A 57,671-nucleotide genomic window follows, 5' to 3' on the forward strand; every position below is an offset into this window, starting at 1 on the left:
ACCACGACGACCTGGACCGCGTTGCCTGACAAACGGGGCGTGATGTGGCGGTGCGCCCCCGTGTGGCGCGGGAGCGCGCCGTCCGCGACAATCGAGCTGCCCCGCTCTGCCCGAGGAAAGGTGCGCCTTGCCACGAAAGCCGGGAAAACCACAGCACGCCGCACAGGAGGCGACGCCGCGGAAGGCGGCTGCCGTGGATGACTCCGAGCGCGCCACCATCCGCGACGTCGCCGCCCGGGCCGGGGTCTCCGCCTCCACCGTCTCCCGGGTGATCAAGGGCGACTACCCGGTCGCGCAGGCCACCCGCACCCGCGTGCTGCGCGCCATGCGCGAGCTGGACTACGTGCTCAACGTGCACGCCCGCGCCCTGTCCGGGGCCAGCACCAAGATGGTCGCGTTCGTGCTCGACGACGTCACCGGCCCGTCCTTCGCCTACGTCGCCAAGGGCGTCGAACAGCAGGCCACCGCCGAAGGCCGCCTATGTCTGGTCTGCACCACGCACGGCGACCCGGCGCGCGAGCTGACGGTGGTGGAGGCCATGCGCGAGCAGCGCGCCGACGCGGTGATCCTGGTCGGCGGTGGCTCGGCCGACGACGCCTACCGCCGTCGCATGACGCACTTCGCACACGCCCTGGACAAGGCCGGCTCGCGGCTGGTGCTGTGCGGTCGTCCGCCGCTCGGCGACGACGTGCCGACCACCGTGGTCGAGTACGACAACGAGGCCGGCGCCTACGCCATGACCAGCCACCTGCTCTCCCGGGGGCACCGCCGGATCGTCTACCTCGGCGCCGCCACCGCCGAGGACCAGAACACCACCAAGATCGACCGCGTGCACGGCTTCCGCCGCGCGCACGAGGACTACGGCGTGCCGTACGACCCGGACCTCATCCTGCCGAGCCACTTCTCCCGCAGCGCCGGCTACGAGGCCACCAAGCGCCTGCTGGCGGTCGGGGCGGAGTTCACCGCGATCTTCGCCGGCACCGACATGGTCGCCGCCGGCGTGCTGGCCGCGCTGCGCGAGGCGGGCGTGCGGGTGCCCGAGGACGTGTCGGTCGCGGGCTACGACGACATCCCGCTCGCCGCCGACCTGGTGCCCGGGCTGACCACGGTGCACATCCCCACCGAGGAGCTGGGCCGTACCGCCGTGCGGCTGGCCTTGGACCTCAGCCAGCCGCAGCACGTCGTCCTGGGCACCCACATCGTGGTCCGCGGCTCGGTCGGCAAGCGGACCGTCACTCCTCCCTAGCGCGGCCGGTGACCGGTCAGCGACTCGCCGGCGCGGCCGGTGGCCGGTCAGCGGCGCCAGATCACCGCGGACGGGGTGCCGGCGTCGACGGTGACGTCGCCGTCCCAGGTGAGGAAGGACTGCTGGGGAAGGTAGTCCTGTCCCAGGAAGAAGCCCCGCTTGACGCCGGTGACGTGCACGACGGCGCCGTTGTCCGTGCCGACCACGACGCGGTTGGCGGTGATCTCCTGGATGTCGTCGGCCGTCGTGCCCGGCGGCAGCTCCACCGTGGTCGCCGCCGGGTCGTCCCGCTGGATGGACCAGGTGGGGTCGACATGGTTCGACAGGTAAACGGTGCCGCCGCTCTTGAGGCGCACGCCGACCGAGACGCCGACCCAGGACGAGCCCGTGTTGGGCCGGTCCGTCGTCTTCTTGAGCGCCACGTACAGATAGTTCCGCTGGTCGCTCACCTCAGGCGTGGCGGGCGCCGTCTCCGACGCGGCCTCGATCTTGCCCTCCCTGATCATCTCCTCGGACATGATCTGGTAGGTCCACGGGTTGGTGTCCATCAGGTGCTCGCGGGGCTGGTCGGCCGGGCGGGTCTGCAGCGGCGACAGGAAGAACCTCATCGGGTCGGTGACCTTGTCGCACATGTTGTTGTTGCTGGTGCAGGTCTCCAGGAGGGCGTGGTCGCCCTCGTACCGGCCGGCGAACCGCAGCGTCTGGTGGTTGGCGGCCTGATAGGTGTCGCTGCCCGGCACCCGGTTGCCGCGCTCGTCGACCTCCACGTCGTAGACCCACTCGATGTCGGTGGTACGGCCCCAGCGCGCCATCAGCGCCGGTGTGTTCGTCCCGCCGTCCTCGTTGCTCCACACGACGGAGTACGTGAGCTTCGTACGGCCCGGCGCCGTCCCCGGCCTGGCCTCGTGCCAGGCGATGAGCGGCGTGTCGGTCGTCGCGTTCTGATAGGGCGTGCCGAGCTCGGAGAGGTTGCGGCCGTAGACGATGGGGGCGTAGCGCAGCGCCAGGTAGTCGCTGCCGCCCGGCGCGTACGTCGTCACCTTCACCCTGTCGAGCAGGACGGAAGCGCTCCCCGCCGCGGAGCGCTCGTCGGCGAAGTGCAGGCGCAGCAGGTGCGGACCCGCCCTCAGCGCGCCGAGGGCGAGCTGCCGGGGCAGCCGCTGGTCCCCGGAGACCACGAGGTCGGTGGCGTAGCGGTTGTCGACGAAGATCGACACGACCGCCGACTCGGCACCCTTCACGGCCCAGTCGGTGCCGGGCGCGGCGGCGGCCAGATCGACGAGCGCCTCGCCGGACCTCTTCACGACGAACGGCACCCGCGCGTCGGCATGGTCACGGCCGACCTTGATCTGGCGACCTTGAACGGCCGGGTCCTGGTCCGCCCGCGCCATGGCCGGCGCGGCGAGCGCGGCCACGGCGGCGGCGACCGCGACCGAGGCGGTGATTAATTGAACGACTCGCATCAGGGTTGTCTCCTCCGTCGGATATTCAACGGGCGTGCAGACGCCAGGGCAGGCGGACGGTGATGAACTCGTCGTTGTCCGGCTGACCCGGCGTCCGTCCCGACGAGAACGGGAAGTTGTTGTCGTTGAGGACCCCGATCGTGCGGTCGTCCAGGATGACGACGTCCTCGATGGTCTGGAACGGGAAGCGGAACGTCTCACCGAACCCGCCGAGCCCCTTGGGGTTGGCCAGGTCCAGCAGGTCGGCGGCCAGGGTCTTGTCCAGCGCGCCGTCGTGGTCGCGGTCGCGGGTGTCGGCCAGGTAGACGCGCTTGAGCGCGGCGGCGTCCCCCTGGTTGTTGTCCCGCTCGATGATCAGGAAGCGGTGGTCGTCCACCGCGATGGCGTCGCCGATCGCGGTGGCCGGGCTGTCCAGCCGGTACGTCCAGCGCCTGCCGGTGTAGGCGCGCTTGCGGACGTCGAACTCGTTCATCCGCAGCGTGCCCGCCGGGTCGCCGCTGACCGTCCCCTCCAGCAGCGGGTACAGCCGCCGCCCGTCCGCGGAGCGGACCATGCCCTCGAAGCCCTTGCTGCCGGCCAGGTTGGGGGTCGCGCCGTTCAGCGTGGGGTTCTCCGGCGCCTTGACGCCGGGCAGCTCGATCGGCGCCTCCAGCAGCGTGCCGCTCGCCGAGAAGTGCAGCAGGAACGGGCCGAACTCGTCGCCCAGCCAGTACGTGCCGTCGTCCGCCCGCACGATCGACTCCACGTCGAAGTCGGCGCCGGTGAGCACCCGGTCGGCCCTGGTCAGCGGCCAGGACACCCGCCAATCCGGGTCCGACAGGGTGAACCCACCCAGCACCCGCACGGTGCCGGCGCGGAAGTCCGGCCTGATGCGGTGCACGCGCAGCAGGAAGTCGGCGCTGTTGTTCTTGGCTCCGTACCCGTTGTCGGACAGCACGTCGAAGGTGCCGTCACCGCGCCGGACGATGCCGCTGAACCCCTGGACCGGCTGGCCGGGGAAGGGCGGGGTGACCCCGTTGACGGGGGTCGTACCGATCTGCGATCCGGACGGCTCACTGCCGGGCACGAAGGTCTGCGCCGGGAGCGAGGCGAACCCGGTCAGCGTGGCCCGGCCGGTGCCCTCCGGCTCGGCGTCGGCGTAGGACGCGGGACCGGCCGAGGCGGCGAGGCTCAGGGCGAGCACGGCGGAGCCCACCGCCAAAGGGATGCGTTTCATGCCGGGCAGGCTAGGGGTGTCACATGACGCGATTCCCAACAGAACGTGCACACAGCGTTCACCTTTGGCCGCCCGGCCGGGCCTGGTGAGAGCTGTCGCACTGGAGCAGGCGTATCGCATTTGTCGGACATACCCTCCCGCCGCCCGCTCCCTCCCCACACGCCTCGCGGGATAGGCCGGATGTACGCCTCATGAGAGTAGGCTCTTAATGCTGTATTTCGTGCATAAGCATCCGTAAGCCATCATCCTGCTGAGCTTGGGGAAGGTACGTGTGCCCAGTTTCAGTCCTCTGCGGCCGACCGACCCGCGCCAGGTGGGTCCTTACCGGCTGACGGGCTATCTGGGCGCGGGTGGCCAGGGCACCGTGTACGTCGGAGAGTCGTCCGAGGGCCAGGTCGTCGCGATCAAGGTGCTGCACGCCCGGCTGTCGGAGGAACCCCAGGCCCGCGAGCGGTTCCTGCACGAGATCGCCGCGACCCGGCGGGTACGGCAGTTCTGCACGGCCCGGGTGCTGGACGCCGACACCAGCGGGGACCAGCCGTACGTGGTCAGCCAGTACGTCGAGGGCGTCTCGCTGAGCCGGCTCATCTCCACGCAGGGGGTCCGCGACCCTGACGCGCTGGAGCGACTGGCGGTCGCCACCGTCACCGCGCTGGTGGCCATCCACCAGGCCGGCATCGTGCACCGCGACTTCAAGCCCAGCAACGTCGTCTGCGGTCCTGACGGGCCCCGAGTGATCGACTTCGGGCTGGCGCGCGCTCTGGACTCCACGGTCGCCGAGAACAGCGACATCCTCGGAACGCCGGCTTACATGGCGCCGGAGCAGTTCAGTGCCGGCGTGGTGACGGCGGCGTCGGACATGTTCAGCTGGGCCGCCACCATGGCCTACGCGGCGAGCGGGCGGCCCCCGTTCGGGAACGACAGCATCCCTGTCATCTTCCAGCGCATACTCAACGAGGAGCCGAACCTCACCGGGCTCACCGAGCCGGTGCGGTCACTGGTGGTGGCGTGCCTGGACAAGAATCCCGCGGCCCGGCCATCGGCAACCGACGTCCTGTTCAACCTGCTCGGCCACGGCGTGCCCGATCCCGCGCGGGAGGCGACAGGCCAGGAATCCCTCTTCTCGGTCGGGACACGGCCGCAGGAGGGCAGTGGCGAGGGTGCCGCGTCCCAGACGGGCGCACCGTCGCTCGCAGGGTCATCCTCGGTGCCCGGCTTGTCCTCGCAGTCGGGTCCGTCCTCACAGGGAGGTTGGTCGTCCCCGTCGGGCCCGACGTCGCAGGGGGGTTGGTCGTCGCCGTCGGGTCCGTCGTCGCAGTCCGGTCTTACCTCGCTTTCCGGCCCGTCGTCACAGTCCGGTCCCACCTCGCTTTCGGGTCCGTCGTCCCTGGTCTCGGGCGGGGTGTCGCTTCCCGACGCGGGGATGGTCCCGGTGACGGAATCGCCGGTGGGTCCGCGCGTTCGTGCCGGTCTCAAGTCGCGGCGCACCCTGGTCACTGCGTCCCTCGGGCTGGTGGCCGCGGGGGCCGTCGCCACGGGTGTCTACTTCGCCTTGGTCACGCCGGCGGCGCCCACGGCCGTGACGCCACCCACCGTCGTCCCGGGGCCTACGACGCCGGTGATTCAGCCGGAGGTGACGCGGACCCTGTCTCCGGGCCCCGCCTACGCTGTCGCGTACAGCCCGGACGGGAAGACGTTCGTGACCGGGGGCGCCAATGGGACCGTGCGGCTGTGGGACGCCGCCACCCGCCGCGTCACCGCCTCGCTCGACGGCCACACCAAGGGCGTCCACGCGGTGGCGTTCAGCCCGGACGGCAAGATGCTCGCGACGGGGAGCGACGACGGGACCGTACGGCTGTGGAGCCTGCCCTCCGGACGTGGCACGGGCACGCTCACCGGCCACACCGGAGGGGTCGGGTCAGTGGCGTTCAGCCCGGACGGAAAGACCCTGGCCAGTGCCAGCCACGACCGGACCGTGCGGTTGTGGAACGCCGCGACCGGCGACGGCACCGCGATCCTCGCCGGCCACACTGACTGGGTGGACTCGGTGGCGTTCAGCCCGGACGGCGCCACGATCGCCACGGGCAGCCACGACCGGACCGTGCGGTTGTGGAACGCCGCGACCGGCGAGGGCACCGCTGTGCTCTCCGGCCACCGCTACTGGGTCTTCTCGGTGGCCTTCAGCCCGGACGGGAAGACCTTGGCGAGCGCGAGCGCCGACCGAACCGTCCGGCTATGGGACGTCGCCGCCCGCAAGGAGCGCACCGTGCTCGCCGGTCACCGGGGCTGGGCCACCGCGGTCGCCTTCAGCCCGGACGGGAAGACGCTGGCCAGCGGCGGCTACGACCGCAAGATCCGGCTGTGGGAGGTGGCGAGCGGACGCGGCACCGGCGAGCTGGACGGGCCGGCCGACTGGGTCTACTCGGTGGCGTTCAGCCGGGACGGCATGACTGTCACCGGGGTTGCCGGTGACGCCACGCTGCGAGTGTGGGGCACGCGCTAGGAGATGCGGGGCCTGTGCTCACAGTGTGGTGGGCTACGCGTTAGGGAGTGCCGGTCTCATCCGAGGACAGCGGCCGCCGCCACACGGTCGGCTCGTCGCCCTGGCCGGTGGCCGTGGAACCCACACCGACGAGCTCGCCGTCCACCGCGGTGAACGCTGTCAGCCGCTGCTCGCCCGGGCCGGACATGGCGCTGCCCCGCGGCTGCTCCGGCTGCCAGGAGCGGCCGTCCGCCGAGGTCCAGATGACCACGTCGCCGGGCCTCCCCACAGTGCCGGCCACGACGAAGCCCCGCGGGGTCACGGCCACGGCGGTGACGCTGGACTGCTCGCCGGCCACCACCGGCAGTGAGATCGACTGCCAGCTCCGGCCGCCGTCGACCGACGCGTACCCGAACGCGGCCGTGCCCGTGCCGTTGCCGGTGACGGCCGTACCGGCGGTCACCAGGACGTCGTCGTGGGAGGCGATGTGGGACAGCCAGCCCTCGTTGACGCCGGCCGGGATCGGCAGGCGTATCAGCGACCACTTGCGGCCGTCCGGCGAGATCCACACGGTGGGGCGACGGATGAAGACGCCGCCGTAGGCGTTGGGGTCGGTCACGCCGCCGGCGGCTACGAAGCCGAACAAGCCGCTGGTCACGGAGTTCATCCACCGCCTGGTCGTCGGCGTGCCGACGAGATTGTCCTCGCCCGCCGGCGTGCCGCGCTCCCAGGTCTTGAGGTCCGCTGACCACCAGGTGCCCGCGCCGAAGCCGTCCTCACCCACGATCACGTAGCCGTCCGGGCCGGCGGCGACGCCGCGGGCGATCAGCGGGTCCGTGCCGCCGGGCTGGAACGCCGCCACGCCGTCGGCCCGCCGCCAGCTCTCGCCGTCCGCCGAGGTGACGACCAGGGGGCGACTGGGTGTGCGGCCGCTTGACCCGACCGCCAGCCAGCCGGCGAAGCCGGGCGTGACGCCGATCAGCCGCTGCCGCCCCTGGCCGGCGAGGGCTTTCTCCTTGTCCTGCACGCGCCGCCAGGTTTCCCCGTCCGCGGAGGTCCAGACGGCGGCATCCCCGTTGGCGCCACCGACTGCGACCACCCGGCCGTCGGCCGTGCCGAGAGCGTCCACGACCTTGCCGCTCCCGGTGGTGTCCGGGATGCCGGTGGGGACGTCCTTCCCGGCCTTGTCGCGTACCGCGAGCAGAGCGCCCGTGCCGCTGTGGGCCGCGTCGGCTCCCACTACGACGGTGTTGTCCGCCACCGCGGTGGCGTCGCGTACCTCGACGCCGTCGGCCGTCGTGCCGGCGGGTTGCCAGGAGCGGCCGTCCGTACTGCGGAGCAGCCGGACCCCGCTGTCGGTCTCGATCGCTGCGACCGCGGTCTGAGACGTGGCGGTCAGCCGTAACAGGCTCCGGAAGCCCGGCATCTCGATCTTCGCCGCCGTCGTCCAGCGCACGCCGTCGGGCGAGGTGTATGTCGTCGCGCGGGAGCCTTCCTGGCGCACCGCGAGCATGGTCGTCGCGGTCGCCGCGAAGGTCAACTCCGGCTTGCGCGACTTGCCCGGGACGGCGAACGCCTGCCAGGTGTTGCCGGCGTCGGTCGAGCGCCAGGTGATGTCGTACGGCTTGATGGAGCTCTCACCGCGGACGACGATGGCGTTCTTGACGCTCGCCACGTCGGTAAGAGCAAGGGTGCCTCCGGTCGGCGGGTGGAGCCGCCAGCCGGCCCGGCGTTCCCAGCTCCGGCCGTCACGGGACAGCCACACCACCGGGGAGGCGTCGGTGAAGTCGCCCTTGGCCGAAGTCTGTCCCACGGCGGTGAAGCCGTTCCCGGTCCACGCGACGTCGGCGACCCGGTCGCGCGGGCCGAAGGCGAGGCTGGCGGTGGCATCGGGCTGGCGGGTCCAGGCCGCGCCGTCGGGGCTCGTCCAGACGACGCTGCCGCCGACGCGGTCGCCGAGCGCGACCCAGCCGCCGGTGCCCGCGGCGAGGCGGCGGGGGATCTCGCCGACGACGGGCGGCTCCCCCTTCGGGGTCCGCACCTGGGCGCGGGCGAAGGTGCGGCCCGCATCCTTGGACAGGAAGAACTCGGTCCGGTAGCCGGAGTCGGCGTCCTCGCCGCCCGCGACCGCCACCGTGGCGCCCATGGCGGCGACGCCGTTGAGCTCCAGCTGCCGGCCGTCGGCGCTGCCGGCCAGACCCGCCGCGAACAGGTTGCCGGCCAGCTCCGCCACCGGCTCGTCGCTCTGCCGGGAGGCCACCAGCACACCGCTCGCCACGACGATCGCGAACGTGACGGAGGCGCCGCCGATCAGCAGCGAACGGAAGCGCTTCTTCCGGCCCGGAGGCATCGGGTCGGTGATCGGGTAGGCGGCATCGGAGTCGCTCAGCTTGGTGGTCTGTGGCAATGACGGCAGCGACGGTCGAGAGAACGGCAGCGAAGGCTGGGAGAGCCGTTCGTTCGGCGGCAGTGACGGCTGGGAGAGCCGCTCGTTCACCTCGGGCGAACCGTCCGGATCGCCCGTCTCGCTCCTCCAACCACCTCCGGTCACCGCAGCCTCTCCCTTTGATATTCTCCCGGCCAGGACGGAGCCCCTCGCCGGAAGTCATTATTTATGGGAAGCGCGACGAAACGAAGTCCGAGCGCGAGCCGGTCCGATGACGGCGGCTGACGGCCCGGCCCGTTCCCGCACCCGGATCCTCGCCGCGGCGATCTGCGCCACCGTGGTCGTGACCAGCGCGGCAGGGGTACGCACCATCGGCGAGACGCCTTCGGACGAGGCTCGGAACGGGGCGACGACGCCGCCCGCGCAATCGATCGAGCCTCCGCCGCTGGCACTGCCCGAGGCCTCCTGGAAACTGAGCTGGTCCGACGAGTTCAACGGGCGGGGCCGGCCCGCCAAGTGGACCACCCTGTCCGGCACGAGCTGGTCGAACCGGAAGGCACTGCACTACTACACCCCCGCGAACGCGGTGCAGGACGGCTCCGGCCGTCTCGTCATCTCCGCCCTACGGACGCGGGCCGCGGACCGACCGGCCTGCTGGTACGGCCCGTGCGCCTACAGCTCCGCCCGGCTGGAGACCAGGAAGACCTTCGACCAGGCGTACGGGCGGTTCACCGCGCGTATCAAGCTGCCGCTCGGCAAGGGGCTGTGGCCGGCGTTCTGGCTCAAGCGCAGCAACGCCGGCCGCTCCGGCTCCACGACGTATGGCGAGATCGACATCATGGAGAACCGCGGCCACGAGACCCATCTCGTCAGGGCCTACACCCACTCCAAGGGCCGCAAGGGCGGTGGCCAGATCACCCTGCCGGAGCGGCTGGACGCCGGCTTCCACGTGTACGGCGTCGACTGGACGCCCCAGAGCATCACCTGGTGGGTGGACGGCAAGCCGTACGCCCAATACCCGCGCTATCCCGGCTGGCCGTTCGACAAGCCCTTCTACGTGATCCTCAACCTGCAGGTGGGTGGCAGCTGGGTGGGAAACCCGAACACCACGACGCGTTTCCCGGCACGGATGGTCGTCGACTGGGTGCGGGTGTACCGCCAGCGCTGAACCGCCCTTCGCCCCAATGCATGAAATTTGCGGAATGTCCATTTGGAACGGTCCCTAATAACGTTCGTACCGTTGTAAGCGTCATTTTGGGACGACTACCCCTTCCGAGGCATTAGGATCAACCGTCCCAACAGCATCGTGGTAAGTCACGCCGTAAATGACGCGATTATTTCCCCGTTCCACCTCTCTCACGACTGCCGCCCTGCTCGGCGCAGTCGTCGTGGCGGCGCTCGGCGCGCAGACCGAGCAGGGACGCCGCCTGCTCCTCACGGCCGGGCTGGCCGGCGCGCACGCCGGGTACACCGAGCTGGCGTTCGCCGCCCCACAGGCGCTGCCGGACCGGGTGCCCGCCACGTCGTTCCTGGTCCCGCCCTCCTTCACCATCCGCAACGTCACCGGGCGACAGCACGAGTACGGCTGGTCGGTACGCCTGACCGAGTCCGGCAGGACCCGTACCGTCGCCAGCGGGCGGGTGACCCTGGCTGACGGGCAGGCGGTGACGATCACGCCGCCCACGAAGGCACTGTGCGAGCCCGGCCCGATCACTCTCGGGGTCCTGCTGGAAGGCGGCGAGGCCATCGCGTTCCGCGCCGCCTGCTCCGCGGACATCGACAAGGGGTAGGCGCGTGCCCAGACGGCCCGTGGTGGCGCTGGTCACCGACGCCATCCACCCGTACAGCTTCGGTGGCAGGGAGATCCGCTACCACGAGTTGTACGCTCACCTCACGGCGCACACCGACCTCCACGTGTTCACCATGCGCTGGTGGGACGGCTCCCGAGTGCGCACCGAGGGCGGCGTCACGTTCCACGCGATCTCCCGGCTGCTGCCGATGTACCGGCATGGTGTCCGCTCAACCTGGCAGGCGCTGGTCTTCGCGGTGGCCTGCCTCCGGCTGCTGTGGCATCGGTTCGACGTGCTCAATGTCGACCAGATCCCGTTCCTGCACCTGTTGCCGCTGCGCCTGGTCGCCACACTGCGCCGCAAACCGCTGATCGCGACCTGGCACGAGGTGTGGGGCCCCGAGTACTGGCGATACAGCATGCGCGTCGGCTGGCGGCCGGCGTGGTGGATCGAGCGGCTGGCGATGCGGGCGCCCGATCGCATCATCGCCGTCTCCCCGGAGACGGCCCGGCGGCTGCGGGCTGAGCTCGGCGAGCGGACCCCGATCACCATCGCACCCAACGGGGTCGACCTCGACGGGGTGAACCAGGCCGCGCCGCACGAGCAGCGCACCGACCTGGTCGTGGTGAGCAGGCTGATGCGGCACAAGGGCCTGGACCTGCTGCTCGCCGCCATCGCCCGGCTGCGGGAGCGCGGCCGGGCGGTCACCTGCCGGATCATCGGCGACGGCCCGGAACGCGACACGCTGCGCGAGGAGGCCGAACGGCTCGGCATCGCGCACGCCGTGGAGTTCCGGCACGACGTCAGCGAGCAGAAGGACGTGTACGCGCTGGTCAAGGCGGGCCGGGTGTTCGCCTTCCCGTCCACCAGGGAAGGGTTCGGCATCGCCGTGCTGGAGGCGATCGCCTGCGGCGTACCGGTGGTGACCACCTCGGCAAGGGACAACCTGGCCCAGCATCTGGTGCGACGCAGCCGACGGGGGATCGTCTGCGACCACACGCTGGACGCGTTCGCCGAAGCACTGGCCGAAGCCCTTGACGCGCCCGCGGACGACGCGCCGACGGAGCCGTGGGTCGGCGACTACGCCCTGAATTCGATCGCCTCCCACGTGGTGAAGGCGATGCTGCCATGAGGATCCTCTACGTCAGCCCATATCCGCCGGCCCGCGACGGCATCGGGACCTACTCCTACGTGCTCGCCCGCGCCGTGCGTGAACGCGGCCACAAGGTCGCGGTGGTCGCCGCCCGCCGGCATCCCGACGCGCCCGAGGAGGTCATCGGCGCACTGGGCGGCGGGGTGACACCGCTGCGTGCGGCCGTGGCCCGGTTCCGGCCGCACGTGGTGCACGTGCAGTTCGCGGTGCCCGCGTTCGGCGCCCGTACCCTGGCCGTGGCGCGCTGGCTGGCCGGTCCCGGGGTCCCGGTGGTGGCCACGCTGCATGAGGTCAACCGCGACACGGCGCTGCTGCGTGGGCCCGGGAGGGCGCTGTATCGGCACATCGCGCGGGGCTGCGACCGGCTCATCGTGCACACACGGGAGGCGCGGGACACGCTCGGGGCCCTCGGGCTGGACGACAATGCCGCGGTGGTCCCGCACTTCTCCGCACCGCCGCCGCCCGCGACCGGCACCGCGGCCGGCCTGCGGGCCCGCTTCAGACTGGATGACGCTCGCGTGCTCCTGGCCTTCGGCCACATCCACGTCAGCAAGGGGCTCGACGACCTGGTGCGGGCAATGGCGGAGCTGCCGCCCGCGACGCTGGACGCGGTACGGGTCGTCGTCGCCGGCGCGGTACGGCGGCGGCACGGCCCGTTCCGGGTGTTCGAGGTACGCGACCACCTGCACAAGGCGATGGTGCGCCGCCTGGCGCGCCGGCACGGGCTGCTCGACCGGCTGGTGTTCACCGGGTACGTGCCGGACGGCGACATCGCGGCCTGGTTCGCCGCCGCGGAGGCCGTCGTGCTCCCCTACCGCGACGCCGAGCAGAGCGGGGTGGCCAACCTGGCCCGCGCCTTCGGCGTACCGGTGATCGCGACCACCGTGGGCGGGCTGGCCGAGCTGTTCGAGAGCTCCCCGTGGGCGGTACCCCCTGGCGCCCCTGACCGGCTGGCCGAGGCGATCGCCGACCTCCTCGCGACCGGTCAGGAGGGGGGCGGCGTTGCGCGCACTCCGGGCATGGTGCCGGACTCGGGCACATCGGACACCGACCTGAGCACGGTCACGACGCGGACGATCGCCGTGTACGAGGCCGTTCGCAGCCCGCTCACCCGCATCCCTGAGAATCGTCCCTATGCCCCCTAGCCTGTCCGTCGTCATCTGCTCCTACAACGGCGCGGCCCGCCTCGGGCGGCCCCTGGACGCGCTGGCGACCCAGACCGCCCACGCCAAGCTGGAGATCATCGTCGTCGACGACGCGTCCTTGGACGGGACCGGGGACGTCGCGCGCGGCCACGGGGTCACGGTCATCCGCCACGAGACAAACCGCGGCACGGCAGCGGCACGCGAGACCGGCCTGCGGGCCGCGAAGGGGCGGGTCGTCGCCTTCATCGACGACGACATCGAGCCGTGCCTCCGCTGGGCCGAGCTGCTGCTCGACGGCTACACCGAGGAGGGCGTCGCCGGGGTGGGCGGCCCGATCGTGCCGGTGACCGGTGACGGCTTCCTGACGCGGTTCCTCGAACGCAACAACCGGCACGAGCCGCTGGGGCTGGAGCTCACCGTCAGCGCGGCGCTGCCGTACCGGTTCTGGTTGTACCTGCGGCGGCAGTGGGCGACGGCCAGGGCGGCCGGCGGGCGGCGGGACGTCTACGCCTTCAGCGGCGGCAACATGTCGTTCGAGCGGGAGCGGCTGCTGGCCGTGGGTGGGTTCGACACCAGGTTCCGGTACGCCGCCGAGGAGGAGGACCTGTCACGCAGGCTCCGACGGGACCGGCCGGGGCGGCTGATCTTCGTCCCCGACGCGCTGGTCGTGCACCGGCACGCACCCACGGTTCGCGGGCTGCTGCGTCGCAGCCTGGCGTACGGGCGGGGTGCCGCGATGCAGTACCTCAAATGGCCTGCGGTGCGGCCGACGGTGTTCCCGTGGCCGGTGCTCGTCGCGGGACTCGCCCTCGCAGCCGTCCGGTGGCCGGCGGTCGCGGTCGTGTCCGTGCTGCTGCCACTGCTGCTCTACCCGGTGGGGCTGCGGAACGCGGTGAGGGGCAGGATCGAGGCGCTCGCCGACCCGTACCTCCGGCTCGCCCAGGAAGCGTGCGAGAATATCGGCTTCCTGCACGGTCTGTGGGCCTTCCGCCGCATGTTCACCGAGGACAGGACCGGCCGGGGCGGAGGACAGAGGACGTGACCGTCCGCGAGCAGGACAGGCGTATGGTCCTGTACGGGGCGGCCCTCGTCCTGATCGTCGGGTTGACCCAGGCGCGCCAGCTGTGGGCGGCCCAGCTGTTGCTCGTGCCGCTCCTGCTGATCGTGCCCGGATGCCTGCTGCTGCGGGCACTGCGGGTGCCGGGCCATCGGGTGGCGGCGTTCCCGTTGTACGTGCCGGCCGCGTCGCTGGTCGTGCTCATGACGTCCGGCCTCGCGGTCACCCTGCTCGTGCCGCTGGTCGACGGCGCCGTCCTCGACGCTGTGTTCGGCCCCGGGGCGGACCCCGGGGCGCCGCTCCGGCCAGGGCCGCTGCTCGCCGGGCTCATGCTGGTCTGCCTGGGGCTGTTCCTTGCCGGGGTGAAGGCGCCACAGGAGACGGCCGTCCCATGGCGGTCTCTGCCCTCCGCCGGGTGGTTGTCGCTGCCGTTGCTGCTGCCGCTGCTCGCCGCGGCGGGGGCGCTGCGGCTCAACCACGGGTACGGCCCTGGGGTGGCGATCGCGGCCGTCGTCGGCTGCGTACTCGTGCTGGCCTTCGGGGTCGTCCGGGCCGGGCGGCTCGGGGCCGGCCGTGCGGCCGTGCTGCTGTACGCCGTCTCCCTGGCCATGATGTGGTCGTACGCGCTCCGCGGCGAGCTGGTCTACGGGTTCGACATCGCCTCCGAGTACGCCGTGGCCCAGGAGACGGCGACCTCGGGGATCTGGGTGACCGGTCCGCACCCCGACGCGTACGGGGCGATGCTCAGCATCACCGTTCTGCCGTCCGAGCTGCACGCCCTGACCGGGCTGCCGGTCCTGCTGGTGCTCAAGGTCGTCTATCCGGCGATCTTCGCGATGTTCCCCGTCGGGATCTTCCACCTCGCCCGGCGCTTCCTGCCGGGCCAGTGGGCGTTCGCCGCCGCCGCGTTCGTGACGGCACAGGGCGCACTGTCCCAGCAGTTCCCGGCGCTGGCCCGGCAGGAGATCGCCATGCTGCTGTTCGCCGCGCTGTGCGGGGCTGTGCTCGACGCCCGGCTGCGGCGCTTCCCCAAGGCGGCGTTGTTGTGCCTGTTCGGGCCGGGCATCGTGGTCTCGCACTACACGACCGCGTACTTCACGGCCGTGATGCTCGGCGGGGCGCTGGTCCTGCAGGCCGTGCTGTGGGCGCTGCGGCGGCCGCGGATCGCGCCGCGGGCGGTCGTGGCGGCGCTGCTGCCCGGATTGCTCGCCGGGGTGCTCTGGTACGTTCCGATCACCCGGTCGACGGCCAACATCGGCGAATTCCGCACCGCGCTGAGCTCTGAGGGCCTGCGGCTGCTGCCCGGCGCCGAGACCGCCGGGACGCTGCTCTCCGCCTACCTGCGGGGCACCGACGTGACTCGCATCCCGACGTACCTCTACGGCAAGCGGGTGGTGCCCAAATACCGTCCGCCCAAGGCCGCCGTGACGCCTGCCGCCGACGCGGGCGATCCCCGATGGGGCCTTGGGGACGCGGGGGTGCCCGTCCCCCCGAAGATCGCGCCGGCGGTGAGCGCGTCGCTCGACCTAGGTGTGCTGCTGGTCCAGCAGCTGGCGAACCTGCTCGGCCTGATCGGCGCCCTGGTCATGGCCGTGCGCCGCCGCTCGTCGTGGCTGGTGCGGCGGATCGGCGTGCTGGCCGTGCCCATGCTGGGTGCCCTGGTCCTGCTGCGCGTCTCCGGCACCCTCGCCGCCGCGTACAACCAGACCCGCGCCCAGTTGCAGGCGCTGACGCTCGTCACCATCGCCATGTTCTGGCTGCTGCACCGCGTCTCGGCGGTCAAACTCCCCGTTCGGCTCCGCCGGACGGCGTACGGGCTGGCGGGAGCGGCCGTCGTCGTCACCTTCGCGACCGGCAGCGGCCTGGACAACGTGCTGCTCGGCGGGGAGCGGGCGACCAACCTCTCGACGCGCGGCGAGGACTGCGAGCGGTTCTGCATGTACGAGGCCGAACTGGCGGGGGCGCGCTGGCTCAAAGAGGCGGCACGCGGCTCGCCCGACCGCCTCTACGCCGACCGGTACGCGCAGCTGCGGTTGTTCGCCGAGCTCGGGCCGGGACGGCGGATCCAGACCGACATCACCCCCCTGACCTTGGACCAGCGGGCCTGGGTGTACGCGAGCTGGTCCAACACCGCCGTCGGCCGCGCCAGGTCATTGTTCGACAATCAGCTCGCCCTGTACGCGTTCCCGACCAGTTTCATCGAGGCGCACTACGATCTCGTGTACACGAGCGGAGTCACGAAGGTCTTCCACCGATGATCTCTATCGTCATCGTCAGCAAGGACGAGCCCGGACTGGACAGCACCCTCGACGGCGTCACCCGCGCGGCCGAGTCCGCCGGCCTGCCGTACGAGATCATCGTCGTGGACGCCTCCGAAGGCCGGCTCGACGCCATCGCCGCCGCCCACCCGCACGTGCGGTGGACGGCCTTCAGCCCACCGCCGGGCGTGTCCGTGACCATCCCGCACCAGCGCAACACCGGTGTGCGCGCCGCCAAGGGCGAGATCGTCGTATTCACCGACGCGGGCTGCCTGCCTCAGGGCAACTGGCTGCGCCGCCTTGTCACGCCGATGCTCGACGAGGGCGAGAGCGTCGTGTCGGGGCTCGTCACCGGCCCCGAGGGGCACGACAGTCTCTACGACGCCGACGCCCGGCGCCGGGCCGCCGACCGCTACCTCCCGGAGTGTGGCACCGGCAACCTGGCGGTGCGCCGGGAGGTCTTCGACGAGGTGGCCGGCTTCGACGAGACATTCGGGTACGGCTCCGACGTCGACTTCAGCTGGCGGGTCCAGGACGCCGGGCACCGCATCCGCAGCGCCGGGGACGCGGTCGTCACCCACGAGTGGGGTGACCGCCGCCGGCAGCTTCGCCGCTCGTACGTCTACGGCAAGGCCCGCGCCCGGCTCTACCTCAAGCACCGGAGCCGCCGGGCGCACCTGCTGCGCCGCGAGCCGATGGTGGTGGCGTATCCCCTCTTCCTGCTCGGCCTGCCGCTGACCCTGTGGTTCCCGTTCTACCCGGCGCTGCTGCTGGTGCCGGCCTGGCGCAACCGGCACAACGGTCCGGTGCGGGTCCTCGCCGACCACCTGGTGTACGGTGCGGGCGTGCTCGCCGAACTTGCCGCTCCCCGGGGTCGCGCCGGCCGATGAAGGTGCTGGTCTTCCCCCGCGACAGCAACCCGTACCAGGATCTGCTGTACGGCGAGTTACGCGGGATCGGCGTCCGCGTCCACTACCTGGGTGAGCTGACCTCCTCCCACACGCTCAACCTCCTGCTGCTGCCCGCCGAGCTGGCCGTCCGGCGGCTGGCCGGAGCCCGGATCGTGCACCTGCACTGGGTGTGGAAGTTCGCGCTGCCGGGCGGAGCCCGGATGCGGCGGCCGGCTCAGCTGTGGTTCGCCGCCGTCCTCGGCATCGTGCGGCTGCTCGGCCTGCGGCTGGTGTGGACTGCGCACAACGTGCTGCCGCACCGGCCGGTCTTCGCCGACGACGCCGCCGCCAGGCGCACTCTGGTACGACACTGCGACCTCGTGATCGCCCACCACTCGGCGGCGCTGGACCGGCTGGCGGCCCTGGGGGCGGTGCCGTCCAGGGCCGCCGTGATCCCGCACGGCCCCTTCCCCGCGCCACCGCTGCCGCCGCCGGGCGGGTCGGGCGAGCCCCGCACGTTCCTGTTCTTCGGGCGGATCGAGCCGTACAAGGGGGTCGAGGACCTGCTCGCGGCCTTCACGACGCTGCCCGGCGGGCTGGACGTGCGCCTCGTCATCGCCGGATCATGCCCGGACGCGGCGCTCGCGGCCCGCCTGGAGGCGTCGGCCGCCGACGACGACCGGATCGACCTGCGGCTCGGACGGGTCCGCGACGAGGACGTCGCCAGGCTGTTCGCGGAGGGCGACGTCGTCGTGCTGCCGTTCCGCGAGATCACCACCAGCGGCAGCGCGCTGCTCGCGCTCGCCCACGGCAGGCCGCTGATCGTCCCGGCGCTGCCCGCCCTGGCAGGGCTGCCGGCCGCCGCCCTGGCCGGCTACCGGGACGGCGTCACCGGGCTCACCGCGGCCCTGCGCATGGCAGCGGGCTGGGACGCTGCGACGCTGGCGTCGATGTCGGAAGCCGCGCTGGAGCACGTGAACGGCGTCGGCTGGACCGAGATCGCCCGCGCGACCCGGAACGGCTACGCCACCGTGCTGCGGGATCGAGGCGGGCAGATGAGGGAGCGCGTGCGAACCCTGTTCCGCAACGTCCTGGTCCGCGGAACCTTCCTGCTGCTGGCGAACACGGTGCTGCTCGCAGCGGGCGGCTTCGCGTTCTTCACGCTGGCGGCGCGCAACTACCCGGTCGAGGCCGTCGGCTGGCTGACCGCCGTGACCGCGAGCGTCAACCTGCTGTCCACCATCGCCGGCCTTGGCCTGCCCACCACGCTGCTGCGCCATCTCGTCAAAGCCGACGACCCGCGCCGGCTGGCGGCGATCGCCGTGATCGCCGTCGGCGCAATCGGCGGCCTGCTCGCCCTGCTGTCGCTGCTGATCCTGGCGCCGCTGCTGCCCGGCGGTCCGGAGCTGATCCGGCAGCCGGGGACGATCACTCTGATCACCGTCCTGGTGATGGTCACCGCCGTGGGTGGGACGCTGGACGCGGGGCTGGTGGCGGTCCGGGGCACCGCGGCGCTGCTGGCCAAGAACGTGGCGGGCACCGTGCTGAAGGTCGGCGCGTTGCTGCCGTTGGTCCCTCTCGGGTTCACCGGCCTGGTCCTCGCCTACGGCGGTGGCACACTGCTCGCCTGCTTGCTCGGCGGGGCGGCGCTGTGGCCGCGGCTGCACCGCGTCAGAGACCGCGCACGTCCGATGGAGCTGCTGCGGCGGTATCTGCCGTTCTCCGCCGCCGGTTACCTGGCGACCGCGCTCGGCATGCTGCCCAGCACCGTGGTGCCGCTGGAGGTACTGGACATCCGGGGGCCGCAGGCGGCAGCGTACTTCGCGATCGCCTTCCAGGTGGCGGCCTTCCTCAACTTCATCCCTTCGACGAGCGCGCAGGTGCTGTTCGCCGAGGCGCAGCGGATCTCGCTGCGCCGGTACCTGCGCAAGGCCGTGGTGGGCATCTACGGCCTGCTCGTCCCCGCCGTCGCGGTGATCGTGGTCGGCGCGCCGTACATCCTGCGGGTGTTCGGGGAGGGCTACGCGGCGCAGGCGGCGCAGACGCTGCGGGTCCTGGGCCTGGCCGCGCTGGTCGGCGCGGGGAACTACCTGGTGGACACGATCCTGATCAGCAGGGACCGCACCGGTGCGTACGTCTTCATGAACGGCGCCAACGCGGCCCTGGTGCTGGGGCTGGTGGCGGCGCTGCTCCCGTACGGGCTGACCGCCGCGGCCCTCGGCTGGACGCTCGCGCAGGGCCTGTCCCTGCTGCTGGGAGTGGGCGTGCTGATCGCCAGCTTCGCCGCCGGGCGGCGTGCCGGGGTCAGCGCGGCGGATCGGTAGCGGCGGCGTACACGCGGACGTGGTCCACGATCATCTGCTGTGGGAAGCGGGTCGTGGAGTCGGGCGGGCCGGGCCAGTCGCCGCCGACGGCCAAGTTGAGCAGGAGGTAGTAGGGCACGTCGAAGTCCCAGCCGCCGGGCGGGGCGTCCGCCTTCCGCTCGGTGGCGTAGACCTGTCCGTCGACCAGGAAGGAGATGCGGTCGGGATACCAGTCGGCGGCGAAGACGTGGAAGCCGTCGGCGAACTTGCCTCCGTCGGGCAGCCGGTAGGAGTTGAGCTCGTCGTAGCCCTTCTCTCCGTGCAGGTTGCCGTGGACCGTGTCCGGCTCGTGCCCGAGGTGCTCCATGATGTCGATCTCCCCGCGCCCGCTGCCCTGGGGAGAGCGCCGCGCCCAGAAGGCCGGCCACATGCCCTGACCTGTGGGCAACTTGATGCGGGCCTCCACCCGCCCGTAGCGCTGGACGAACTTTCCCGCCGTGAACAACCGGGCGGAGGTGGCCGCGCACACGCGGGGGCTGCAGTCGTAGCCGCCCGCGTCGTCGGACCGGGCAGTGATCACCAGCCGGCCCTGGCCGTCCACGACCGCGTTGCGTGGCGTGTAGTACTCCAACTCGTTGTTGTAGCCGAGATGGTCGTCGACCAGATTCCACTTCGCCGGATCCGGCGGCCCGGCGGGACCGTCGAACTCGTCTGCCCAGACCAGCCGCCACCCCGACGGCGCCTTCGCCGGCGTCGGCGCGGGCTCACGCCCGTTCACCACGTAGAGCGTGCCCGCGACCGCGACTGCGAACGTGAGGACCAACGCCCCGGCCACCCACCAGCCCGTTCGATCGCGGCCGGACGCCGCCCTGGCAGTGTGGGGTGAACCGCCGGCGACTCGCGCCCGCCGGTGGCGCGCACCTCGGCCGAGATCCCGGTGCCATGCGCGGTCATCGGACACGGACCTCTACCCTCTCGACGGCATGCTGTGCCATCGTACGACGCTTCTCCGGCGAGCCTGAGCCTCTGCGAAAGAGCGTGGTCGGGATGTACGAAAGCCGCCCTCCGGGCCGCCTGCTGATCCGCGCAGAGACGGCCAAGGCCCTCTCAAGGCTCACGTGCAAGAACGACGTGTTCGAGAGTTTCCGCCCTCCTGGCCCCGGACTAACGGTCACGAGCTCAAGCGGTACTTCCCGCTGAATGAGACCGAGTCGACGGGCCCGCCCGACCTCGCACGATCCGGCCTGTGCCGCGACGGTACTCTCACGCCCTTGTGGATCCATACGACGTACGCCACGGCGGCGACCGCGTTCTATCCCATCGTTGACTCCCCCAGCCGCGCCACCGCCTTTATCAACTCGAGCTCGGCGTCGTCATACGCGGATCCGATGTGATCAATATCGCGCGAGCCTTGCTGGGAGGAGTGCACTATCTGCACCGCTCTCACACTTGACGCCGTCTTCAGCTTGCGCGCGTACGAACACACGCCGACAGCTTAGAAGGACCGGTTAGTGCGCACCTTGCGCACTGAAAACCGCAGGTCACAGCTCTGCAGACAGGCCTGAAACGCCAGAGTGATAAAAGTTAGGACTGAGCAGGCGTCATCCTGACTAGCGCCAACCGCAACGACGTCACCCAGCTCCGCCCGCTCCTGGACGCCATCCCCAAGGTGCGTGGCAAGCGTGGCCAGCCCCGTCAGCGCCCCGACGTCGTGCTCGCCGACCGCGGCTACGACCACGACAAGTACCGCCGCCTGGTACGCGAGCTGCAGATCCGGCCGCTGATCGCCCGCCGCGGCACCGAACATGGCTCCGGCCTGGGCAAACAACGCTGGGTCGTCGAGCAGACCTTCGCCCTGCTGCACACCTTCCGACGCCTGCGGATTCGCTGGGAGGTCCGCGCCGACATTCACGAGGCTTTCCTCAAGCTGGCCTGCGCACTGATCTGCTGGCGACGCCTCACTTTATTGCGTTAGAAGCTCTTAGCCGCGCCAGCAGCTGTTACTCCGGAACGACCAGGGCCGCGATTGGCGATCAGCCCTAGGAGGAACGTTGCTCGGGGCCGTGCGTGAAGAGCTGGACCGCGTCGACGAAATCGGCCAGTGGGACGTGGCGGGCCGATGTCCTGAATGTGCCTAGTGTAGGCGAGGTGATACCGAGTTCCTGCACGCGCTGGCTGATGCGGTAGCAGCGGCGCGGCCTAGCATGATCCCGACGTAAATGCCGCTGGAGCCGCGCCATTCCTTTGCACCAGAAGACTAAACAATCAAACTGAGAGACATTTATGGAAGCCGTATCGGAATACATAGCTTCGCAACGTTCGAAATCCTCTACTGGCGGCTAGATATCGCCAAGTAGCCCCAACAACGCGATTACGGTCGCGGATTATCGCCCGCTCAATCCGTCCGCCGCCGGGCCACTCACCCCTCACAACGTCCGCTTCCGAAGGGCGGAATCTCGAGGGCGTCCGACACCAATAGACACGCTGCCCAAATATCCGTTGGTCATATCTGCACTATCACATAACCAGGCATCGACCAAGGCAAACAGGACCACCATCTACGCGAACTCGTACACATCAATGATGACAAGACCATCCGTGCTGGCAGTTTGATCATCGATCACCCTCGAGAGTTCGGGCGCTTCCTTAAGGTACATCTTATCGAAAGGCGCGATAGTCAAGTGCACACCTACCCATTTATCAGATTTCATCAAAACCCTTATCGGCCTATTTTCAGACATGATAGACCATTTCTTCGATTGCAGAGTTTTGACGGCTTTATCGAGGGAGTCCCGGGCGCTACCGCTACCAACATCGATCACAAAAAAATATGTTATTTCAGCCCTCCTATTGACGTCACTCTGGACCGTGGTTTCACCTCTGACCGCACCGATTCCGCGCACTTCATTGAGAACGACGGGATCCACCTGAAGCGTTCCACGGAACCATGCGCACCCGCCGACAAGGAGTGCCACACAGGCGAGACCTGCCGTCACTTCGAGAAAGCGATCCCACCGCAGTCCTCGCAGCGCTAAACCGTGACCCTTCCAGCAGTCAAGGCGCCTCGTCAAGGGCACGTGCCCCCTCCCCGTCTCTCGTTGATGCACTTCCAGTATTCTTCCGCAACGCCTCTCGTCGACCAATAGCCTTTCAGCGTGGCCTGCCGTCCGTAAGCGATATGAGCATCGTCCCGATCCAGGACGCCCGTTTCTAACCAGCGCACGAATTTGGAATACTGCAGATCATTTATGGAAGCCGTTGTGGGATCTTTTACCGTGACTCCCGAACACCCGCAGTAAGCCAACGCCGCTTGCTTGTCATTGATGTGTGTTAGCCTGCCAGTGGACGGGTCTTTATAAACTATTGTTTTCTTCAGATGCCTCAAGTAAGCGGCGGCAAGGTGTATAGCTCTCGACGGGTTCATCAGTTGATCGATGACCTTCCCCAGAGAAGCCTTCTCCCACTCCTTACCATAATACTTTATCAGCATCCATCGAGCCTTGTATGCCTCAAGTTGGACAACGCCAGCAGAGGCCGCCCACCCTCCAGCAGGGTCACGCCTTAAAATTGCTTCCTTCACTGCGGCGAGCGTCGCTCCAGCCTTGCCCAACTGCACCTCCCAGTCCTTGCTCTCGAACAAGACTACCGCTGTGAGAACGTTTCTATCAATCCCGTGAGTCCGGGCAGCATCATTGATAGCTTTCCAGTGGCGGATAATACTCTTGTACTGGCTGTAATACTTATAGCGAGAGGCAGCGGTGCCGTTGGACGCATTCTGCGGCACCGCATAGCTGCTATACCCGAGCTTCGCGGCAACTTGCTGCATCCTTCTCCATTCGCCGAGTCTCGGATCTGCGGAATGTTCCCTAGCTGCCCTCTCCATGGCTGCGAAGCTTTCCAGCCCACCGGCTGATACCCAGCTGAATGCCAGCTGCTCATCCGTCATTGTGGGTGACCAGTTCGCCATGTATTCATTCTGTACCTTTTCGCTGGCGTACCAGAAGTTGGGCTGGTCGACGGGTCGGCCGTTTGGCATGACTTCCCAGCCGAGCCTAGCTAGTTCTTCGTTGCCGATGTAGGGATTCCATTCGAATTGTCGGATCCAGGTCGGGTCGATTACATCGGCGCTGCCGCACGACAGGATGTCGCAGGCAGTGGCTCCGCCTCCGATATCGCCTCTGGAGCCGCAGCTGCCGATACACTGTCCGCCTCCCGACGATCCGGAGCTGCTGTAGCTGCCCGCCGAGATAGTGGTGTAGCCGCTCGATCCGAAGCCGCCATAGCTGGTCCCGGCGAGCGAGCCGCTGTCGACGGTGTAGTGGCCACTGGGGTCGGTGCCGGTGAGAGGCGAGGCGTTTGCGTAGGCATAGCGGTTTGCCTGGACGGAGGGGTTGGGAGTGAGGGTGGCGGTGTCGCGACTGGTGAAGGTGCCGGAGCCGGGCTGGTACCAGCGGGCGTGCATGTTGACCTTGCCGGTGTCCGGGTCGGTGTATTCACCCTGGTAGCCGAGGCCGACCTTGGTGCCCGTCTGGGCGGTGACGGTGCCGTACGGGTCGTAGGCGGTCGAGGTCTGCAGGCTGGTGGTGAAGGTGGCCACCAGGTCGCCGTGCAGGTCGCTGAGCGCCGCCACGGCCGCGCCGGTGCCTTCCATGAGGCCGAGCAGGCCGCCGCCGGGATCGCGGGCGTACTTGGCCTGGATGGCGCCGCTACTGTCAGTGATGGCAGCCAGGTCGTTGCTCAGCCCGGCGTAGGCGAAGGTCTGCTTGGTGGTGCCACGGATGCGGCTGGTCATGCGGTCGAGGGCGTCGTAGCTGTAGAGGCTGTCGCCGTCGGCGATGAGTCGATCGAAGGCGTCGAAGGTGTAGTTGGTGGTGGCCCCGGCCTTGGTGCTGGTGGCGAGGGTGCCGCGCGGGGTGTAGGTGTAGTCGGTGCCGTCGCCGCTGGTCAGACGGTTGCGCTCGTCGTAAGTGAACGTCGCGTTCCCTGCCTTGGTCCGGTTGCCGCCGGCGTCCCACTCATAGGCAGTGGTGGCGCCGCCGGGGGCGGTCCAGGAGGTGAGGCGTCCGGCGTGGTCGTAGCCGTAGGTGTTGGTACCCGGCCCGGCCAGGCCCGTGGTGGTCTTGGTGGTGAGATTGTCGTCCTTGTCCCACTTATAGGTGATCTGGGCGAGCTGCGTGCCGGACCCGTTCTTCAGCGTCTGGCCGGTGACGCGGTCCATGTTGTCGTAGTCGATGGTCTGGGTGCTGGCCGTGCCGCTGGTGGCGGTGATGGTCATCAGCCGGCTGGCCGGATCGTAGCCGTAGGTGAGAGTACGAGCGGTGAGCGGGTCGGTGGCAGTCTTCAGACGGTTGGCGTTGTCCCAGGTGAAGATTGCCGTGCCGGCGGCGTCGGTGCGCTGGGTGGGATTGCCGAGTTCGTCGTAACCATAGGCGGTCTCCTGCGTCGACCCACGAGAGACCTTCAGCGGCAGGCTACGGTCGTTGAAGTCGACGGTCAGGTCGCCGGCAGTGGTGGGGCGGCCGGCCAGGTCGTAGCCAAAGGTGCGCTCCGCCGTTGCCGCGCCGCCGCCCTCACCGGTTTCCTTGGTAAGCCTTCCCAGATGGTCGAAGGTGCGGTCGATGCGCACTCCACCGGGCTGGATGGTGGCCGTCTGGTTGCCTGCCTTGTCGTAGATCTGGGTCCACGTACGGTCGGCCGCGTTCGGGTGGGCTGTGGTGGACGGCTCGGTCACCGTTTCAACCAGACCGAGACTGTTGTATGTGGTCCAGGTGGCATTGCCACGGCCGTCGGTGATGCGGGTGCGGGCACCGGTTGCGTCGTACCCAAAACTCGTAGTGATCGACTTGTCGGCGGAGACGGGCTCGATTAGCGAGGTGGCTCGGTTCAGCGCATCGAAGATCTGCTTGGTGACGTGGCTCTCGGGAGAGGTGGCGCTGATCTCGTTGCCTGCCGCGTCGTAGCCGTAGCCGAAGGTGCGTAACACCGCGCCGGTTGCGTCTAGGTCCTTGGCGACGGTCTTGCGGCCGGCCAGGTCGTATTCGGCGGTGGTGACGTTGCGGTTCGGGTCGGTCGTCTTGATCAGCCGGCCGGCCAGATCGTAGTCCATGGTCGTCTTGTTGGTCAGCGGATCTGTCACTGTTGTGACCTCACCGGCGGCATTCACCGTGTATGACGTTGCCTTGCTGCCAGGGGCGGTCTGCTTGAGCAGGCGGCCGGCGTCGTCGTACTCCATGGTGGTGGTGTACGCCGCGCTGGTGGGCTTGCGTTCGATCTGCGTGCCGGTGATCTGGCGGCCCAGGTCGTCGTAGGTGGCTTCGCTGCGCGCGCCCGTCGGGTCGATGGTGGCCAGCTTCTCCCCGGCCAGGTCATACTCGATCACGGTGCGGCCCGGGGTCTGCCCGTCCGGGGCCGGGTCGGTGATGCGTACCTGCCGGCCGAGCTGGTCGTATTCGAAACCGGTGACGTAGCCGCGGGGGTCGGTGGTGCGAATCACCTGGCCGGCCGCGTCGTACGCCCGGGTGACGTTCGGGGTGATGGTGGTGCCGCCGGGCGGGGTGTAGGGCGGGGCGGTGACGCTGGTGGGACGGCCGGCCTTGTCGAAGCCGGTGATGGTGGTACGGCCCTCGGCATCCACACTGTGCGTCAGCTGGCCGAAGGTGTCATACCCGGAGCGGACCGTGGGCCGGGCGTCTCTGGTGACGCCGGCTTTGTCCACCTTCACCTGCGGCCCTGTCGCCTCCACCAGCCGACCGAGTGCGTCGTAGCGCATCGTGCTGGTGAAGTCGGCCGCGGTCGCACCCTCGGCGTTGCCTCGCGGATCGGTGCTGGACGTGGCCAGACCGCGCTCGTCGTACGTGGTGCTGGTGACCAGATCGGTGTCGCCGTTTTCCACGGTCCGCTTGGTCACCTGATTGGCCTTGTTGTAGGCCAGCTCCTGCACCTCACTCCGGGTGGTCCCAGCCGCGGTCAGCGTGGCCTTGATGGGGTTGTTGTTGGCGTCATAGACGAAGGCGGTCTTGCGCTTGAGTGCGGCCGTGTCGAAAGTCTGCGAGGTCAAGCGGGCGGCGGCGTCGTACTCGAAGTCCGTGGTCGTGGATGTGGTCGCGTTGACGCTGGTGACCAGCTTAATGCGGTGACCCGCTGCGTCGTAGGTATGCGCCTCCAGGACCACGTCCCGTGGCGTGGTCGAGCCGTTGAGCTTGACATCGTCGGCGATCTTCTGGGACAGCAAATTGTCGCCGTGGTAGATGTAGGAGGTCTTACGGCCCATCGCGTCCACCTGAGTCGCCAACCGGCCACCCGGATCGTAGGAGAACGCCTCCAGCACCACGTCCTTGGCCGGCTGCGGCGCCACCGGACTGCCCGTCCACCCCTTCAACGTGCGCGAGGTCAGCTCTCCGCGCTTGCTGTACCCGTTCTCGACCACCACGCCAAGCGGGTCGGTCACCCGCGCCACCTGCCCAAGCGTGTTCCATGCCTGCCGGAGCACCCCGCCCTCGGAATCGGTGGTCGACTCCACCCGGCCGTGATCATCGTAGGCATACGTGGTGACCCGCTGCGAGTCACCACCGGTCAGGTCCGCGACGGTTTCGGACAACATGTTGCCGTCATCGTCGTAGGCGTAGCTGGTCTGCTGGGTGTGCGTCACGCCGGAGATCTCATTCTTGACCCCCGGCAAAGTGCGGGTGGCCGGTCGGCTACCCGGGTCGTAGGTGAGCGTGGTCGTCACCCCGTCCGGATGCGCGGCCGAGATCTCGGTGCTCGTGCGCGGGCGGCCCAACGCGTCGTAGGTCAGTTTGGTGACCAGCCCAGTGGGGCTGGTCTGCTCAGCCAGGTCACCGGCCGCGGTGTAGCGGTACTCCCAGGTGCTGCCACGCGCGTCGGTCTTGCTCTTCACGAGACCGGCAGGGGTGGTGCCGCCTCCGACCGCTGCCTCGCTGCCGTCGGTGTAGGCGATGCTGGTGGCGCGACCGTTGGGGAAGTCACTGGTCGCGGGGGTCGTCTGCTTGAGCTGCTCGCCGAAGGAGTTGTACTCCAACGTCGTGGCGTAGGTGTTGTCGGTAGCGCTGGCCGAGCGCGCATCGCGCAGCTTGGTCGGACGGTCGTTACGCGGATCAAACGGGTCGTTGGTGTTCAGGTAATACTCGGCATGCGCCGTCTGACAGGTGCCCGTCCGGCAGGTCGTGGTGGCGACCACATTGCCGTGAGCATCGTTGGCGTACTGAATCGTATTGGTGTTGGGGTCGGTGACCTTGGCTACGAAGCCGCCGGTGTCATAGGCGTAGCTTGTCTGCTTGCCCAGTTGATCGGTGCGTGAGGTCAGGCGCAGGCCTCGCCAGCCGTCGTAGGTGTAGATCACGGGTTCGCCGGCCGGATCGGTCACCGTGACGGTGGAGATGCCAGAGCTCGCGTTTACCGAGGGCTCTCCGACCTTCCAGGTACCGCCATGGACATCGGTATGCGTGACCACGCGATCGGTGGCGGTGTCGTAGGTGGTTTGCATCCAGACCCGCCCGGACGGGAGGGTGATCTTGCTCATGAGGTGCGGTGCAGCTGCACGGGCGGCTACATGCTGGCCTACCTCGGCTGGGCTGAGCGCGTGGTCGTAGACGGCGGCCTCATCCAGGAGTCCGGTCAGCGCGAAGCTGGCCCCGCCGGTTGGGCTCGCTGGCCACTTGCCGGCCAGGAATCCCTTACCCAGTTGGGAGGTCTCGGGCCATTCGCCCAATCCAGTACCCGGCGCGAAGCCGACCTCTTGCCCATCCAAGTAGAGTCGCTGCACCCCACCTGCCAGCGTCAACGCCACGTGATGCCAGGCCCCGTCACTCACTGCAGCGGAGCTGGTAATCGGCTGCGGTGCGGGGGTGAGCGACGCTCGGTATTGTCCCCGTAACTTGCCATCGGTGCCCACGTACAACGCCGACTGGGCGCCCTCGGCGGTGTTGCCGCCGACCGTCAAAATGGTGCCGGGCTGAGTGGTGTTGAACCATGCCTCAAAGGAGACCGCGTCTCCTAGGCGGGCGAAGAGGTGCCGTGGCAGCGTGATGTCACTTTGTCCGGTGAGCTTCGCGGCGGTGTTGGTGCTGCCACCCAGAGGGCCGGGCTGCCCCAAGGTGACTTGCGTGTAGGTGGCGTCACCTGCGCTCCGCGCAGAGTCGACCGCTGTGGAGGCGCCAGCGGCCTCGCCCAGCCGCCAGTACCCGACCGGGTCAGAGTTGGCCACCACGCTGGCGTATTGGGATCCGGTGCCATAGTCAAACGTGGTGCATTTGTGATCCGGTGAGCATGCCCGGACCAGCTTGTCCCCCTCATAACCGTAAGTCCAGGTCAGCGCGGCCCCATCGACCGGATCGGTGGACACGCTCGTGACATGACCGCCGCCCCAGCCGAAGGTCAGGGACCGGCCGCCGGTCGCAGTCACCTTCGCCAACCGACCGTCGGTTCCATAGGCCAGATCCTGGCCGCGACCCCGGGAATCGTTCACCCGCACCAGTCGGCCGGTGGCGTCGAACACATAGGTGACCCCGGCCTTGTCCATCACCTGCCAGCCGCTGGCCGTCTGCGACGCCGTGGCGAACATGCCAGGCGGTGACTGGAAGGTGCCGTCTCCATTGGCCTGGAACCGCACCTGCCGCCCGTCCGGATAGGTGACCAGCAGTGAGTCGTGCCAACCTTCATACAGTTGGCGCACCTCGTCATCCGTCATCGCCCGGCCGTACACGGCCACATCGTCGATTGCTCCCGTCAGGCGGTCGACCATGTAACCATTGCCTTTGGCCCGGCCGATCTGGAACGCCCCCTGCGCGTCCCAGGTGCTGGTGTGAGCGCTCTGCCCCACTAGCACGCCATCGACGTACAGCCGCAATTGGCCTGCTGTTTGGTCGTAGACGCCCACCAGATGGGTCCAGCGATTGAGCTGCGCGGTCTCGCTGGACACCTGCCGTGTATAGGCACTGCTGTTGGCGTCATCCTGGAACATCAGCATGCGCCACTTTTGATCACTTGGCCCATAAGCGAGCTTGAAGCCGCTGTTGACGGCGCCGTCCTGGCTCACCACAGCCATGTCCTGGTCGCCGCGGCCCAGTTTCACCCATGCGGACACCGAGAAACTCTTGTTCGTATGCACCACCTGGCCGGTCGTGCCCAGCGCTCCCTGGCCGTCCAGGGTCACGGCCTTCCCGACCCGGCCCGTTCCCCATGCTGCGGTGCCGTTCGCGGTGATCGGATGGCCGCCTCCTGAGGCGTCGGCCGCGGTTGTCCCCGATCCCTCGTCCATCCGCCACTCGCCCACAGGCCGCCCACGGGTCGATTCCGGGACCACCTTGGCATCCCAGGGGGTCGACCAGCCCGCCCCGAACATTCCATCCCGGCGCGGGTCCAGGCTGTTATAGGAGCGCATCACCGACAGAGGCAGTCCAGCTGTAGGCACCGTCACATCGGTGAAGTTCGTGGTGTAGTTACCCGTCGCCGGCAAGAACTCTTGTCCGCCCGGATTCGGTGTGGACAACAGCGACGACACAGAGGGCTGGCGCACCCCCGTGGTGAACGACCCTGTCCACGAAGTCGTCAGGCCATTGAGATGGTCGGAGACAGTGACCGTCCACGTGTACTCCTTCCCCCACTCCAGCTTGGCCGACGCCGGCACTCTCCACTGGCCCGGGCCCAGCGAGCCTGAGTTCCGGCAACCGCTGGTGGTTCCCTTCAGGCACACCGAGAACGAATACAACACCCAAGATCCGGCATTGCTGTACCCGCGTGCGCCCAGCACCGGTGTCAAGGACGATACGAGCATCCCGTCATACGGAAACACCTCGACCAAGCTCGGCGGATTCTGCACAGGATCGGGATTTGTGGTCAGGCATCCCCCGGAGTCAATCCAGTATCCGAAATCGTTCTGGCTACCCGGTGCCACAAGCCCGGGGGCTCCCAGCCGTCCAGCCGTCCACACTCGCCACTGGCGGGCGGAGTTCATGTAGGCGACCTGTTCGCCCGCAGCATAGTTCCGCGCGTACCACACGGTGTAGCCCCGACACGGCTCATCCGCCGCTGTGCTCGTCACCAGCGCCCGCTGCTCGACAGGCAGCGCCCCCTTCGGCCTCACATGGCCATCAGCGGCTCTGCTCTTGCTCTTGCCCGCCTTCGGCTGCGTCACTGCGGTATCCACCAGTGACGGCAGGCCTCGCGATGTGCCAGCCATCTGCTCGGGCGTGCCAGGCAGCGCCTCCTTCGCTCTCACCCTCAAGGCCTCAGTCTCAGCATGAGCGGCCGCCGGATTCACCGCTAAGCCCGGTAAGAACGTCAAGAGAAGCGCCAGCACCATCTGCAGCGAACAAGCCCATGACAAGAACCGGCGCATACGCCATCACGCTCCGAATCACAACGCACAACACCCGACAAGGCGCTGAACGCCGCTCTCCACCACAGCAACAAGGTTTGTCTGCTGCACGTGACTCGGAGCCGTCAGCCTCCGCGATCAAGTTCGCATTGTTCGCCGAAGCCGACAAGAGGGATAATGATCACAAAACGGAAACTGGATCTATCTGGAGAGTTGCATTCCGTGAAGGCAGGCTGAGAGGAGGGCATAGAAAACGCGGCGAGCATGCGAGAGGCGGCCAGGCCACGTGCCATGGAGGTCTAGAGCCTGGAATCGCGGGCAGTTCCCAGGTCTTTGACGGACTTTCGGGAGAACTCATGAGCGAGGCTGCGACCATGGCACGCCGGGCTGCGGACAGCCCGGCCATGGAGAAGCTTGCGCGGGTCGGCCTGGTCTGCCGTGGCGTGCTGTACGGGCTGATCGGCATCCTGGCCGTTCAGATCGCGCTGGGTGACGGCGGCCGGGAGGCGGACAAGAACGGGGCGATCGCCACGGTCGCCGATCTGCCGTTCGGGGCCGTGCTCCTGTGGGTCATGGCCGTCGGTTTCGCCGGGCTGACCCTGTGGCAGGCATCCGAAGCGATCTTCGGGCACGGCAAGGTCCTGGACCGGGTGGAGGCGGGCAGCCGGGTGGTGGTGTACGCGTTCGTGTGCACCGCGCTGCTGACCCTGCTGCTGAGCGGCAAGAGCCAGTCCGACGACAAGAGGTCCCACGACCTGACGGCCAAGCTGCTCGACCTGCCCGCAGGGCAGCTGATCGTGGGCGCGATCGGGCTCGGCATCGTCGCGCTCGGCGCCTACTGGGTGTGGTACGGCTTCAAGAAGAAGTTCCGCAAGGAGCTGCGGCCGATGCCGCCCAGGGCCGGCAAGGTGATGGACCGGCTCGGGCTCGCCGGGTACCTGGCGCGCGGGCTGATCGCCGGTCTGGCCGGGATCTTCGTGGTCCAGGCGGCCATCACGTTCGACCCTGACAAGGCCGGGGGCATCGACGCGACGCTCAGGGCGTTCGCGGACACCCCGGTCGGTCCGTGGCTGCTGGTGGTCGTGGCGCTCGGGCTGCTGCTGTTCGCGGGGTACTGCTTCGGAGAGGCGCGCTGGCGGCGTACATGAGACTCGACGACTGGTTCCTCACGGCCGAGGAGCGCGGCAACGGCTCGAGCAAGCTGGCGCCCTGGACGGAGGGGAATCTGGTGCGCCCCCTCATCCACGGCTCCGCCTATTTCGGCGAGCTCAGCGCGTGCCTGGCCGCCCTCGGCAAGGACGACCTGCTGCTGTTCGCCGACTGGCGCGGCGACCCCGACGAACGGCTCACGCCGGACGGCCCGGAGGTGGCGGCCGCGATGGCGGGCGCGGCCAAGAGAGGCGCGCTGGTCAGGGGCCTCATCTGGCGCTCGCACCTGGACTTCCTGCGCTTCAGCTCGGCCGAGAACCGGCACCTCGGCGAGGACATCGAGGAAGCGGGCGGACAGGCGCTGCTCGACACCCGGGTCCGGCGCGGCGGCGCGCACCACCAGAAGTTCGTCGTCCTGCGTCATGACCGCGATCCCGGCAGGGACGTGGCGTTCGTCGGCGGCATCGACCTGTGTCACAGCCGCCGCGATGACGCCGAGCACCTGGGCGATCCGCAGGCGGCGCCGATGCCCGACTCCTACGGCGAGCGCCCTCCATGGCACGACGCCCAGGTGGCGATCAACGGCCCGGCCGTGGCCGAGGTGGAGAAGGTCTTCTGCGAGCGCTGGGAGGATCCGGCGCCCGAGACCCGCCAGCCGTTCAGGCGGCTGCGCGACCGCCTGACCCGTATGGCCGACGTGCCGCCGCTGCCGAAGCCGGGCCCGCCGCCGCGGCCCGCCGGTCGGCATGCCGTGCAGCTGCTGACCACGTATCCGCACCTGCCCCGCGCGCTTCCGTTCGCGCCGGAGGGTGAGCGGAGCGTGGCCAAGGCGTACCACAAGGTGCTGGGGCGGGCGCGGTCGCTGGTCTACCTGGAGGACCAGTACCTCTGGTCCACGGAGGTGATCGAGCCGTTCGCCCGGGCGCTGGAGCGCGAGCCGGGACTCCACATGATCATCGTGGTGCCGCGCCATCCCGACCAGGACGGCTGGCTGGCCGGACCGGCCAGCCTGATCGGCAGGGCGGAGGCGCTTTCCAGGCTGATGCGGGCCGGGAACGGGCGGGTCGCGATCTACGACCTGGAGAACCACCAGGGCACGCCGGTGTACGTGCACGCCAAGGTATGCGTGGTCGACGACGTGTGGGCATCCGTCGGCTCCGACAACGTCAACCTGCGCTCGTGGACGTACGACTCCGAGCTGAGCTGCGCCGTGATCGACGAGGAGCCCGATCCGCGCCCGCCCGCCGGGGCCCGCAGGTTCGCCAGGGACCTCCGGCTGGCGCTCGCCGCCGAGCACCTGGACCGCGACCCTGGCGGCCCCGGCGCCCCCGGCGATGACCTGGCCGATCTGTGCGACCCCAGGGGCGCGTTCGAGGCGTTCGCCGAGTCGGCCGCGAGGCTGGAGGCCTGGCACCGCGGCGGCTGCCGTGGCCCGCGCCCGCCCGGCCGGCTGCGCCCGCACCCGCGGCCGGAGCTCGGCCGCATCCGCCGGGCGCTGGCGCTGCCGCTGTACCGGATGGTCGTCGACCCGGACGGGCGGCCGCCCCGGTTACGTCGATCGAACGAGTTCTGAGTGCGGGGCCGTCCGGGCCGGCTGCCTCAGTATCGCCCGGGCGACCGTCACGACACAGGCGACCCCGAGCAGCAGGCCCCAGGTGACATCGGTGAGGAAGTGCATGCCGCGGTACAGGCGGGAGAAGGCGACCGTGAGCGGGGCGGCGATCCCCAGCACCCAGATCACCACCTGGAGCGCCCTGTTGCGGACGTGCATGGTCAGGACGAGCGCGACCCCGCAGTAGAAGGCGACGGCGGCGCTGACGTGTCCCGACGGGAAGCTGGAGGTGGGCGGGGCGGGGTCGAGGTGCTGTACGGGAGGCCGGTGCCGCCCGACGGCCTCGGTGACGGCCAGGAAGATGAGCGACTGGCTCCAGACGGCTGCGACCAGGAAGACCGATTCCAGCCAGCGCTTGTACACGAGCCTGAAGACGATCACGGCGACCGCGGTGAGCGCCACGATGTAGGGCGTGTCCGACAGGCTGCTGCCGAAGTCGGTGAGCGTGTTCCACAGCGAGGTGCGGTCGGCGGCCAGCGACCGGCTCACCGCCGCCTCCCCGGTGGGCCAGGCGAGGATCAGCCTCCCCACGCCGTACGTCACCCCGCCCAGCAGGAGCAGCGGTAACACGAGCATCAACGCGTAGTACTTCACCAGCTCAGTCTTTGACATGCGTCACCCTCACCGACTCGGGCTCTACTCCTTCGGCCAGCGGCGAGGCGGGCCTGCGGCCCTCACCGCGCCGCCACGTCTCGAATCCGGCCGCGGTGGCGGCGATCACCGCCGCCCCCAGAACGATCCCCGCGACCACGTCGCTCACCCAGTGCACGCCCAGCGCGATCCTGGTGTAGCCGACCGACAGCACGACGAACCAGGCGAGCGCCCAGGCCACGTACCTGCCCCATCGGGGCAGACTGGGCAGCAGCAGCAGGACGAGCACCCCCGCGCCGAGCGTCACGTTGACCGCGTGGCCCGAGGGAAAGGAATCGCCCGGGGCGAGCGCGACGGGGTCGGGCAGATGCGGCCTGGCTCGGGCGACGATGATCTTGAGTGCGAGGCCGAGCAGCCCGCCCACGGTGATGGTGGTGACCGCCCAGACGGCCAGCCTCGGCGCTCCCTTGTACAGCAGCCAGGCGGCGTACGCGATGACCGCGATCCGCCACGGCCACGGCCCGAACACGTCCGTCCACACGATGAGCAGCCGCGTCACAGCGGGGTGAGCGAGCGCATATTGGTGCAGTTCGTCGGCGACGTGTGAGTCCAGCCCGTTGACCGGCATCTTCGCCACGACCAGCAGCAGGCTGAACGGGATCATGATCAGCGCCACCGCCAGGGAGGCTATCGCCAGCCGCAGCCCCAGCCGCCTTTCGTCGTTGCGCATTCCATGCTCGGTACCCCAGAAGGAGGACTTGATTCCTCGGTCTGAACGGCGGCGCCGAGGGTAGTCCGGAGCGCATGTCCCCCACCAAGTCCCCCACTGTGGCGGTCGTCGCGCACCGCAAGAAGACTCTCGGCGCAGGCCTGGACAGGTTACGTGTGCTCATCACCGAGCAGGACGTGGGCGATCTCCTCTGGTACGAGGTCGGCAAGAGCAGGAAGGCGCCCAAGAAGGTCCGCCAGGCGCTCAACGAGGGCGCCGAGCTGGTATTCGTCTGGGGCGGCGACGGCATGGTGCAGCGCTGCGCCGACGTGCTGGCCGGCTCGGGCGTGCCGATGGCCATCCTCCCGGCGGGCACCGGGAACCTGTTCGCCACGAACGTGGGCATCCCCGTCGACCTCGAGGAGGCGGTGCGGATCGGCTTCCACGGCCGCCGGGAGCGGCTGGACCTGGGCCTGCTGAACGGCGAGCACTTCGCGGTGATGGCGGGGGCGGGGTTCGAGGCCGAGATGATCGCCGACGTCGGCGGGCAGGCCAAGCAGCGCCTCGGCAAGCTGAGCTATGTCAAGGCGGCCGTCCGGCACGTCGGCGGGCCGCTGGTGCCGATGAAGATCAAGGTTGACGGGGCGACCTGGTTCGAGGGAGAGGCGAGCTGCCTGCTGCTGGGCAACGTGAGCACGATCGCCGGCGGCATCGAGGCGTTCGACGACGCCCGGCCGGACGACGGCTGGCTGGAGGTCGGCGTCGCCACCGCCAAGGGCCCGATCCAGTGGGGGCGGGTGCTCGGCAGGATGTCCGCGGGACGCTCCGACGAATCCCCGCTCGTCCGGATCTCCCGAGCCAGGAAGGTGTCCGCCCGGTTCGGCGTTCCGCTGACGTACGAGCTGGACGGCGGAGAGCGCGGGCGCACGAGCCGGCTCAAGGTCAAGGTGGTCCCGGGCGGGCTCACGGTCTGCCTTCCACCGGACGCTCGCCCCTGATCCGGTGGACCGCCGGCCTGACACGGTGTTCCAGGAGGAGCAGCGCGATGTCGTCGGCGTGCTGACTGGTGTGCGGGGCATGATCGAGGAGCGTCCTGCCGAGCTGCTCGATGCCCGGGGAGCCGTAGACCAGGTGGCCCGCCAGGTTGGCGATGGCATGGTCCAGGTCTACGCCGGGCGTCTCGACGAGGCCGTCGGTGTACAGGGCGAGGAGGGCGCCAGGGGGGAAGGGCACCTGAAGCGTGGAGTAGTCGGCGTCGGGGTCGACGCCGAGCAGCAGGCCGGCCGGCACGTCGATGATCTCGGCGGGCATGTTGGGCGGCCGCAGCAGCGGCGGAGGGTGCCCGGCGCTGGCCGCGCGGAGCGTGCGCAGCTGCAGATCGACGTAGACGAGCAGGCAGCTGGTGAACAGCTCGGTGTCCACGTCGATGAGCAGGCGGTTGGTGTGCTTGAGCACGTCGCCGGGGCTGGCGCCGGCGACCGCGTTGGCGTGGATGGCGGTGCGCACCTGTCCCATGAGGGCGGCCGCCGTCATGTTGTGGCCTTGCACGTCGCCGATGACCGCGGCGGCCGAGGTGTCGGTCAGGCGGATCAGGTCGTAGAAGTCGCCGCCGATGCCGACGCCGCGGGTGGCGGGCACGTACCAGGCGGCCACGGCGAGGCCCGAGATCTCGGGCAGGCTCCGCGGGAGCAGGGCCTTCTGCAGGGAGTGGGCGAGCCGGTCCTTGCTGTCGTACCGCAGGGCCCGGTCCAGGGCGTGGGCGACCAGTCCCGCCAGGGCGGTGAAGGTGGCGCGCTCCTCGACGGTGAACGGGTGGGGCTCGTCGAAGGCGAGCAGGCAGATGCCGACGCCCTCGTCGTTGACCTCCAGCGGCAGGCACGCCCAGGCGGCCATCCGGTCGCACTCCTCGGCCTGCGGGTATCTCCGGCGCAGCTCGTTCACGTCGGCGAAGAACGCCGGCTCACCGGTCCGCGCGACGTCGCCGGCGGGCGTGCCCGGGGCGATGGGCAGGCCGTCGAGCCGTTCGAGGGCGTCCTGGCCGTAGCCGCGGGAGCCGATGACCCGCATCCTGCCGCCCTCGGCTATCAGGATCGCCATGGCCTTGACCTTGAACACCGGCATGACATGGTCGGCGGCCAGATCGATGATCTCCGGTACGCTCAGCGCCCGGGTCAGCGCCACCGCCAGCGGGAGAAAGCTGTAGAAGACCTCCGCCCGCGTGCGGGCCTCCCGGCCCGATTCGGGCTCGGTCATGTGGGCGGGGGCCTGCTGGCCCACGCCGAGGGGAGCGATCCGCAAGCTGATGCCGCACGGATCCGGATACATGCGGAACTCCATCATGCGGCCGTCGGGAGATCGGGCCACGCACGAGGTCGCCCGCTGGCTGACCACGGCGCCGCGGCAGCGGTCCTCGAACAGGGGATCCTTCAGCCAGGGCGCCGCCTCCCACAGCGGCCTGCCCAGCAGGGCCGTCACGTCTCCGTCGAAAAGCTCGGCCGCCGCGGCGCTGACGAACGTGATGCGGCCCTCCAGATCCAGGGAGAGACAGCCCACGTGGAGCTGATCGAGATAGCCGCAGACGACCGCCTCGGGATGTCGTTCGGGCCCTCGACGCGGCGCCGGAGCCAGGACGCGTGGTTCGCCGGCGAGGCTCGGCACGCGATCGACCGACTGCTGGAGGATGGCGGCGATCTTGTCACTGGCCAAGATGAGGGCCTGCCTCTCGTGCGGGGCCAGATCGCAGGCGTGCGACTCCGGCCAGATCAGGAGGAACACGCCCCACAGGCGCGAGCCGGTCATGATGGGGGCGGCGGCGATGGCGAAGGAGTACGGCGCGGCGAGCGCGGTCGCCGGGAAGCGCCGGGCGAGATCTTCGTGGTCGGGCACCCAGACCAGCCGGCGTTCTTGGGCGGCGGCCGCCACCGGGGTGCCGGCGTTCACCCTGACCCTGGTCCAGGGCTTGACGATCTGGGCCGGCAGGCCGACCTCCACGTCCATGACGAGGACGGGTTCGGTTTCCGACAGGAGGTAGACGACGCCGATGTGGGCTCCGGACTCGCGTACCGCCTGGAGGAGCACCTCATCCGCCTCGTACCCCTGCCGTGGCGCCGGATAATCCGCTCCACCCTGCGACAACGGTGCCGCATGCGAAGAAAAACCCATATAACGACCGTAAGAGGGCCGCGCCTGAGGCAAGAGACCCCATTGCCAGATCCTGGCCGCCAACTGGGTGGAAAATGGGCGATTTGCAATGTTCCACACATGCCTCCCAGAATCTCCGCGTAACAATCTTGCAAAGGACTCTTCACCAGCTGTGTGTGACCGGTCACACTGTTGTCTCAATGATGTGACCGGTCACATATCCCGTTGGGCGTCCCCTTCGGCGAATCCGTCCTGCTGCAGGAGAGAATCACCCATGCACCGACCCTCCGACGTCGTCACCGTCGACTTCGCGCAGCGCACCGGCCCCGTCCACGGCGGAGCGACCGGCATGCTCTACGGCCTGTCGGACCCGGGGGTGCCGGGAGACGCCCTGCTCGCCGGCGCCCGGCCGCGCACCGTCGCGCAGAAGGCGCCGGACGGCGACCAGCACCCCAACGGCGACGCCCTCGCGATCGCGGACGGCTTCTTCGCCGCGGGCGGCGAGGAGATCGTCGTTTACATGCAGGACGTCTACAGCCAGTGGCCCTACGAGAACCGCGGCATCGACGACTACCTCGCGAAGGTCGACACGATGGTCCGCAAGGTCGTCCGGGAGCGGCCGCACGACAAGGGCAGGTTCGTCTGGGTGCCCTTCAACGAGCCTGACGGCATCTGGTACCAGGACTGGGCGGCCGCCAAGGAGAAGTTCTTCAGCGACTGGCAGGTGGTGTTCGAACGCATCCGCTTGATCGACCGAGACGCCAGGATCGTCGGCCCGAACGAGGCCGACTACAACCCCGGCCGGCTGCGTGACTTCCTCACCTGGGCCAAGGACCACAACTCCCTGCCGGACATCATGAGCTGGCACGAACTGTCGCGCAGCCGGCTCGCCGACTACCGGGGCCACTACGAGCACTACCGCCAGATGGAACGCGACCTGGGCATCGGCCCGCTGCCCATCAACATCGACGAGTACGGCAACCGCCGCGACATGTCCGTCCCCGGCCAGATGATCCAGTGGATCTCGCTGTTCGAGGACACCAAGGTCGACGCCGACATGGCGTACTGGACCTATGCCGGCAACCTCGACGACCACGCGGTGCGCACCCGGCAGGCCAACGGCGGCTGGTGGCTGCTCAAGTGGTACGCGGACCTGACCGGGCAGACGGTCCAGGCGGTCCCGCCGCAGCTGAGCGTCGCCGACACGGTCCAGGCCGTCGCGGCGATCGACGAGTCCGCCCGGCGCGGCACCATCCTGGTCGGCGGCGGCTCGGAGCCCGTCAGGCTCGACATCTCCGGGCTCGACCCTGCCGTCTTCGGCAAGCAGGTCGACGTCCTCGTGTCCAGGACCACCTGGACCGGGTACGAGGGCGACGCGCTCCAACCGCCGGTCATCGCCGCGCGGCGCACCGGCGTGTCGGCGGGCAGGCTGCAGGTGGACCTGCCCGGCGGGGACGTGATGGCCGCCTACCGGGTCACCGTCGTCCCCGCAGGCGGCGGCGCGCCGGAGCCGGACGCCCCCTGGACGGTCTCGGTCGAGGCGGAGTCCGCCACGCTCCACTCGGCCCAGGCCTTCGACCAGGACACGACGGCGGACCCCCAGCTGTACGCGACCTCCGGCAAGCGGCACGTCGGCGCCATGAACAAGGTCGACTCCGCTGTGACGTTCGCCGTCACCGTGCCCCGCGACGGCCGCTACCGGCTGGGGATCCACCAGGGCGCGAACAAGGCGCCCGGCAGGCACGCGCTGTTCGTGGACGGCGCTCTCGACCAGATCGTCCAGTACTCCGCGAACCTCGGCTGGACCTACCGGGGCCGCACCGACGTGGAGCTCCAGCTGACCGCCGGCACGCACCAGCTCTCCCTGCGCACCAGCGCCGACGGCACGAACCTGCTGCCGGGCAGCGACATCACGCTCGACAGGTTCGACCTCACCGAGGCCGGTGCGGCGGAGCGGGCGGCGTACCCCGCCGACGAGGCGCGCCTGTCCGGCGGCGCGCGGATCACACGGCACGGCACGGGCCCCGCCATCGCCCTGGGCGGCGGCGCGCGTGCCACGTTCTTCGTCGCCGCGAGCGAGTTCGGCTACTACGACCTGGAGCTCGCCTACCGGGCACGCGGGACGGGCGGCCTCCGGGTGCTCGTGGACGGGCGTGAGATCCCCGGCCTGCGGGCACCGCACCCCGGGGAGGCCTCCTCGCGGGCGCGGGTGTACCTCCCGGCCGGCATCTCCGAGGTCCACGTGGGCGGCCCGGCCGGCCTGGAGCTGCGCGGCCTCACCACGGCACGGGCCGGCCAGGCGGACACGGCCGTGCACCGGGTCCAGGCCGAGCAGGCGCAGCTTGCCGGGACCGCGCAGGTGGTCGACGTCCCGGCCACGAGCGGCTCGAACGCCTCGGGGAACGCCTATGTCGGGCAGATCGGCAACGGCGCGGGCAACACCGTGACCCTCCCCCGCCCTGACGGGTTCGGTCCCGGCGAGTACGTCCTGACCGTGCATTACGCCAACGCGGACAGGAACCGCGGCCATCCGTACAACACGGACGTCATCAGCCGGTTCCTCGACATCACCGAGACCGGCGGCTCGACGACACGCGGTGTGTTCCGGCACACCTACGCGTGGGACAACTTCTGGCCGCAGGCGACACCGATCACGCTCACGACGGAGCAGGGCGCGATCGTCCTCGGCAACGCGAAGGCGTACGGGCCGAACATCGACCGGTTGGAGCTGGCGCGGCTGGTGCTGGAGGTGGACAACCGGCCGCGCGACTGACCCGTACCGTCACCGGCGCACCCCCCGAAGGCTGTAGAGGGATCTTCTTTTCGGTAAGCACAGTCCCCAGAATGATCAACCCATGTTAGAAAGGGGCTCGCGTTTCTGGGACGAGGTGTGCTGGGTGATGGACGACGTGCTCCGTGCGATGGCCGAGAAGATCTCGGCGGGGGCGCCCTCCGGGTGGCGGCGGGCGGAGCTGCGCGGGTTCGCGACCGGTCGCGGCGGGTCGGGGCACCGCGGCCTGAGGTTCGAGCCCGGGGGCATGGGTGACGACGTCGACGTGCACCCGGAGCTGACCGCGCTGCACGACCTCGCGGGGGCGCCGAACGGGCGGCTCACCGTCGAGCTGGTCGTCGAGGCCAGGGGCCGGTACGAGGCGGTGATCAGCCGGTCGCTGGAGCGCGACGAGGGCAACGGCTTCCTTTACGTGCTCGATCCCACCGCCCTGCCGGCCGAGCCGGGCACGTTCCAGGAGGGCCCGGCGAACGCCACGCCCGCCGGAGACCCGCGCGAGGCGGTCGCCCTGCTCGGGGCGTACTTGAGCGAACGCGACCGGATCCTGGGCTGGGACACGTACGCGCCGCCGCCCGCGCTTCCCGTGGCCCGCCGCACCCGGCTGGAGGCGCGCCTGCCGGCTGCGCTCCCCGACGACCTGCGCGCCCTCTACACGCATGTGGACGGCGACGGCGGCGAGGGCCTGCTGGACCGGCATCCGTGGTTCGGCCTCGAACTGCTGGAGAACCAGAGCAGGCGGGAGAACCGGTGGTGGGCGGCGGGCCGCGCCTGGCGCGACCACCTGGCGAGTCCGGTCATCAGCAGCGCGGGCGCGCCGCTGGCGGTGCGCCGGATGTCGGACCATCCGCGCTGGATCCCGTTCGCCACCAGCACGGGCGGCGACTTCCTGGCCGTGGACCTGGCGCCGGGACCGGGCGGACGCCCCGGCCAGGTCATCCGCATGGGGCTGCACCACGACGGCGGCCCGGCCTACGTCGCCGATTCGGTGACCGGCCTGCTGCGGCGGCACGTCGAGGCGCTGCGGTCGGGCGCCTACGAGGTGATGCCGAACGGGCTCTGGATCGACCTCGGCAAGCCGGGCCCGGACGCGCATGAGGAGTCACGCTCGCTGACGGTCGCGGGCGCGGACGCGGCGTCCCTGCGGGGCATGCACCACGGGATCGAGCGGTTATCGGTGGTCAACGCCCCTTGGACCGATTTCGGGGCGGTACGAGGCGCGCCGGCGCTGTGGGAGGCCAGGGTGGAGAACTGCCCGGGAGCCGACCTGGCGCCGCTCCGGGACACGCCGGTGGAGCTGCTGGACCTGTCCATGGACACGATCGACCTGGCGCCGCTGGCCGGCCACTCCACGCTGCGGATGCTGGTGCTGAGAACCGGGCGACCCGTGGACCTGACGCCGCTGCTGTCGTGCCCGCGGCTGTACGGGCTGGATCTGTCCACGGCGCCGATCCGCGACCTCGGCGTGCTCGGCGAGCTGCGGGGCCTGCTCTACCTGCGGCTGCGCCGCGCGCAGTGGGAGGAGCTGTGGAAGCGGGCCGGTCACCCGGCGGGGCTCGCGGCGGCCGGGCTGGCCGCGGAGCCACGCCGGGAGAAGGCCTGGTGGTGGTCGGTCGACAGGTCCTACCACGCCCCGGAGCCGTCACCGCGGACGGCGGCGAGCTGGGCGATCGACCTGGCCGGGGAGCACGCCGACGTGCTGGTGCGCACGGGCCGCCACACCCGGTCGCGCTGAGATCTAGCCCCTCGTCGAGATCAGGTCCAGGGCGCGCTGGTGCTGCTCCGGCGAGGGCGCCCTGGTCCAGGTGATGCCGGGCAGGTTCTCGGCGAGCATGCGCGCGAGGACGGCGGACATGACGTCCGAGGGCTCGGCGTACGCCATGTGGGGGCGCATGCCGCGGTAGCCCTCGAGCACCCGGCCGTAGTCGTACATGAGCGTGTTGGTGAAGCGGCTGCGCTCGGCGTCGGCGCGCTCGAGCCCCTCCACGAACTCGGGCTCCGGCTCCTCGATCACCGCCTTGTAGATGTCGAGCCGGTTGCGGATCTCGCCGGGCGAGGCGTGGCTGTGCGCGTCGTCGTACATCCTCGACACGTGCCGCGGCATCTCCGTGAGCACGGTGAGCATGCCGTAGCCGCCGTCCTCGTCACCGTAGCCGCCGACGCCGCCGTCCACGCCCTGCGCGCGCGTGGCGTCCATCATCGCGCTCGAGAAGGCGTACTTGTCCAGACCGTCGACCGGCTCCTCGAGCCAGTCGTCGTTCAGGTGCAGCACTCCCCCGGTCTCGGACTGCGCGGCACGGTCGAGGAGGTGACGTACGGCGCCCGCCGGGTCGGCGACCGCTTGCGGCCCCAGCGCGGCGAACTGCTCGGCCAGCAGGAACAGCGAGACCATCATCGACGGATGGTAGACGCGCAGCGCCCCCTCCTCCCGGTGCGGGTAGACGGTGCTCTCGTCGTCGTACGCCTCCAGCCCCGCCATGAAGGCCTGCTCCTGCTCCTCGGTGAGGATGAGCTCCCAGGCCCACTTGCGCTCCACGTGGAACTTGTAGAAGTCCTCGCCCCTGAGCGGGTCCCTGAACTTCCACCACAGGGCGACGCCGACGACGAGGGCGACGACGACGCCCAACGCTATCCACATACGAGATCGTCTCTCTTTCCGGTCCGGGGATCGGCCACAAAGAGCGGATCGTAGCGGCGAAGATCATCGTCTTACCGGAAAACCTGAGAAAACGATCAAATATCGGCATGCGGGTCAGGAAGTCTCGGGCCGGCCTCCCACGTCGCCGCTGAGCGCCGCCGTGACAGCCTCTTCCACGGTGGGATGGACGTTCATGACGTCCCACACCTTGGTGATCTGCAGCACACGAGCCGGCATGGGGTGCACCGCGGCCAGGTAGACCCCCTGCGGGTGCTCGGCGGCGTTGAGCCGTAGAAGCGTGTGGAGACCGCTGCTGTCCATGAAGCTCAATCCGCTCAGATCGAGCACCAGGGGCTGTCCCGACTGACGCATCCGCGTGGTGTACGACTCGAGCCGGTCGGCGTTGCTACAGTCGATCTCACCGGCCACGGTGATCAGCACACCCGCGATCAGCTGCCGGCACTCCAGTGTCAGAGGGGTCATGGCGGTTCAGTGCGCCGGTGGCGCCTGCACAGCAGTGACGAGCATGGCGTCCTCGCAGTAGGTGGTCAGCAGGGGTTTGACAACGGCGAAGGGACCGTGCGACAAGAATAATCCCCGAAGGGGGTTACCGGAAACCCGTTTCGCCATAAGATCTTCAGGTAAACAGTTTTCGCCCGCTCCACGGGTCGGCATCCCCTGGCGCGGAGGAGGCGAAGTGAGCCGTGAGTACATTGGATGACCGTCCCTCCACCTGGACCTTCCTCACCCATCACGCCCGCGTGCTGGTGGAGATCGCCCGCGACCCCCAGGTACGGCTACGTGACATCGCCGCCAGCATCGGCATCACCGAACGCACCGCCCAGAACATCGTGCGCGACCTCTACGAGGCCGGCTATCTGACCCGCACCCGCATCGGGCGGCGCAACCACTACACCATCAACCCCGAGCAGCACTTCCGCTACCCCACCGAGGCCGGGCTGCCCATCAGCCTGCTCATCGACATGTTCACGCAGCACGACATGGCCGCCGCCGAGACCACCCCCGGCGAGCCGTCCGCGTCCTGACCGCCGGTCTCAGCTCAGCAGTTCGCGGGCCAGCGCCTCGCGCCACCACCGCTCGACCCGATCGGGTGACCAGCCGCGCTCTGCGGTGAGCGTGGCGTAGACGTCGATGCTGCACAGCCCCGCGTAGACGTCGACCGCCGCCGCCACGTCCAGGCCCTCCCGCAGGACGCCCGCGGGCCACGAGGAGAACACCGCCGTCCGGGTCTCGTCGGCCCGCCTGCGACCGTCGCGGTAGACCGCCGCGAGCTCCGGCTCCGTACGGCCGGCCTCGCGCAGCAGCGTGATCACGTCGCCGGCGCGCTCGTACAGGCGCCGGTCGAAGCCCGCCATCGCGGCCAGCTGCCGCGCGGGATCGCGCTCCGCGGCCTCCAGCTCCGCGAGCTGCTGCGACGGGTCGGCCGACAGGTCGGCCGCGTCGGCCAGCGCCCGGGTCAGCCCGCCCTTGTTGCCGTACGCCGCGTAGACCGTCGGCACGGAGACCCCGGCCTCGCGCGCCACGTCGCGCACGGTGGTGGCGGCCCAGCCCTGATCGACGAAGAGCCGGCGCGCCGCACGGGCGATCTCGGCACGTGTCTCCAGCGCCTGCGTCGTACGGCGCAACGAGTCGTACCGACGCCGGCCCACCTCTGCATCCATGCTCAGCACCCTAATGATTTACGCTACTTATATTGAATATAAGACACGTATGGAGGCACCATGCGCTTCTCCCGGATCAGCGGCATCGCCGCCATCGGCTTCGCCACCACGATCGTGACCGTCAACCTCGTCCTGACCCCGGCGGGGCTGCCGCTCACCGGGGCCGCGCCGGCCGAGGTCAACGCGTTCTTCAGCGCGAAGGGCGCCCTCGTGGGGCTCGGGTCCGCGCTCACCCCCGCCGCCTGGGTGCTGGCCACCGTGTTCGGCGCGGGCGCCGTCGCCGCCCTGTGGACGTCGGAACGGGAACGGGGCGAGGCCTGGTCCCTGGTCGGGTTCACCGGCGTGGCCCTGCAGAACGTCACCTTCGCCGCGGTCATCGCCACCCGGCTGGCGCTGTCCAGAACGGCCACGGACGCGCCCGCCGGGACCCCGGGCCTGTGGGCGTGGCACGACGGGATCTTCACGCTCAACGCCACGTTCCTGGCGATCGCCCTCGTCGGCCTGTCGGTGGCCGGGCTGCGGGCGAGGTTCATCCGGCCCTGGCACGGCGCACTGGGGTTCGTCGCGGCCGCGCTCCAGTTCGCCTCCGCCTGCCTGGCCTTCTGGATCATGAAGGAGCAGGGGCCGCTCGGGCTCATCGGCCTCGCCGGCTGGCTGCTCTGGGTGGCCTGGATCGTGGTGTACGGCATCCGCCTCGTCCGCGCGGCCTGATCGCGGCCCTAGGGTGGGCTTCATGGACCACGTCCTGATGACTGAGCGCCTGATCCTGCGTCCGGTGACCGTAGCCGACCATGCCGAGCTGGTGGCTCACTGGACCGGCCCGGATGTGCGGCGGTTCCTCTTCGACGGGGCGGTCCTGTCCCCGGCGGAGATCAGCGAGGTCATCGAGGACAGCGTGCGGGACTTCGCCGCGGCCGGCCACGGTCTCTGGCTGGTCCGGCAGAAGGACGGGACCGCTCTGGTCGGCACGGCCGGGCTGCGGCCGTTGGAGGAGCTCGGGCTCGAGGTCTTCTACAGCCTGGAGCCCGCCGCGTTTGGCAAGGGCTACGCCACCGAGGCCGCCCGCGCGGTGGTCGAGTACGCACTCGGCCCTCTCGGGCTGCCCGAGGTGCTGGCCGAGGTCGACCAGGGCAACGCCGCGTCGGTGGCGGTCGTCGAGCGGCTCGGCATGACGCCGTTCGCGGTGGTGCCCGGCCTGCTCGGCCCGATGACCCGTTACCGGCGCACCCCCTGACGGTGGCGTTCGCGCGTCACGGCAGCTCCCGGATCGCTCCGGCCAGTTCCTCGGCGTGGGTGAGCTGGGGATGGTGCCCCGCCCCCTTGATCGTCGTCACCCTCGCCCGGGTGCCGAGCGTGTCGAGCAGCGCGCGGCCCTCCCCGGTCAGCGGGTCCCCGGCTCCCACGATCACGTGTACGCGGCCCTGGTAGCGGGCGAGCGCGGCTCCGAGCTCGCCGCGCCGGCGCGTGCCGCCGGCGGCGGACAGCAGCCGCGCCGCGTGGGCGGCCACGCGGCCTCGGCGCAGGTCATCGGCGCTGGACGCGAGCCGCCCCGCGTTCGTCGCGTCCCCGGTGAGCAGCCGCGACAGCGCGACCGGACGCGCCCGGCCGAGAACGAGGCGGGTCAGCGGGGCCACCCGTGTGGCGAGCCCACCGCGGGCCTGGAGAAAGAAGGGCGATACCAGGGTGAGCCGCTCGACCCGGTCGGGGTGCGCCAGGGCCGCCTCGACCGCGGCGGCGGCGCCGATGGAGTGGCCGACCAGGTGCACGCGGCCGGCCTCCTCGACCAGGGCGCCCAGCCAGGCGGGCAGGTCCCGCGGGCGCCCCGCGCTCATCCCGAGGCCCGGCAGGTCCACGACGCGGGCGTCGCCGAGCGCGGCGGCGACCGGGGCCCAGGTGTCGGCGTTGACGGGCAGGCCGGGCAGCACCAGGGTCGGCGCGCCCGGCTCACCGATCCCGAACGTCCGCACGCCCGCGTGCCACGTGAACCGCCGCACCGGCCCGGCGGGCGCGGCCCCGAACCGATGGGCGGCCAGGTGGTCGGCCCATCGCAGGATCGACTCGGTGGTGGCGGGGAGCGCGAGCCCGTGACGCCCGGCGAACGCGCGGGCCGGCCCCGTGGGATAGCGGTCGGACGACAGGAAGGTCAGCGTCTCCGGGTCCGTCCTGGTCAGCGCGGCCGGCAGGCGCCGTATCAGAGACACGGGCACCTTCAGGCGCGGGACCTCGACCTGGTAGTGCCGCCCCACGAGCGAGAGGAGCTCCGGCAGCGGCGGGGTGCCGTCGTCCAGGATCCAGTACGAGGCCCGCGCGGCTGCCGGGTCCTCGGGGAGCAGCGTCATGAAGCGCGCCAGGTAGTCCACGGGGATCACCGGGACGAACGTCCGCTCGCTCCCGGGCAGGGCCGCGAGCGAGCCGCGCCAGATCTCCTTCAGGCTCGAGGCGAGCCCGATCTGCTGGTCGGACTCGCCGCTCGTGCTGTCCCCGATCACGCTGGAGGGGTTGACGACGGACCAGGGCACACCCAGCCGGTCGGCGGCGGCCTGGAAGACCGCGTCGGACTCGACCTTGGACGCCTCGTAGGGACCGAGGCGCTGGTAGGCACGTCGTACGAGGTCTTCGCCCCACGGCACCGTCGCGGGGTCCTGTCCTCCCACGCGGTAGCCCGAGACGTGCACGAGCCGCCGCAGGTGAGGCAGCCGCGCGGCGAACGACACGATCGCCCGCACGCTGCCGACGTTGGCGTGACGCGCCTCCTCGGCCGTCATCCCGAACCGGTAGGCGCCCGCGCAGTTGTAGATCTCGGTGACGTCCTCCCAGGCCGGCGCGTCGCCCTCGATCAACGCCGGCGCGTCGAAGTCGACGCGGACGTCGGCCGGGGCGGTGCGGCACCCGTGCCCGGCGAGCCACTCCCCCAGCCGGGCGCCGGCCCCGCTGTCGCGCGTCGCGGCGGTGACCCGGACACCGGCCTCGTCCAGCGCGAGGATGAGATGGCGGCCGACGAACCCGGTGGCGCCGAACACGAGCGCGTGCCTGCTCACGGGGTCTCCTTCGCGGGCGGCTGGTCGAGAAGACCGCCGAGCACCTGGGCGGCGTCGCGCAGTGCCTGCACGTCGCGCCGGGCGCGGGACACGATCACCGCGCCCTCCAGCCCGCTGACGACGGTCGTGGCGAGGGCGCGCGCCGCCGGAGGCGTGTGGCCGCGGCCCGCGAGGTGCTCGGTCATCGGCCCGATCCACGACTCGAAGGCGGCGGCGCAGGCGGTGCGGAGCCGTTCGCTGTGCGCGCCCATCTCCAAGGTCACCACGGACACCGGGCAGCCGAGCCGGAAGTCGCTGCCGTCGAGGATCCCGATCAGGACGTCGACCACCCGCCGGAGCACGTCTCCCGGGCTCACCGCCTCGGCGACCATTTCGGTCACGAGCCCGCGGAACTGGTCGGCCGCCAGCTCGACGGCCTTCTCGCCCAGCGCCTCCTTGCCTTCGGGGAAGTGGAAGTAGAGCGAACCCTTCGGAGCCCGGGCATGCTCCGTCACCGTGGTGAGCCCCGTGCCGCTGTAGCCGCGCGCCTGGATCAGCTCGAGCATCGACTCCACCAGCCGCCCGCTCGTCCGCGCGCCCTTGTCCGTGACCATGGGTAGAAAATAGACCGGTCTATATATTTTTCGCAACCCGTGGCCGCCGACCCGCCCACCACCGGACCCGCCCCGCCTGCGGGAACAGGGCCATCGGCGAGCTCGACGATCAACGGCCGAAGATCCCGACACAAAGATTCTGGTCACAAACATTTCCTGAAATAACCGGTCTACCGTATTGCCATTGACTGGAATTGTTGGAACATATGGTCATAGTCATCGAGTGAGGTCCAAAGATCGCTTACCGCAATCAGGTGGCGGCGAGGGGAAAGGGGCAACGCTCATGCACCAACGTGCTGTCCGAAACCTGGCCAAGCTCGATACGACGCAAGCCAGAATCACGCGGATCTTCGACGCGGCGGCGGGCGGGAAGAACAACTTCCTGGTGGACAAGGACATGGTGCGCCATTTCGATCAAGTAACCCCCGCCCTCACCACCGCGGCCCGCGCCGTGCTCCAATTCCTGTCCCGCGCGGTACGCCACCTGGCCGCCGCCGAGGGCGTGGACCAGTTCCTGATCGTGGGCAGCGGCGTCCCCAGCGGCCTTCCCGCCGGGCACCGGTTGCACGACATAGCGCGCCGCGCCTCGGCCGGCCCCGGCCCGCGCGTCGTGTACGTGGAGAGCAACCCGATGGTGATGACCATGGCGCAGGCCACCATCGAGCCCTTCAACGACCTGGTCCGCGTGGTGGACGGTGACGTGCGGGAGATCGACGAGCTGCTCCGGGACCACGTGGTCCAGACTTTCCTCGACTGGGACAGGCCGCTGGCGGTGCTGCTGATGTCGACGCACTGTCTCGACGACGACGAGAGCGCCCATTTCGTCGTCAAGCGGCTCCGGCACGCGGCGCCGAAAGGCAGCTTCCTCGGCCTGCTGCACACCACCTTCGACGGCGTCCCGCCGGAGCTGCTGCCCGCCATCCGGAGCATGCTCGCCATGACGCTCCCCCGCCTGGCCATCCGTACCCGCGAAGAGGTCCGAGCCCTGCTCGACGGCCTCGACCTGATCGAGCCCGGGCTGGTGTGGGTCCCGCAGTGGCGTTCCGGCGAGCGCGACCTCGCCTGCCCCACCGAGCGCGATCTCGCCTGCTGCGACGAGCCCGCTTCCTCAGGGAACTACGGCGCCGTGGCCCGCATCCCCTAAGGACCGCACACCGGCCAACGCTATATCCGATTTATCGGCATATTTCATGATTAATGCGGCCGGCCACATCGGCCCCATGGATCACCAGCGTTACCAGAGCGAGATTTCCGACGCGAATGCGTCAATTTATGTCCACCTTATCAGTGGAGTATTTAGGCCGCCCGGAAATTTCTCATATGTGCGGCGTCTGACGAGGTCGATTGCCCTGCAAGGCAAATGCAAGGATTTCCCGTCTATGATTCCGCCATGACAAACCACGACAGATCCAGCGCGTTGCCTCCATTTTGGCAACTGGGATCGGAATAGCGCTCGCCGCGATCGGAGTGCTCCTCTCGGCCTTCGTCGCCGAATGCTCGCGGCCGACCAATTGCCGAAAGGGGGGCGACGGGACAACGCTGTGAATCGCCTCGGGCCTGTCAATGGTGAGCGGTGTGCTGGCGGCTGAGCGCCAACGTGACGCCGTACCTGACCTTGTGGCGCAGGCGCGGCACGCCCGCGTCCGCGCCGACCTCCGCCGACATCGGCACCGCGAAGGACGTCCTCGCCGGCCTGGTCACCGACCAATGGCACGAAGAGACGATCCTGCACTAACTGTGCGATCCCGAACCCATACCGCTGCCCTGGCGCTCGACCCAGCGCCACGAACTCGCCGACCGGCCCGAGATCATCGCCAGGGGGACCATGGCCTTCCCCGGCCGGCCTGCTGCGTACCGGAGGGCCGTACTACCAGTTCAGGCACTTGAAGCGCTCCCCACGACTAAAGGTCGGGGGATTCCAGCCAGCTTAGGGCTCGCCGTAGCGTGGCCCTGAGCTGCTGTTGCTTGGCGGTTCGCCTTCCGGCCCACACGGTTGCGTGGTTTGCGCGCCCCAGCCCGCGCACCCGGTCCGGGTGGTGCGTGCTCCGCCCTCCCGGCGGTGAGGATGTTCTTGGCGGCGTTCACGTCGGCGTGCTCGGTGTGTCCGCACGAGGTACACCGGAAGACCGCTTGGCTCTGGCGGGACTTCCGATCCACCACCGTGCACACGTTGCACGTCTGACTCGTGTACGCCGGATTCACGGTGATCACGCAGGTGCCTGTGTAGCGGGCCTTGCTGCGGGTGGCCAGCTCGATCCGGTGCCAGCCCTTGTCCAGGATGGACCGGTTCAGACCGGACTTGCTCGCGGCCCCGTTGGGCAGGAACGCGCCTGACTGTTCGGGATCTGGCTGGGGTGCCACGGCGGCGGTCATGTTCGTGGTCGCCAGGGCCTCGAACACGATCAGTTCGAAACTCGTGGCCAGGGTATGGGCGGTCTTGGCGGCGAAGTCCGCGCGGCGACGCCGCACCTTCGCCAGCGCCTTGCCGAGCTTCGCGGCGGCGTGCTTGCGCCGGGCCGAGCCCTTCCGGGTGCGGGCCAGGCGACGCTGGAGCGTGGCGGCATGCTCGACCTCCCGCCCGCGGGCGAAGACCTGGTGGTGGAAGAGCCCGTCCGAGCGGGTGACGACCTTGGCCACACCCCGGTCGATACCGACCGCGCTGCCCGGGTTGTCGTGCCGTTCGGGTGTGACCGCGCCGTCTTCGACCAGGAAACTGACATACCAGTGCTCGCCGTCCCGGCTGACAGTGGCGTTCTTGACCCTGCCGCCGAGCGGGCGGGTGATGCGGAACCGGACCCAGCCGAGCTTGGGGAGTTTCGCCCGTGCCCAGCGCCGATTCAACCGGTCGATGGCGATCTTGGAACCCTCGGGGAACCGGAACGACGGCCGCGTCCTGGCCTTGGATTTCCAGCGGACCTTCCACGTCCCATGTCGGCTACACGCCTGGTCCAGGTCGAGGAGCGTCTGCTGAAGGCAGTGGCCGGGCACCTCTGCCAGCCACGCGAACTCGCCCTTGGCCTCAGCGAGCTGGCGGGCCTGTTCGTGGTAACCGATCCACGCGTTCCGACGGCGGTAGGTGCGGCGCTGCTCCAGGGCGGTGTTCCACGCACTGCGGCAGACGCCGCCGATCCGCTCAGCGAACTCTGCCTGACCAGGCGTAAGGTCCAAGCGGTACTTACGTCCGGTCAGCACCCTCGGGTCACCGGTTCTTCTGGTTCTCGACGTACCGCTTGACCACATCCACAGGTGCCCCGCCCACGGTGGCCACGAAGGAGGAGTTGGTCCACAGCGTCGGGAGTTTGGACTTCAGGTGCGGGAACTCCTGACGCAGGACGCGTGAGGAGCGGGCCTTGATGGCCTTGACCAGCCGGTGCACACCGAACTGCGGGTCCACCTCGACCAGCAGGTGAACGTGGTCGGGCATGACCTCCAGTTCCACCAGCCACGCGCCTTTCTCCTCGATCACCTCGCGGATCAGCTCTTTCAGTCGCGTCTAGATCCGTTCACCCAGCACTCGCCTGCGGTACCTGGGCCGGCGCCACACCACGTGAAAGGCGCACTGGAAGGCGATGTTGCTGTTCGTGCGCAGTTGTTGACACAAGGTCACAGCCACACGGATCAATATACGGAGTTGATCTATCTACCGCTCAAAGATTCGACAGAACGGCTCACCCCCATGGCTGAAGCCAGGAGTCCGCGCCCTAGATCTCCGATCGAACTGCAGCAGCATCTCGCGCGCGAACGGTCCGTCCCCCGGTGAGGGGGCGCCTGACCCGGGGTCGCCGGGTCAGGCGCTCACTGGCGCAGCAACAGCGCGGTCAAGGGCCCGGCCAGGCCGGGCGGAGGGTCTTCCGGCACCGTGTAGACCTTGCCGAGACCGTCGCCGACGGTGATCCGGTAGGTCATCAGGTCGGCGCCCACCTCACCGGGCTCCTGGGCCGTGGCGGCCTCGATCGCGGAGAGTGCGTCGTACACCTTGGCGGCCTCCTGCTCGGGGAGGTCGTCGGTGTCGTACGCGGCGACGGTCTGCTCTATGCCGGCGAAGCCGCCGGTGCTCTCGATCTTCACACGCATGGGCGGTTACTTGAAGGCTTTCTTGAGTGCGGCCAGCTCAGCGGCCAGGATGTCGTCGTCACCCAGGTTGCCCTTGGTGGTCAGCTTGTCCTTGGCGATGATCTGGAACTCGGGCAGCTGCATGGTGCCGCAGCACATCGACCGGTCCTGGACGGCGCGCAGGCTGGCGGACGACGTGTCGGCGGGCTTCACGCTGGTGACGTCCTTGGCGGTCTTGCCGTCGCCGGTGTAGCCGGCGTTCATGAGGTCCATCTCGCCGGAGAGCATCTCGGTGAACGGCGTGGGCGAGGTGACCACCTCGCGGAAGGCGAACCGGTTGCGGATGAACGTCCGGTAGATGATGGGATCGCCCTGGGCGGCCGAGATCTGCAGCATCTGGTTGACGACGTCGGTGTACGTGGCCCCGGTCGCGGGCGCCTTCACGATGGCGTCGAACAGCAGCTTGCACAGCCTGTCCGCGACCTCCATGAGGATCATGGTAGGGCTCTTGACCGTGCCCTGCTTGGTGCGTTCGTGCGCGTAGATGTCGGCGAGCACGTCGTAGATGCCACCGGTGAAGACCTGCGAGACGGCGTGCACCTCGTTGCTGACCTCGCTCAGCTTGAGGTCGTTGTCGGCGTTGCGCAGCCCGAACGGCATGCCGAGCGCCTGCCCGAACTGCTCGGCCAGGGACGACAGGAAGGACTTGGCGTGCAGGTTGGCCTTGGTGAGCGCGACGAGCGCCTCGGCCAGGTCCGGCATCGACAGCGCCAGGAAGATGGCGGTCAGGTCGCCGAACGACTCGTGCAGGCCACCGGTCTGCGGCGGGTTCTCCGCGCTGAGCCAGCCCGGCTTGAGGCCGTCGAGGATCGCGTGCCCGGTCTCGTGGGCGACGATGTCCAGCGAGCGGCAGGTGAAGACCTGCTGCGAGGAGCCGGTCGGGGCGAAGAAGAGGAACTTCAGCGCCTTGGCCGTCCTGCTGTAGAACGCGTTGGCGCCGGCCCCGGCGCGCGGGAAGACGGTCAGCCGCTCGATGTTCCCGCCGGTGTTCCAGGCGAACGGAATGGGCGTGCCGCCGTTGTGGCGCTGGTACATCGTCATCGTCTCCCGGACGACCGCGTACGTGTGCGCGCAGTCGAACTCCGGTGAGTTGGGGACGAAGATGAAGTCGCCGTTGATGTTGCGTGCCACCGGTGTGGTGCCGGTCAGCTCCGTGGTGACGCGGGCGTCGGTGGGCCCGTTGAGCACCGGACTGGGGATGAAGATCCCCCTGACGCCCAGCTCGGCGACGGTGGGGTCCTGCTTGTAGATGAGGATCCGCGGTCCGACGATCGGCGGGATCGGAATCGGGATCGGGGGCGGGAGCGGGCTCGGTGCCGCCTCCATCGTGAAGGGCGGCTGGAGCAGCTGCTTCGTGTAGTCGGCCACGGCTGCTCCCGTGACTTCACGGTATTCAGGGACGGCTTTCTCCCTGAGTTCCTGAATAATCATCTGATTTTTCTCTTCCCATATGCGCTCATGGATCCGGATGACGAGCTAATTGCGACAACCTCGGATGCGCTTCTCGGATCTTCCCCAGCGCCGGATAAGCACTTGCACATGGGATTTCAAAGGTTTCCGCCTGGCCGCGGCGATCGTTCATCGCGCATGAGCGTTTCGTTCAGGGTTCGCCCGGTCCCGACTGGTTAGGTTGGCCTGCAGGAACGCGCACCCGCGCGGACGATCTCAGGGGGAAGGTTGCGGATCGGAATCGGGCTGCCGTCAGCCGTGCCGGGAGCCGACGCCAGGTCCATCGGGCCATGGGCGGCGGAGAGCGAGCTTCGCGGCTTCCGATCGCTGGGCGCGTTCGATCGGCTGGTGTACGACAACCTGGACCCGCTGATGGCGCTGGCCGCCGCGGCGGCCCGTACCGAACGCGTCGAGCTGGTGACCACCGTGCTCAACGCCGGCTACCGCGGCAACCCCGTGGTCCTGGCCAAGCAGATCCACTCGCTCGAACGGCTCTCCGGCGGGCGGCTGACCGTGGGGCTCGGCATGGGCGGCTGGGCGGAGGACTACGCGGTCAGCGACGTGCCGATGACCGGCCGGGGCGCGGCGCTCGAGGCGGCCCTTGCCACGCTGCGCACCGTGTGGCGCGGCGAGGTGACCGGCCCTGCCGGCTCCATCCCCGCACTGCCCCCGGACCGCCCGCGGCTCCTGCTCGCCGGCTTCGTGCCCGCCGCCTTCGCCCGGGCCGCCACCCTGTCCGACGGCTGGGTCGCGCCGTCCTTCGGGCTGCAGCTCCTGAAAAGGGGCGTCGACGCCGTACGCCGGGAGTGGGCGCAGGCCGGGCGCCGGGGACGGCCGCGGATCGTCGTGGAGCGCTACTTCTGCCTGGGGCTCGGCGCGGCGCGGACCGCCGACGCGTACATCGCGCGCTACTACGGCGACCTGTATCCCCAGGTCCGTCACGACGTGGTGACCGACGTCGAGCACCTGCGCACGGAGATCGACCGCGTCGCCGAGGCCGGAGCCGACGATCTGGTGCTGCTTCCCTGCTCGAGAGAGTTCGAGCAGATCAGCCTGCTGGTGGACGCCCTGGACCGGGCGGGCCGCAGGCCCTGAGCGCGGCGCACGGGCTCAGACCCCGTTGGCCCGCATCTCGGCCGCCATCGCCGCCGAGTCGTGGTCGGGCCCAACTCCGTCGACCAGCACCAGGTCACCGGGGATATGGTCCGCACGCAGGTGCAGGATGTCCTGGTAGGCGGGCGAGTCGTACCACGCGCGCGCCTGCTCGATCGCCGGGAACTCGATCATCACCAGCGTGCCCGGCCACGTGCCCTCGCGCACCTCCACCGGCGCCCCGTGCACCACGAACCGGCCACCGAACGGGTCCAGCGTGGCCTGGATGCGCTCCATGTACTCGTACACCTCCTCGTGCGGCTCCGCCGGGGGGCGCAGGTGGGCGAGAGCGTACGCGCTCATGGCTTTCTCCTTCGTCAGGGGACCGCCGTCCTGCGGCCTCGATGACCATGCTGCCGTCATGACGTAACCGAGTCGATTACCTCAGAGGTAGCGCGTCACGCGACCTCGCCGTCGAGCGCGGTGCCGAGGGCCCGGTATCGCCGCAGGCGCCGGGCGAGCAGCTCGGGACGCCGGGTGTGCACCATGGCGAGGAGTTCGCGCTCCAGCTCGTGCCCGACGCGGCGGCAGAACGCCCGCGGCTCCTCGGCCGCGTCCGGGCGTTCGGCGACGATCCGGTCGGCGATGCCGCCCGCGACCAGGTCGGCGGAGCGGACGCCCTGCGCGGCGGCCAGCTGCGGCGCGTGCTCGACGTCGCGGTGCACGATGGCGCTGGCGCCCTCGGGCGGCAGCGGGGACAGCCAGCCGTGCTGGGCGACGAGCACCCGGTCGCACGGGATGAGCGCGAGCGCGCCGCCGCCGCACCCCTGCCCGAGGATCACCGACAGCGTCGGCGCTTCGAGGGTGACGAGTTCGGACAGGCATCGGGCGATCTCGCCGGCCAGCCCGCCTTCCTCCGCCTCCGCGCTGAGCGCCGCGCCGGGGGTGTCGATGACGGTGACGAGCGGCAGGTCCAGCTCGCGGGCCAGGCGAAGGCCGCGCCTGGCCGCGCGCAGGGCCGCGGGCCCCATCGGCCCCACCTCCGCCTGGGTGCGGCGGTCCTGGCCGAGCAGCACGCAGGAGACGCCGCCGAAGCGGGCCAGCGCCAGGTAGAGGCCCGGGTCCCGCTCCCCCGCGCCGGTCCCGCTCAGCGGCAGCACATCCGAGGCGGCGTAGCGGAGCAGCTGCCTGACGCCGGGCCGGTCGGGCCGCCTGGAGCGCGTGATCGACTCCCAGGCGGGCACGTCCGGCACCTGTCCCTCGGACGGAGTCTCGTCCCAGGCCGGCTCCGCGGGCGGGGCCAGCAGGATGCGCAGCGCCCGGTCGGCGATGCCGGCCAGCGCCTCCGGCGGCAGCACGGCGTCGACCAGGCCGTGCCGGTACAGGTTCTCGGCGACCTGGACTCCCTCCGGGAACGCCTCGCCGTACAGGGCCTGGTAGACGCGCGGGCCGAGAAAGCCGATCATCGCGCCGGGCTCCGCGGCCGTGACGTGGCCGAGCGAGCCCCACGAGGCGAGCACGCCGCCGAAGGTCGGGTTACGCAGGTAGACCAGGTACGGCAGGCCCGCGGCCTTGTGCTGCGCGACCGCGGCCGAGATCTTCACCATCTGCAGGAACGCCACGGTGCCCTCCTGCATCCTCGTGCCGCCCGAGGCGGGCGCGGCGAGCAGCGGGAGCCGTTCGCCGGTCGCCCGTTCGACGGCCGCCACCATGCGTTCGGCGGCGGCGACCCCGATGGATCCGGCGAGGAAGCCGAACTCGCAGGCGACGACGGCGACCCGGCGGCCGCGCAGCAGCCCCTCCCCCGTGATCACCGCCTCGTCCAGGCCCGTGCGCCGCCTGGCCGCGGCCACGTCGGGGTCGCTCGCGGGGCCGAGCGGCTCGTCCCAGCTGCGGAACGAGCCGTCGTCGAGCGCGAGTTCGACGAGTTCGAGAGCCGTCAGCCGGCCAGCCATGCGCGGATCTCCTCCTCATCGGCATTCAGCACGGGAGGCGGGGCGTGATCGGCCCGGGTGGTCTCGACCTCGCCGTCCGGCCCCGTGGGGTCGAAGAACCGCAGCGGCGGCCCCGGCAGCGTGATCTCGCCGATGCTCTCGTGCTCGACGTCGATGAGCAGGCCCTGCGAGCGGGTCTGCGGCCAGCCGTACACCTCGTCGAGGGTGCGCACCCGACCGGCGGGCACGCCGGCGGCGGCGAGCCGCTCCAGCAGTTCGTCCGGGCCGAAGGCGGCGAAGGCGGCTTCGATCCGCTCGACCAGCCGGGCGCCGGCCGCCACCCGCTCGGCGTTCGTGGCCAGGCCAGGCTCCTGCGGGTCCAGGCCGAATTCGGCGCAGAAGCGCCGCCACAGGCTCT

At 69.9% G+C, this 57,671-nt stretch carries 42 protein-coding genes and 2 pseudogenes (2 of these 44 cut by a window edge); 23 read left to right on the plus strand and 21 right to left on the minus strand.

Annotation, left to right across the window (positions count from 1 at the left end; translation table 11 throughout):
- Both ABD830_RS07810 and ABD830_RS07815 read left to right on the plus strand, forming a co-directional pair.
- Positions 1-29 carry the 3' portion of a hydroxyacid dehydrogenase gene (locus tag ABD830_RS07810; RefSeq protein WP_344985788.1) on the plus strand. The gene continues 958 nt to the left of window position 1, outside the view, so the window shows 29 of its 987 coding nt (coding positions 959-987); its start codon lies beyond the left edge, outside the window; the stop codon is at positions 27-29.
- 164 nt (positions 30-193) lie between these two features.
- Positions 194-1,246: a LacI family DNA-binding transcriptional regulator gene (locus tag ABD830_RS07815; protein ID WP_344985790.1), complete on the plus strand. Its 1,053-nt coding sequence runs from the start codon at positions 194-196 to the stop codon at positions 1,244-1,246.
- A 47-nt stretch (positions 1,247-1,293) separates the two neighbouring features.
- On the opposite strand, the gene ABD830_RS07820 is transcribed toward ABD830_RS07815, so the two are convergent.
- Positions 1,294-2,709, minus strand: a complete 1,416-nt coding sequence (locus tag ABD830_RS07820) for a hypothetical protein (RefSeq protein WP_344985791.1) — start codon at positions 2,707-2,709, stop codon at positions 1,294-1,296.
- 25 nt (positions 2,710-2,734) lie between these two features.
- Complete coding sequence (locus ABD830_RS07825) at positions 2,735-3,925, minus strand: esterase-like activity of phytase family protein (RefSeq protein ID WP_344985792.1); 1,191 nt, start codon at positions 3,923-3,925, stop codon at positions 2,735-2,737.
- Between the two features lie 256 nt (positions 3,926-4,181).
- Between ABD830_RS07825 and ABD830_RS07830 the strand changes: the two genes are divergently transcribed.
- Positions 4,182-6,428, plus strand: coding sequence for a protein kinase domain-containing protein (locus ABD830_RS07830; RefSeq protein WP_344985794.1), 2,247 nt, complete (start codon positions 4,182-4,184; stop codon positions 6,426-6,428).
- Between the two features lie 40 nt (positions 6,429-6,468).
- Here the strand turns inward: ABD830_RS07830 and ABD830_RS07835 are convergent, their stop codons facing one another.
- Positions 6,469-8,958, minus strand: coding sequence for a DUF6242 domain-containing protein (locus tag ABD830_RS07835; RefSeq protein WP_344985795.1), 2,490 nt, complete (start codon positions 8,956-8,958; stop codon positions 6,469-6,471).
- A gap of 106 nt (positions 8,959-9,064) precedes the next feature.
- Between ABD830_RS07835 and ABD830_RS07840 the strand changes: the two genes are divergently transcribed.
- The 8 genes from ABD830_RS07840 (at position 9,065) to ABD830_RS07875 (ending at position 19,410) form a co-directional block, all read left to right on the plus strand.
- Complete coding sequence (locus ABD830_RS07840) at positions 9,065-9,961, plus strand: glycoside hydrolase family 16 protein (protein WP_344985796.1); 897 nt, start codon at positions 9,065-9,067, stop codon at positions 9,959-9,961.
- A 157-nt stretch (positions 9,962-10,118) separates the two neighbouring features.
- Positions 10,119-10,583, plus strand: a complete 465-nt coding sequence (locus tag ABD830_RS07845) for a hypothetical protein (protein ID WP_344985797.1) — start codon at positions 10,119-10,121, stop codon at positions 10,581-10,583.
- Between the two features lie 4 nt (positions 10,584-10,587).
- A complete protein-coding gene (locus tag ABD830_RS07850; RefSeq protein WP_344985798.1) occupies positions 10,588-11,715 on the plus strand; it encodes a glycosyltransferase in 1,128 nt (375 codons plus the stop codon).
- Positions 11,712-12,881: a glycosyltransferase gene (locus ABD830_RS07855; protein WP_344985799.1), complete on the plus strand. Its 1,170-nt coding sequence runs from the start codon at positions 11,712-11,714 to the stop codon at positions 12,879-12,881. The genes ABD830_RS07850 and ABD830_RS07855 overlap by 4 nt, the downstream gene beginning before the upstream one ends.
- The gene (locus ABD830_RS07860) at positions 12,871-13,923 is read left to right on the plus strand and encodes a glycosyltransferase family 2 protein (protein WP_344985800.1); all 1,053 of its coding nucleotides are present in this window, start codon (positions 12,871-12,873) and stop codon (positions 13,921-13,923) included. Before ABD830_RS07855 ends, ABD830_RS07860 begins: the two co-directional genes overlap by 11 nt.
- Positions 13,920-16,196 (plus strand): hypothetical protein, encoded by a 2,277-nt coding sequence (locus tag ABD830_RS07865; RefSeq protein WP_344985801.1) that lies wholly within the window; start codon positions 13,920-13,922, stop codon positions 16,194-16,196. Before ABD830_RS07860 ends, ABD830_RS07865 begins: the two co-directional genes overlap by 4 nt.
- Positions 16,193-17,086 (plus strand): glycosyltransferase family 2 protein, encoded by an 894-nt coding sequence (locus tag ABD830_RS07870; protein ID WP_344985802.1) that lies wholly within the window; start codon positions 16,193-16,195, stop codon positions 17,084-17,086. The genes ABD830_RS07865 and ABD830_RS07870 overlap by 4 nt, the downstream gene beginning before the upstream one ends.
- On the plus strand, positions 17,083-19,410 hold the full coding sequence (locus ABD830_RS07875; RefSeq protein ID WP_344985803.1) for a glycosyltransferase: 2,328 nt from the start codon (positions 17,083-17,085) through the stop codon (positions 19,408-19,410). Before ABD830_RS07870 ends, ABD830_RS07875 begins: the two co-directional genes overlap by 4 nt.
- Here the strand turns inward: ABD830_RS07875 and ABD830_RS07880 are convergent.
- Positions 19,391-20,224, minus strand: a complete 834-nt coding sequence (locus tag ABD830_RS07880) for a glycoside hydrolase family 16 protein (protein WP_344985804.1) — start codon at positions 20,222-20,224, stop codon at positions 19,391-19,393. The genes ABD830_RS07875 and ABD830_RS07880 overlap by 20 nt on opposite strands.
- A gap of 768 nt (positions 20,225-20,992) precedes the next feature.
- Between ABD830_RS07880 and ABD830_RS07885 the strand changes: the two are divergent.
- Positions 20,993-21,364 (plus strand): annotated as a pseudogene (locus ABD830_RS07885) (transposase); the annotation flags it as partial.
- Between the two features lie 583 nt (positions 21,365-21,947).
- On the opposite strand, the gene ABD830_RS07890 reads toward ABD830_RS07885, so the two are convergent.
- Both ABD830_RS07890 and ABD830_RS07895 read right to left on the minus strand, forming a co-directional pair.
- Positions 21,948-22,364: a hypothetical protein gene (locus ABD830_RS07890; protein ID WP_344985805.1), complete on the minus strand. Its 417-nt coding sequence runs from the start codon at positions 22,362-22,364 to the stop codon at positions 21,948-21,950.
- 92 nt (positions 22,365-22,456) lie between these two features.
- Complete coding sequence (locus ABD830_RS07895) at positions 22,457-30,745, minus strand: LamG-like jellyroll fold domain-containing protein (protein WP_344985806.1); 8,289 nt, start codon at positions 30,743-30,745, stop codon at positions 22,457-22,459.
- A 335-nt stretch (positions 30,746-31,080) separates the two neighbouring features.
- Here ABD830_RS07895 and ABD830_RS07900 point away from each other — a divergent pair, with 335 nt between their 5' ends.
- Together ABD830_RS07900 and ABD830_RS07905 are read left to right on the plus strand one after the other, a co-directional pair.
- Positions 31,081-31,872, plus strand: coding sequence for a DUF1206 domain-containing protein (locus tag ABD830_RS07900; protein ID WP_344985807.1), 792 nt, complete (start codon positions 31,081-31,083; stop codon positions 31,870-31,872).
- Positions 31,869-33,446: a phospholipase D-like domain-containing protein gene (locus tag ABD830_RS07905; protein ID WP_344985809.1), complete on the plus strand. Its 1,578-nt coding sequence runs from the start codon at positions 31,869-31,871 to the stop codon at positions 33,444-33,446. The genes ABD830_RS07900 and ABD830_RS07905 overlap by 4 nt, the downstream gene beginning before the upstream one ends.
- Here the strand turns inward: ABD830_RS07905 and ABD830_RS07910 are convergent.
- Together ABD830_RS07910 and ABD830_RS07915 are read right to left on the minus strand one after the other, a co-directional pair.
- Positions 33,423-34,097, minus strand: a complete 675-nt coding sequence (locus ABD830_RS07910; RefSeq protein WP_344985810.1) for a phosphatase PAP2 family protein — start codon at positions 34,095-34,097, stop codon at positions 33,423-33,425. The two genes, ABD830_RS07905 and ABD830_RS07910, sit on opposite strands and share 24 nt — an antisense overlap.
- On the minus strand, positions 34,084-34,806 hold the full coding sequence (locus ABD830_RS07915; protein ID WP_344985811.1) for a phosphatase PAP2 family protein: 723 nt from the start codon (positions 34,804-34,806) through the stop codon (positions 34,084-34,086). Before ABD830_RS07915 ends, ABD830_RS07910 begins: the two co-directional genes overlap by 14 nt.
- A 74-nt stretch (positions 34,807-34,880) precedes the next feature.
- On the opposite strand from ABD830_RS07915, the gene ABD830_RS07920 reads away from it, so the two are divergent.
- Positions 34,881-35,783 (plus strand): diacylglycerol/lipid kinase family protein, encoded by a 903-nt coding sequence (locus ABD830_RS07920; protein WP_344985812.1) that lies wholly within the window; start codon positions 34,881-34,883, stop codon positions 35,781-35,783.
- Here the strand turns inward: ABD830_RS07920 and ABD830_RS07925 are convergent.
- Positions 35,749-37,863 (minus strand): SpoIIE family protein phosphatase, encoded by a 2,115-nt coding sequence (locus tag ABD830_RS07925; RefSeq protein WP_344985813.1) that lies wholly within the window; start codon positions 37,861-37,863, stop codon positions 35,749-35,751. The genes ABD830_RS07920 and ABD830_RS07925 overlap by 35 nt on opposite strands.
- A gap of 337 nt (positions 37,864-38,200) precedes the next feature.
- On the opposite strand from ABD830_RS07925, the gene ABD830_RS07930 reads away from it, so the two are divergent.
- Entirely contained in the window at positions 38,201-40,699 is a 2,499-nt protein-coding gene (locus ABD830_RS07930; protein WP_344985814.1) for a hypothetical protein, read from the plus strand.
- A gap of 82 nt (positions 40,700-40,781) precedes the next feature.
- On the plus strand, positions 40,782-42,449 hold the full coding sequence (locus ABD830_RS07935) for an SMI1/KNR4 family protein (RefSeq protein WP_344985815.1): 1,668 nt from the start codon (positions 40,782-40,784) through the stop codon (positions 42,447-42,449).
- Between the two features lie 3 nt (positions 42,450-42,452).
- Here the strand turns inward: ABD830_RS07935 and ABD830_RS07940 are convergent, their stop codons facing one another.
- Both ABD830_RS07940 and ABD830_RS07945 read right to left on the minus strand, forming a co-directional pair.
- Entirely contained in the window at positions 42,453-43,352 is a 900-nt protein-coding gene (locus ABD830_RS07940; protein WP_344985816.1) for a hypothetical protein, read from the minus strand.
- A 114-nt stretch (positions 43,353-43,466) separates the two neighbouring features.
- The gene (locus tag ABD830_RS07945) at positions 43,467-43,835 is read right to left on the minus strand and encodes an STAS domain-containing protein (protein ID WP_344985817.1); all 369 of its coding nucleotides are present in this window, start codon (positions 43,833-43,835) and stop codon (positions 43,467-43,469) included.
- A 221-nt stretch (positions 43,836-44,056) separates the two neighbouring features.
- Between ABD830_RS07945 and ABD830_RS07950 the strand changes: the two genes are divergently transcribed.
- Positions 44,057-44,398: a helix-turn-helix transcriptional regulator gene (locus tag ABD830_RS07950; RefSeq protein WP_344985818.1), complete on the plus strand. Its 342-nt coding sequence runs from the start codon at positions 44,057-44,059 to the stop codon at positions 44,396-44,398.
- Positions 44,399-44,407: 9 nt separating this feature from the next.
- Here ABD830_RS07950 and ABD830_RS07955 read toward each other — a convergent pair whose 3' ends face one another.
- The gene (locus ABD830_RS07955; protein WP_344985819.1) at positions 44,408-45,034 is read right to left on the minus strand and encodes a TetR/AcrR family transcriptional regulator; all 627 of its coding nucleotides are present in this window, start codon (positions 45,032-45,034) and stop codon (positions 44,408-44,410) included.
- Positions 45,035-45,094: 60 nt separating this feature from the next.
- Between ABD830_RS07955 and ABD830_RS07960 the strand changes: the two genes are divergently transcribed.
- Both ABD830_RS07960 and ABD830_RS07965 read left to right on the plus strand, forming a co-directional pair.
- A complete protein-coding gene (locus ABD830_RS07960) occupies positions 45,095-45,745 on the plus strand; it encodes a hypothetical protein (protein WP_344985820.1) in 651 nt (216 codons plus the stop codon).
- A gap of 22 nt (positions 45,746-45,767) precedes the next feature.
- Entirely contained in the window at positions 45,768-46,268 is a 501-nt protein-coding gene (locus ABD830_RS07965) for a GNAT family N-acetyltransferase (protein ID WP_344985821.1), read from the plus strand.
- Positions 46,269-46,284: 16 nt separating this feature from the next.
- On the opposite strand, the gene ABD830_RS07970 is transcribed toward ABD830_RS07965, so the two are convergent.
- Both ABD830_RS07970 and ABD830_RS07975 read right to left on the minus strand, forming a co-directional pair.
- Positions 46,285-48,072: an alpha/beta fold hydrolase gene (locus ABD830_RS07970; protein ID WP_344985822.1), complete on the minus strand. Its 1,788-nt coding sequence runs from the start codon at positions 48,070-48,072 to the stop codon at positions 46,285-46,287.
- Positions 48,069-48,665, minus strand: a complete 597-nt coding sequence (locus ABD830_RS07975; protein ID WP_344985823.1) for a TetR/AcrR family transcriptional regulator — start codon at positions 48,663-48,665, stop codon at positions 48,069-48,071. The genes ABD830_RS07970 and ABD830_RS07975 overlap by 4 nt, the downstream gene beginning before the upstream one ends.
- Before the next feature lie 283 nt (positions 48,666-48,948).
- On the opposite strand from ABD830_RS07975, the gene ABD830_RS07980 reads away from it, so the two are divergent.
- Both ABD830_RS07980 and ABD830_RS07985 read left to right on the plus strand, forming a co-directional pair.
- Entirely contained in the window at positions 48,949-49,809 is an 861-nt protein-coding gene (locus ABD830_RS07980) for an SAM-dependent methyltransferase (protein ID WP_344985824.1), read from the plus strand.
- Between the two features lie 429 nt (positions 49,810-50,238).
- Entirely contained in the window at positions 50,239-50,400 is a 162-nt protein-coding gene (locus ABD830_RS07985; RefSeq protein WP_344985825.1) for a hypothetical protein, read from the plus strand.
- A 140-nt stretch (positions 50,401-50,540) separates the two neighbouring features.
- On the opposite strand, the gene ABD830_RS07990 is transcribed toward ABD830_RS07985, so the two are convergent.
- The 4 genes and pseudogenes from ABD830_RS07990 to ABD830_RS08005 all read right to left on the minus strand — a co-directional run bounded on the left by ABD830_RS07990 (position 50,541) and on the right by ABD830_RS08005 (position 54,146).
- Positions 50,541-51,857 carry an RNA-guided endonuclease InsQ/TnpB family protein gene (locus ABD830_RS07990; protein WP_344985826.1) on the minus strand — a complete coding sequence of 439 codons (1,317 nt, stop codon included), beginning with the start codon at positions 51,855-51,857 and terminating at the stop codon, positions 50,541-50,543.
- Positions 51,858-51,864: 7 nt separating this feature from the next.
- A pseudogene (gene tnpA / locus ABD830_RS07995) lies at positions 51,865-52,266 on the minus strand (IS200/IS605 family transposase).
- Between the two features lie 194 nt (positions 52,267-52,460).
- Entirely contained in the window at positions 52,461-52,739 is a 279-nt protein-coding gene (locus ABD830_RS08000; RefSeq protein WP_344985827.1) for a protealysin inhibitor emfourin, read from the minus strand.
- Positions 52,740-52,745: 6 nt separating this feature from the next.
- Positions 52,746-54,146 carry a gluzincin family metallopeptidase gene (locus ABD830_RS08005; RefSeq protein WP_344985828.1) on the minus strand — a complete coding sequence of 467 codons (1,401 nt, stop codon included), beginning with the start codon at positions 54,144-54,146 and terminating at the stop codon, positions 52,746-52,748.
- A gap of 309 nt (positions 54,147-54,455) precedes the next feature.
- Here ABD830_RS08005 and ABD830_RS08010 point away from each other — a divergent pair, with 309 nt between their 5' ends.
- Positions 54,456-55,322, plus strand: a complete 867-nt coding sequence (locus tag ABD830_RS08010) for an LLM class flavin-dependent oxidoreductase (protein WP_344985829.1) — start codon at positions 54,456-54,458, stop codon at positions 55,320-55,322.
- Between the two features lie 15 nt (positions 55,323-55,337).
- Here ABD830_RS08010 and ABD830_RS08015 read toward each other — a convergent pair whose 3' ends face one another.
- From ABD830_RS08015 to ABD830_RS08025, 3 genes are all read right to left on the minus strand, one after another.
- Positions 55,338-55,682 (minus strand): DUF1330 domain-containing protein, encoded by a 345-nt coding sequence (locus ABD830_RS08015; RefSeq protein WP_344985830.1) that lies wholly within the window; start codon positions 55,680-55,682, stop codon positions 55,338-55,340.
- Positions 55,683-55,777: 95 nt separating this feature from the next.
- On the minus strand, positions 55,778-57,274 hold the full coding sequence (locus ABD830_RS08020; RefSeq protein WP_344985831.1) for a carboxyl transferase domain-containing protein: 1,497 nt from the start codon (positions 57,272-57,274) through the stop codon (positions 55,778-55,780).
- A protein-coding gene (locus ABD830_RS08025; RefSeq protein WP_344985832.1) for a CaiB/BaiF CoA transferase family protein crosses the window boundary here: on the minus strand, positions 57,259-57,671 show its 3' portion. It continues 754 nt past the right edge of the window; only the last 413 of its 1,167 coding nucleotides appear in the window; the start codon falls outside the window, past its right edge; it ends in the stop codon at positions 57,259-57,261. Before ABD830_RS08025 ends, ABD830_RS08020 begins: the two co-directional genes overlap by 16 nt.

Source organism: Nonomuraea helvata (assembly GCF_039535785.1).
Classification (GTDB): Bacteria; Actinomycetota; Actinomycetes; order Streptosporangiales; family Streptosporangiaceae; genus Nonomuraea; species Nonomuraea helvata.

Coding starts and splice junctions, on each gene's coding strand:
- ABD830_RS07905 (WP_344985809.1), top strand. CDS start 31,869: ATGAGACTCGACGACTGGTTCCTCACGGCCGAGGAGCGCGGCAACGGC.
- ABD830_RS08015 (WP_344985830.1), bottom strand. CDS start 55,682: ATGAGCGCGTACGCTCTCGCCCACCTGCGCCCCCCGGCGGAGCCGCAC.
- ABD830_RS07900 (WP_344985807.1), top strand. CDS start 31,081: ATGAGCGAGGCTGCGACCATGGCACGCCGGGCTGCGGACAGCCCGGCC.
- ABD830_RS08020 (WP_344985831.1), bottom strand. CDS start 57,274: ATGGCTGGCCGGCTGACGGCTCTCGAACTCGTCGAACTCGCGCTCGAC.
- ABD830_RS07940 (WP_344985816.1), bottom strand. CDS start 43,352: ATGTGGATAGCGTTGGGCGTCGTCGTCGCCCTCGTCGTCGGCGTCGCC.
- ABD830_RS07855 (WP_344985799.1), top strand. CDS start 11,712: ATGAGGATCCTCTACGTCAGCCCATATCCGCCGGCCCGCGACGGCATC.
- ABD830_RS07860 (WP_344985800.1), top strand. CDS start 12,871: ATGCCCCCTAGCCTGTCCGTCGTCATCTGCTCCTACAACGGCGCGGCC.
- ABD830_RS07935 (WP_344985815.1), top strand. CDS start 40,782: ATGTTAGAAAGGGGCTCGCGTTTCTGGGACGAGGTGTGCTGGGTGATG.
- ABD830_RS07895 (WP_344985806.1), bottom strand. CDS start 30,745: ATGCGCCGGTTCTTGTCATGGGCTTGTTCGCTGCAGATGGTGCTGGCG.
- ABD830_RS07820 (WP_344985791.1), bottom strand. CDS start 2,709: ATGCGAGTCGTTCAATTAATCACCGCCTCGGTCGCGGTCGCCGCCGCC.
- ABD830_RS07980 (WP_344985824.1), top strand. CDS start 48,949: ATGCACCAACGTGCTGTCCGAAACCTGGCCAAGCTCGATACGACGCAA.
- ABD830_RS07965 (WP_344985821.1), top strand. CDS start 45,768: ATGGACCACGTCCTGATGACTGAGCGCCTGATCCTGCGTCCGGTGACC.
- ABD830_RS07920 (WP_344985812.1), top strand. CDS start 34,881: ATGTCCCCCACCAAGTCCCCCACTGTGGCGGTCGTCGCGCACCGCAAG.
- ABD830_RS07960 (WP_344985820.1), top strand. CDS start 45,095: ATGCGCTTCTCCCGGATCAGCGGCATCGCCGCCATCGGCTTCGCCACC.
- ABD830_RS07955 (WP_344985819.1), bottom strand. CDS start 45,034: ATGGATGCAGAGGTGGGCCGGCGTCGGTACGACTCGTTGCGCCGTACG.
- ABD830_RS07910 (WP_344985810.1), bottom strand. CDS start 34,097: ATGTCAAAGACTGAGCTGGTGAAGTACTACGCGTTGATGCTCGTGTTA.
- ABD830_RS08000 (WP_344985827.1), bottom strand. CDS start 52,739: ATGCGTGTGAAGATCGAGAGCACCGGCGGCTTCGCCGGCATAGAGCAG.
- ABD830_RS07930 (WP_344985814.1), top strand. CDS start 38,201: ATGCACCGACCCTCCGACGTCGTCACCGTCGACTTCGCGCAGCGCACC.
- ABD830_RS07875 (WP_344985803.1), top strand. CDS start 17,083: ATGAAGGTGCTGGTCTTCCCCCGCGACAGCAACCCGTACCAGGATCTG.
- ABD830_RS07975 (WP_344985823.1), bottom strand. CDS start 48,665: ATGGTCACGGACAAGGGCGCGCGGACGAGCGGGCGGCTGGTGGAGTCG.
- ABD830_RS07915 (WP_344985811.1), bottom strand. CDS start 34,806: ATGCGCAACGACGAAAGGCGGCTGGGGCTGCGGCTGGCGATAGCCTCC.
- ABD830_RS07825 (WP_344985792.1), bottom strand. CDS start 3,925: ATGAAACGCATCCCTTTGGCGGTGGGCTCCGCCGTGCTCGCCCTGAGC.
- ABD830_RS07870 (WP_344985802.1), top strand. CDS start 16,193: ATGATCTCTATCGTCATCGTCAGCAAGGACGAGCCCGGACTGGACAGC.
- ABD830_RS07945 (WP_344985817.1), bottom strand. CDS start 43,835: ATGACCCCTCTGACACTGGAGTGCCGGCAGCTGATCGCGGGTGTGCTG.
- ABD830_RS07845 (WP_344985797.1), top strand. CDS start 10,119: ATGACGCGATTATTTCCCCGTTCCACCTCTCTCACGACTGCCGCCCTG.
- ABD830_RS07840 (WP_344985796.1), top strand. CDS start 9,065: ATGACGGCGGCTGACGGCCCGGCCCGTTCCCGCACCCGGATCCTCGCC.